This is a genomic window from Paraburkholderia domus, assembly GCF_905220705.1.
In the GTDB taxonomy this organism is placed as follows: Bacteria; Pseudomonadota; Gammaproteobacteria; order Burkholderiales; family Burkholderiaceae; genus Paraburkholderia; species Paraburkholderia domus.
The window spans coordinates 112000-169670 of record NZ_CAJNAT010000010.1; the positions used below are offsets into that span (position 1 = coordinate 112000).

The following is a 57671-nucleotide window of genomic DNA, read 5'->3' on the forward strand; positions in this document are numbered from 1 at the left end:
GACGCACTCCGGACCGCAGGCAAGCTGGACTGGTCGAAAGCAGTCGATGAACTGTGTGGCGTCGAACGCATGATCGTGATCGGCCGCGGGCTGGGTCTCGCGGTCGCGCAGGAAGCCGCGCTGAAATTGAAAGAGACCTCCGGCATTCAGGCCGAAGCGTTTTCGAGCGCGGAAGTGCGGCATGGTCCGATGGAGCTGATCGACCAGGACTATCCGCTGCTGGTATTCGCACCGCGTGGTCCCGAACAAGCCGGCTTGCTGCAACTCGCCCGCGACATGCAGGCGCGCGGCGCCCGCGTGCTGCTCGCCGCACCGCACGACGTGCCGGAAGCGACGTTGCCGCTCGCCACCACCGCTCATGCAGCGCTCGATCCGATCGCCGCGATCCTGTCCTTTTACGTGATGGCCGCCGGCCTTGCCGCCGCACGCGGGCGCAATCCTGACGCGCCTCGCCATCTCAACAAAGTCACCGAAACTCACTGACGAGAAATCAGATGCGACGTGTCGAGGAGTCCCGCTTGATGAGCCATTCTGAAGGCCATATTGTTTTGCTCGCGCCGATGACCGGTCCGGTCGTGCCGCTGGCGAACGTGCCCGACCCTGTGTTTTCGGGCGGCATGTTCGGCGACGGTATCGGCATCGATCCGCTCGAGGGGCGACTCGTCGCGCCGTGCGACGGCACCATCACCCATCTCGCGCGTACCGGTCACGCGGTCACGCTCGCGACAGCCGAAGGCGTGGAGATTCTGCTGCACATCGGCATCGATACCGTCGAGCTGAATGGCAAGGGCTTTGCGCCGATGGTCGCGCAAGGCGCGCAGGTGCGCACCGGCGACGTATTGATCGAATTCGATCAGGATCAGGTCGCGCTGAACGCGCCGAGTCTCGTCTCGGTGATCGCGATTGCCAATTCGGATGCGTTCGAGATCGTCGAGCGTGCACAGGGCGGCATGCTGAAAGCAGGCGAAACGCCGTTGTTGATGCTGCGCGCTCGCGGCGGCGAGGCAGCGCACGCAGCGCGCGAGGCGAGTGCGACCAACGTGACCGAAGAAGCGCGTCAGCAAGTCACGCTGATCCACGCAGGCGGTTTGCATGCGCGGCCGGCGGCGCGCGCTCGTGAAGCGGCGCGTGGTTTCGATGCGCGTGTCGAAGTGCGCTACGAAGGGCGTAAGGCGGCGATCGAGAGCGTGGTCGGTTTGCTCGGTCTCGGCGCGGGCGTCGGTGCGACGGTCGAGTTGCTCGGCGTCGGCTCGCAAGCCAAAGCCGCGGTCGAAGCGATTGCCCACGAATTGACACGTGAAGCGCACGGCGAAGTCGAAGAAAAGCCGGCGCGGCAAAGCTCGCCAGCGCCGCAAACAGCGGTCCACGCAGCGGGAGAAACGCTCGCGCCGAATACGCTCGCGGGCGTGTGCGCGTCGCCGGGCGTCGCGGTCGGCAAGCTGGTGCGCTGGGATGATGCGGATATCGATCCGCCGGAAAAGGCGAACGGCACGTCGGCGGCTGAAAGCCGTTTGCTCGACAAGGCGATCGCTACCGTCGACGCCGACCTCGGTACGACGGTGCGCGATGCGTCGCAACGCGGTGCGGTGGGTGAGGCAGGCATTTTCGCGGTGCATCGCGTATTGCTCGAAGATCCGACGCTGGTCGACGCCGCGCGCGATCTGATCAGTCTCGGCAAGAGTGCCGGCTTTGCGTGGCGCGAAGCGATCCGTGCGCAGATCGCCATCCTGACCAATATCGAAGACGCATTGCTCGCGGAGCGCGCAGCCGATCTGCGCGACATCGAAAAGCGTGTGCTGCGTGCGCTCGGTTACACAAATGCTGCGGCGCGCACGCTGCCGGATGAGGCCGTGCTGGCGGCTGAAGAATTCACACCGTCGGATCTGTCGTCGTTGGATCGCACGCGCGTCACCGCGCTGGTGATGGCGCGTGGCGGTGCCACTTCGCATGCGGCGATTCTCGCGCGCCAGGCGGGTATTCCGGCATTGGTAGCCGTTGGCGATGCATTGCATGCGATCCCAGAAGGCACGCAAGTGGTGGTGAATGCCACCACCGGCCGCCTCGAATTCGCGCCGACCGAGCTCGATGTCGAGCGTGCGCGTCTTGAGCGTAGCCGCCTTGCCGATGTGCGCGAAGCGAACCGCCGGACGTCGCAACAGGCGGCCGTGACTGCCGATGGCCGGGCGATCGAAGTCGCCGCGAACATCGCCACGCTTGAGGACGCAAAGACCGCAGTCGACAACGGCGCCGATTCCGTTGGCCTGCTGCGCACCGAACTGCTGTTCATTCACCGCGCCGCAGCGCCGACCACCGACGAACATCGCCAAAGCTACCAGGCCATCGTCGATGCATTGGGTGGCCGCACTGCAATCATTCGCACGCTGGACGTCGGCGCCGACAAGGAAGTCGATTACCTGACGCTGCCGCCCGAACCGAATCCGGCGCTCGGCCTGCGTGGCATCCGCCTCGCACAAGTGCGCCCGGATCTACTTGACGATCAGTTGCGCGGTCTGCTCGCGGTGCAGCCGCTCGGGGCCGTCCGCATCCTGCTGCCGATGGTGACGGATGTCGGTGAATTGATCCGCATCCGCAAGCGCATCGACGAATTCGCCCGTGAATCCGGTCGTACCGAACCGATCGAAGTCGGCGTGATGATCGAAGTGCCCTCGGCAGCCTTGCTCGCCGATCAACTGTCGCAGCATGCGGATTTCCTGTCGATCGGCACCAACGATCTGACGCAATACACGCTCGCCATGGACCGTTGCCAGGCCGATCTCGCGGCGCAAGCTGACGGCTTGCATCCGGCGGTGCTGCGTCTGATCGCGGCGACCGTGCAGGGCGCGAACAAGCATGGCAAATGGGTTGGCGTCTGCGGCGCGCTGGCGGGGGATCCGCTGGCCATGCCGCTGCTCGTCGGCCTCGGCGTGACCGAGCTCTCGGTGGATCCGGTGTCGGTGCCGGGCATCAAGGCGCGCGTGCGCAACCTCGATTATCAGCTGTGCCGTCAACGCGCCCAGGATGCCCTGGCGCTCGAATCGGCGCAGGCGGTAAGAGCAGTGAGCCGCGAAACCTGGCCTTTGGACTGAACCCCACACAGTCCTCAACCAGCTTCGCAAAGTCATTACGTACAGGTACAAAACTTAACGACGACAGTCGACCACGAGACAAGGATTGGAGGTATCAATGGATGGGAATCCGTTTCTGAAGATTCAGCGCCTGGGCCGCGCGCTGATGCTGCCGATTGCAGTGCTGCCGGTTGCCGGTTTGCTGCTGCGATTGGGTCAACCCGATGTGTTCAACATCAAGATGATCGCCGACGCCGGCGGCGCGATCTTCGATAACCTGCCGTTGCTGTTCGCAATCGGTGTGGCGGTCGGCTTCGCGAAAGACAACAACGGCGTGGCTGGTCTCGCGGGTGCGATCGGTTATCTGATCGAAGTCGCGGTGATGAAGGACATCAACGACAAGCTCAACATGGGCGTGTTGTCCGGGATCGTGGCGGGTATCGTCGCGGGCTTGCTGTACAACAAGTACAAAGACATCAAGCTGCCTGACTACCTTGCATTCTTCGGAGGGAAACGCTTCGTGCCGATTGTCACAGGCGTGGTTTGTCTGGGGCTCGGCATCGCGTTCGGTTATGTGTGGCAGCCGGTGCAAGCCGTGATCGATACGGCCGGCCACTGGCTGACGACCGCAGGCGCGCTCGGCGCGTTTGTGTTCGGCGTGCTGAACCGTTTGCTGCTCGTCACGGGCCTGCATCACATCCTCAATTCGCTGACGTGGTTCGTGTTCGGCTCCTTCACGCCGCCGGGTGGCGTTGCGGTGACAGGCGACCTGCACCGTTTCTTCGCAGGTGACCCGACCGCCGGCACGTTCATGACGGGCTTCTTCCCGGTCATGATGTTCGGTCTGCCGGCCGCGTGTCTCGCAATGTTCCATGAAGCGCCGAAAGAACGCCGCGCCCTTGTTGGCGGCCTGTTGTTCTCGATGGCCCTCACGTCGTTCCTGACGGGCGTGACCGAGCCGATCGAATTCAGCTTCATGTTCCTCGCACCGGTGCTGTATGTGATCCACGCGTTGCTGACCGGTCTGTCGCTCGCGATCTGCTCGGCGCTCGGCATTCACCTCGGCTTCACGTTCTCCGCCGGCGCAATCGACTACGTGCTGAATTACGGCCTGTCGACCAAGGGCTGGTGGGCGATTCCGATCGGTCTCGTGTATTCGGTGGTGTATTACGGCCTGTTCCGCTTCTTCATCCGCAAGTTCAATATGGCGACGCCGGGCCGCGAGCCCGCCGCCGAAGAGGAACAGATCGAGTCGTTCACGGCTGGTGGTTTCGTTTCGCCGGTTGCGGGCGCCGCTGTGCCGCGCGCACAGCGTTACATTGCCGCGCTGGGTGGAGCGTCGAACCTGTCTGTGGTGGATGCCTGCACGACGCGTCTGCGTCTGTCGGTGGTCGATTCCAGCAAGGTTTCGGAAACCGAACTGAAGACGATCGGTGCGCGTGGTGTGCTCAAGCGTGGTTCGACCAACGTGCAGGTGATTATTGGACCGGAAGCGGACATCATCGCTGATGAAATTCGCACGGTGATCGCGCAAGGCGGTGGCGATGCGGTGAAGCCGGTCGCTGCTGCTGCGCCTCCTGTCGCTGCCGCTCCTGTGGCGTCCGCAAGCGGTGCTCAAGACGGTCCGCTCGGCACAGATCCACTACGTTGGCTCGCCGTGTTCGGCGGCGCGGGCAATGTGGTGTCGCTGGATGCTGTGGCGGCAACGCGTCTGCGTATCGTGGTTCGTGATCCGTCGGCCGTCGATCGTCAACGTCTTGCTACGCTCGATACGGCGTGGGTTTCGGCCGACACGTTCCATATCGTAGTTGGAGACGCAGCTCAGCGCTACGCCGCACAACTGGCGACGCGCCTGTCGCCGGGTACGAGTACAGACATCGCGCCGCAACCCGCGTAATTTCATTGAGGCTTCGGGCTGGGCTGGCTTCAGTCTTCCGTTCAGTTCAAGAGCCGCGATATTCGAAAAAGCCCCCGGGAATTCTGGGGGCTTTTTTTATGCACGACAGACGCGTTGCGGCGCGGCGTGGTGTGGTGTGACACAGCGGCGCAGCGATGCATGTTATGCGTAACGATGGACCGCCTTGAAACCGATTGGGTAAGCTAATTAATGAGATGCGAGCGCCTTGTCATGCCGGCAAGGCGTTTTCGTTCGTGCCCAGGAGTTGCTCATGTCAATGCGATCAGCAATCTGCTTGTTCTTCCTGTTCTTCTTGCCGGCTGGCGCCGTCTACGTGGGTGGCCAGTTCAATGTTCAATGCGCCTATTCGCATACGCTGCCGGACGACGCGATCATCTATCCAGGGCAACCAGGCCGGGCCATGGTGCACGATTTTTTCGGCAACACAGGCGCCGATGCATACAGCACGTACTACTCGTTGAATAACAACAAGGTGACGACGTGCGATGTCGCGGCCGATCTTTCATCTTACTGGGTACCGCAGTTGAAGCGGGCGTCAGGGATTGTTGTGCCCGGCTATCAGAAGACCTACTACAAGAACGATCAACCGGTGATTCCGCTGCAGACGATTCCCGCAGGGCTGGAAATGCTGGCGGGTGATCATCGATCGTCCACGCCGAAACCTCAGATTAACTACCTTTGCCGCGGTGGCTCCTACACACAAATCGCGCCGACTAACTGCCCAGTCGTAACGGACAGCAAGGGCACGTACGCGCAGCTCAATATATCGGTCCATTTTCCGGATTGCTGGGACGGCCGGACCCTGGTGCCGAACATGGCTAGCCACATCATGAATATGGCATACCGGCAGTCCGACGGGAAATGTCCGGCTGCTTATCCCGTCAAGATTCCAGAACTGCAACTCAACGTTGCGTACGACCTTGGGCAGGATCCTGATCTTTCGACAGCGCAGTTGTCGATGGACCCGATTCTCGTGAATGGCACGTGGATGCCGCAATGGGGAAGCCTGTACACGGCACACGGCGATTTCATCAATGCCTGGAAGGCCGACTCCCTGCAATACGCAATCGACAATTGTTCCAATCAGGATATCGCGTGCAGCAACAGCATTCCGACGTATTACTCGAAAGCTGGCGCAGATGCGTGGATGGACGGCGGCGGCGTCGTGCATGCGAGCGATGCCACGCTGACCTCGGACGGGGGAAGTGTCGTGTTGATTAAGTTTCCGACACCTACCAACCTTAAAGACTATCCATACACCAGCTCATTCTTGCAGACGTTGGCCCAGAACGTCACGGATACCGACCCGGTAATGCTGGATATCTACGCTGCCTCCACCAACTGGGACGATACCGCCAACTTGCCTGCGGCTACTGCCTGTAACACGAGCAAGCGGATCGGCGGCATCTACCTGGACAATGCGTTGCAGCCGCGAAACAGCGACATCACTGGCTACGTCGCATCACAAGTGTCTGCGGGTGCGCCGCAAATCGGCGTTTGTATTCGCAATGCGACTGGCCGTACCGTTCAGATTTCTTCGCGTGACGGTACTCGAACACCGGGGCTGTTCATGAAGTGATGTCGGATGCTCGGGAGCAGGCAAGCGCAGCATTCCGTTGCGCTTCGCGCAAATAAAAAACGGCACCTTGAATCAAGGTGCCGCCTTTACGTTTACCGGCCGCGCCTAACGGCATGTGGCCGGTAACGGATGCGTCAACGCGTCTTTTGCTTGCCTGCTTCCAAAGGCCGGCGCGATTCCAGCCACATCACGTTGATGATGCCGAACGCCAACGCCACGCCAATGCCGAGAAGCCAACTGAAATACCACATCGCAAACTCCTGTAAATCGTATTGCTGATCAATACATTGAATGGTGATTTTCTTCGAGCGCCGCGGCGGTCACCTTGCCTCGCATCACGCGATACACCCAGCTCGTGTAGATCAGAACGATCGGCAGGAAGATGATCACGGCGATCAGCATGATCTGCAGCGTCAGGCGGCTTGAGGTGGAGTCCCACACGGTGAGGCTGCTGCGGCCGTCGAGCGAGGAGGGCATGATGAACGGGAACATCGAAAAACCCGCCGTGAGGATCACGCCGGTGATCATCAGCGAGGTCGACAGGAAGGCGCTCTTTTCAAAGCGCGAGCGCGCCAGCAACAAGGCGAGTACGCCACCGACCAGGCCAGCCACCGGTGCGATCACCATCCACGGATAGTTTGCGTAGTTGGTGAGCCACAGGCCGGGTGCGCCGATCACGTTCTTCAGCAATGGATTGGCAACCGTATCGAGCGGCGCGGCGTCGACGATCTGATAGCCGCCGATCATCGTAGCGATCAATGCACCGGCAAGCAGGAACAGCACCACGGTGGCGAGCGAAGCGATCCGCAGCGCCAACGAAGCACGCTCGGCGACGATGTCGTCTGCTTTCATCTTCACGAAGGCTGCGCCGTGCGCGGCCAGCATCGACACGCTAACGAGCCCGCACAACACGGCGAACGGGTTGAGCAGCGCGAAGAAGCTGCCGTGATACGTGACGCGCAGATCGGTGTCGAACGAGAACGGCACACCTTGCAGCAGGTTGCCGAACGCCACGCCGAACACCAGCGCGGGTACGAAGCCGCCGACAAACAACGCCCAATCCCATGCGCTGCGCCAGCGCGGGTCTTCACGCTTGCTGCGATAGTCGAAGCCGACCGGCCGGAAGAACAGCGAGAACAGCACCAGCAACATCGCGAAGTAGAAGCCGGAGAACGACGCGGCGTACACCAGCGGCCAGGCCGCGAACATCGCGCCGCCCGCTGTGATGAGCCACACCTGATTGCCCTCCCAAGTCGCGCCGACCGTGTTCACGACGATGCGCCGCTCGGCGTCGGTCCTGGCGATGAACGGCAACAGAATCGCCGCGCCCATGTCGAAGCCGTCGGTGAGCGCGAAGCCGATCAGCAGTACGCCGATCAACACCCACCAGATCAGTTTGAGGGTTGCGTAATCCATGATGATCTTTCCCTTGGAACAGAGTGGCGGCGAATCATGCGGCCGTGTTGGTCGGCAGCGGCTGATTCAGCGGCTGTTGTTGTTCGTGGTGATAGCGTCCGGTGTGCAACGACGAAGGCCCAAGTCGTGCGTATTTGAACATCAGCATGATTTCGATGATGAACAGCACGGTGTAGAACACGACGAAGCCGGCAATGCTCAGGTAGAGATCACTCGGTGTCAGGCTCGAGGCCGACAATGCGGTCGGCAGAATGCCGGCGATGGTCCACGGTTGACGGCCGACTTCAGCGACTATCCAGCCGAATTCAGCAGCAAGCCACGGCAACGGAATTGCCCACACAGCCCAGCGCAGGAACCAGCGGCGCTTTTCCAGCAACAAGGAGCGCTGCGCGCAGAACCAGAACGCCAGCACGAAGGTCGCAAGGAACAGGATGCCGAGGCCGACCATCAAGCGGAACGAGAAGAACACCGGCGCGACCGGCGGAATCGTCTTCTTGGCGGCCTGCACGATCTGATCTGGTGTGGCGTCGGTGACGTTCGGAGTGAACTGCTTGAGCATCAAGCCGTAGCCGAGGTCCTCCTTGTGAGCGTCGAAAGCGGCCTTGACTTCGTCAGTGGCGTCGCCCTGTTTAAGCCTTTGCAGCGCGGCATAGGCGAGCATGCCGTTCTTGATGCGCACTTCGTTCTGCGCCATCAGTTCCTTCAGACCGACCACCGGTTCGTCGATCGAGCGCGTGGCGATGAGGCCGAGCGCATACGGAATGCGGATCGCATAATCGGTGCGTTCTTCCTTCTGGTTCGGAATGCCGATGATCGTGAAGGGTGCGGGTGCGGGCGCCGTTTCCCATTCGGATTCGATAGCGGCCAGCTTGACTTGCTGAACTTCGCCGGTGCGATAGCCAGATTCGTCGCCGAGCACGATCACACACAACGTCGACGCCAGACCGAAGCCGGCGGCAATCGCGAACGAGCGCAAGGCGAATTCGGTGTCGCGGCGTTTCAACAGATACCATGACGACACACCGAGCACGAACATCGAAGCGGTCACGTAACCGGCCGATACGGTGTGCACGAACTTCACCTGAGCGACCGGATTGAACAGCACCGAGAAGATGCTGTCGAGTTCCATGCGCATGGTCTGATAGTTGAAGGTGGCGCCGACCGGATTGTTCATCCAACCGTTGGCCACCAGAATCCACAGTGCCGACAGATTCGAGCCGAGCGCGACGAGGAACGTGACGCTAACGTGCTGCACTTTCGAGAGCCGCTTCCAGCCGAAGAAGAACAGGCCAACGAAGGTCGACTCGAGGAAGAACGCCATCAAACCTTCAACGGCCAGCGGCACGCCGAAAATGTCGCCGACATAGTGCGAGTAGTACGACCAGTTGGTGCCGAACTGAAATTCCAGCGTGAGACCGGTGGTGACGCCCATCGCGAAGTTAATGCCGAACAGCTTGCCCCAGAACTGGGTCATGTCCTTATAGATCTGCTTGCCGGTCATCACATAGACGGACTCCATGATGACTAGCAACCAGGACAGACCGAGCGTGAGCGGCACGAACAGAAAGTGATAAAGCGCCGTGATGGCGAACTGGAGGCGCGATAGTTCTACGACTTCGCTAACGGGCATGTTGATCACCTTGGGACGGATGCGAGGCAGGCACGGACAGCAGCGCCTGCGCGACTTGTTCAGGCGGCAGCGACATATGCTCCGCCTGCGGATGATTGAAGAACGCGTACTTGAGCGCCATCAGCAGTACGAATTTGATGGCAAGGACGATGGCGATATCCCGCGCCAGCGTCGGACCGCGGACCCAGGCGGCGAACCGTTTGCGCAGGCTCGAGCGAGGGCTTTTATTGCGATTCAGGGCTATGGTCATGATCGGTCGAAGGCGACTGCACGCCGGTGAGTCCGGCTAAATCCAGGCCGCCCGAGCGGTCCGGCGAGTGCATCCCGATTCTAGGAGCAACGACCTTGCGCGCGTGAGTTCACCACTGCGGCATTGGGTCGCGAACGTCGCTCCGTGCGGACAGTATTGCTAGGACGTTTGTGATACGTCAAGAAACACGTGTTCGGCAGACATGTTCTTGAGTGAGCACGCGCGTTTGCGATTGAGCGTGCGCATCGGCGAGAGGGCATAAAAAAAGCCCTGCCTTCTTGTGAGGGCAGGGCTTTGCAGCTGAACAGCGCGTGCCGGACGAGCCGGTACGGCTAAAGAGTTTAAGTGGCTCTTTTGAAAACGGAGTGGGTAACGGCCTTCAGCGGGCATGCGAGTTGAAGGCGGAGAAGTCGAGTTTGCCTGCGATGAGAAACAGGACCGTTCGCATGGTTTCGAAGCGAGCGTATCCGCGTGCCTTGCGCTTGGCGGCCTGAAACAGTCCATTGATGGCTTCGATGAAGCCGTTCGTCTGGCGGGTCTGGGTCCAGGCGACGATGCCGTCGAAGTGTCGGCGAATCAATCGCACGACGTCCTTCATCGGTTCGACCTTCGAACGCATAACGTTGGTGCACCACTGCTGCAGCATGTCGGAGACGACATTGATTTGCTTGCGCTCGAGAATCTCGCGCAGTTGCTCGCGATATAGCCATGCGCGGGCGGTGCGCTTCGTGGTGTACTGACTGACGAGCGCCTCGAGGTCGGTCAATTGCGTCAGGTTGAGTTTGTTCGAGTCTTTGAGCAGCGTCCAGCGCATGCCTTTGAGTTCCGGGTCGACCTTCTGTTGCTGTCGACGCACGGTATCGAGCGCCTTGGACGCGTGAGCGACGACGTGAAACTTGTCGAAGGTCAGCCGCGCATCGGGGAGATGCTCATTTACGCCCTTGATGAAGGCCGGTGACATGTCAATGCTGACCGAGTCGACTTGCTCGGGCTTGCCACCGTGTTGGCCAAGATAGGCCGCGAAGCGTTCAATTGTGCTGGCATCCTTGCCGGTCGTCACGAACACGACGCGCCGCGCCTGCATGTCGGCCACCAGTGTTAGATACTCATGACCGCGCCGGTACGAGGTTTCGTCAATCGCCACCGTCGTCACCTCCGACAGGTCCGCCGACGCGAGCGCCAGTTCCACATAGCGCGAGCAGATGGCGTGAACCCGGTGCCACGACAGGTTGACGATGCGCGCCACGGCAGCAAACGGCATCTGCTGAGCGAGCATCAGCACGAGCGCCTCGAACAGCAACGTGAAGCCGCTGAGTTGGCCGACCCAATCAGGTTCCACCAACCGTACCGAGCCGTCCGGCAAGCGCACACGCGGCACACGCACTTCCAGATAGCACTCGTGCTGAAAGAAATTCAAATGGCGCAGACGCTTGATTTGCGTGTCGTGCACGGGGTGCTCGCCGGCTACGTCAGCATAGGCAAACCGGCTGCCCGCGACGAAGTCAACGGCAATCGTGAGCTGGCGTTTGCCGGTATCAAAGTCGACGCTTTGTACGTACCACGGGGCCCTGATTCCCAGGGCGGCTTCAAACAGTTGGTTCGTCATTGTTCGTTTCGTCTTGCAGGGCTGGTTGCAGCATTCTGCCGCAACCAGCCATGACTCAGCTTATCGAAACCGTGCGCCTCAAGGGTTCGCTGCGCCGGGCTTACGCCCGCCCTTGACCCGCCAAACCACCCACTGAGAATTCAAAAGAGGCGTTTAAGTGTTACGCATACTCGGCCAGCGCGCCACGCATTTTCTTCATTGCGCTCGCTTCGATCTGGCGAATACGTTCCGCCGACACGCCGAATTCGTCGGCCAATTCGTGCAGCGTCGAGCCGCCCGAACCGTCGTCTTCCACCTTCAGCCAGCGTGCCTCGATGATGCGGCGGCTGCGGGCGTCCAGCGCATCCAGTGCGCTCGCAATGCCGTCGCTTTGCAGCTTGTCGCGCTGACGCGAAGCTAGCACGGCAGTCGGCTCGCTATGGGAGTCGGCGAGGTAGGCGATCGGCGCGTAGGACTCTTCGCCGTCTTCGACCTGGCCCTCCAGCGCGATGTCGCCGCCGGACAAGCGCGTTTCCATCTCCGCCACTTCTTCGCGCTTCACGTTCAGCTCCTGGGCGAGACCTTCGATCTCGTCCGGCGTGAATGCGCCCAAGCCCTGCTTGTGGCTGCGCAGGTTGAAGAACAGCTTGCGCTGCGCTTTGGTGGTGGCGACCTTCACCATCCGCCAATTACGCAGAATGTATTCGTGGATCTCAGCCTTGATCCAGTGCATGGCGTACGACACGAGGCGCACGTTCTGCTCGGGGTCGAAGCGCTTCACGGCCTTCATCAGGCCGATATTGCCTTCCTGGATCAGGTCGGCGTGCGGCAGTCCATAACCAAGGTAATTGCGCGCAATCGACACGACTAGCCGCAGGTGCGACAGGACGAGGCGGCGTGCGGATCCGAGGTTGTCCTGTTCGCGAAATTCGGTGGCGAACTGGCGCTCTTCCGTCGGCGTCAGCATCGGAATCCGGTTTACGGCCTGGATGTAGGCGTCGATATTGCCCAATTGACCGGGCAACAGCGAGGAATGCGAGAGCGCCAGTGCACCTGCCGAAGCGGCCTTAGCCGACGACGGGCTCAAAGTACTCGGAAGGGTCATTGCATGGCTCACGTAGGAAACTCCTTTGGAATCAGACAAAAGCGTATTCAGTTAACGACTCCAGCGTTGGATGTTAGCACTCTGATTTGCCGAGTGCTAATACTTAGAGGCAGTAGGGGCATCCAAGTTCCGCAAATTCCTATTGAAATTTGCGTTCTAATAGTCATGGTATACCCTCTTAAGCGTTCATGTTGAGACCGTGGAATTTACCTAACGAAGCATTTCCATTCTTATAAGTGACGGATATTTTCTAAAATTGAAGTGACAAATTGCGCGAATTTGGTTTTCTTCATACGATCGGCCCGACGTAAATTATCTTTAGAATAAACGGGTCAGTGTCCCCTGACCAACGTTCGGCTAGCCCGGTGTCCCATGAAGAACAAAAAAAACGTTTGGCGTGGTCTGGCTCTAAAAGGCGCTTCGGCGGCTGTTCTGTTAGCCGCCTCGGGACTAGCCTCGGCCGACCAGTTCGGTGTGCAGGTCGCGGCCGGCGTGGCGAATCACGATCTGAAAAAACTCGATCTTGGCCTGGTCTGGGATCCGGATCTGACGTGGTGGCAAATCGGCGATTGGCATTTCTCGCTGATCGGCGAAGCACACGTGGCCTGGTGGCATACCAGCGAAGGGAACGTGCACGAGAACATCGGCGAAATCGGTGTGACGCCGATCATCCGCTTCATCAAAGCCTCAGGGGCGATTCGTCCTTTTATTGAGGCGGGCGCGGGTATCCGGCTGCTGTCGAGTCCCACAATCTCGTCAGACTACACAGTTTCCACAGCGTTCCAATTCGCCTCCATGGCGGGCATCGGCGTGCAGTTCGGCAATCGTCAGCAGTATCTGGCGGGCTACCGCTTCCAGCATATTTCCAACGGCGGTATCAAAGAGCCCAATCCTGGTATAAATTTCAGCCAGCTATATTTGCAATATAACTTCTGACGACCGTGGCCACGTTCGGCTCACCGGTGCGAGGGGCTGAGCAATGGCGGCAAAGATAATCGAAGCGATTCGCGGGCTCGAGCGAGAGCGCTTTCGTGCGATGGTCGACGGCGACGGGCAGTCGCTCGATGCGCTGCTTGCGGATAACGTGAGCTATGTCCATACGAACGGCAAGCGCGAAACGAAGCGGCAGTTCATCGACGGCATTACCGCGGGGCGCCGCCGCTATCGGCAGATCGAAGTGCAGTCGCAAGAAGTGCTGCCGGTGGGGCGTGAGACTTGCGTTGTTACCGGGCGCGCGCTGATCGAAATGGAAGCAAACAACGGAGCGTTGCTGTTCCCGATCGCGTACACGGCAATTCACACGCAGGAAGACGGGCAATGGCGCCTGATCGCCTGGCAGGCGACGCGTTGTGCGATCGAGTGAGCCTTTTGAGCTCACGTCGTCTCGTTAGTCACACTCGGTGAGCGCCTTCTGAGCGCTCGAATGGCACGAGCAGGCGGGGTTCACCGCCCACCCCGCTTCAAGTCGCTCAAGCAGCTACGCGCTGCAGATCCTCATCGCTTCGCACCGGCCGCCTCGCCGTATCACCCGCATACGGATGCCGCGGATGCACTGGAATCTGGTTGCAGCGCTCGACCACGCGCCGTACTGCGTCGATATCGGAGAAATCGAGGCCCGGCTCGATGCCCTGCGCGCAAAGGTTCATCGCGACCGTCACGAGGTCCACATTGCCGGTGCGCTCGCCGTTGCCGAACAGACATCCTTCGACGCGGTCCGCGCCGGCCAGCAGCGCCAGTTCGGTTGCGGCCACTGCGGTGCCGCGATCGTTATGCGGATGCACCGACAGCACGATGCTGTCGCGATAGCCGAGATTGCGGTCCATCCATTCGATCTGGTCGGCGAACACATTGGGCGTCGCGGCCTCGACGCTCGCGGGCAGGTTGACGATCATCTTGTGATCGCGCGTGGGTCGCCACGTCTGCGCAACGGCGTCGCATACTTCGCGCGCGTACGGGAGCTCGGTCGCGTTGAAGGTTTCGGGCGAATACTGGAACGTCCAGTGCGTATCGGGCCGCGCTTGCGCGTGTTCCTTGATGATGCGTGTACCTTCCACGGCCAGCGCCTTGATTTCGTCCTTCGACTGGTTGAAGACGATCTTGCGAAACGACGGGCAGATCGCGTTGTAAAGATGCACGATGGCGCGCGGTGCGCCTTCCAGTGACTCGAACGTGCGCGCAATCAGTTCCGGGCGCGACGGCACGAACACTTCGATCGTCACGTCGTCGGGAATGCGCTTTTCTTCGATCAGCTTCCGGACGAAATCGAAGTCGGTTTGCGAGGCCGACGGGAAACCGACTTCGATTTCCTTGAAGCCGATCGCCACCAGCATCTCGAAGAATTCGAGCTTTTGCGCGGCACTCATTGGCTCGATCAGCGCCTGATTGCCGTCACGCAGATCGGTGCTCATCCAGATCGGTGCCTGGTTGATCGTAAGGCTTGGCCATTTGCGCCCGGTGAGGCGCACAGCGGGGAATGGACGGTATTTCTCAGCGGGATTGCGCAACATGATGAACCTCGTTCGTTGTGTCGTATGCGAAAGGGTGTGGCCTCGAGCGGCGGGCGGGCTGCCACGGATGCACGGCCTGCCAGCCGGTGGCTAGCGGCAACAACGAGCGGGCGCGAACAAACAACGTCGTGGTGACGGCGAAAACGAACGTGGATGATGCCCATGCGACGTGCATTTGACCCTCGCGCTTCGTCCGAACGGTAAACGGACGAGTGCAAACGACTACAGGTTGTGAAGAACTACGGTCGGGGGTGAAACGGGAGCTGCGGAACTGCTTTGAGGACCGCGCTTTGGGCAACTAATCGGAGTGATTCAGGCTGCCAACGCGCGGCGCCACGTCTGACTTACGCTAGACGTAGCGATAGGGGCCGCGCTAGGCGGCCGGAGGTAATTCGGAGGGGGTTCGGAAAGGAACGCATAGGTCTAATGTATGACGGCTCGCGGCGGCGTGTCAACCCGCGTCCCTCATATTCGGCGCGTGAGTGCGCCGCCGCACGTGCTGCGTCGCACTCACGCCGCGCACATCACACGGCGGTTTTCGCGACATCGACGATCAACTCCACTTGCCGTTCGATCGCGCTCGGCACGGGCGCTTCGCCGCGCAACACGGCGCCGATCCACGCGGCCGTGGTGGGGGCGTCGCGCGCTTCGGGCAAGTCGACTTCAGGCGCGTCGGGCGATGAGCGCTCGTGCGGCACGCGCGTTTCGCAGATGCCGTCGTGCAGCCAGTCCACTTGCACCTGGCGCCGCGTGTCGGCCACCGCTTCGCCTTCAGTGCCGCGCGCGAGCAAGGCGCCGCCCTCTGCGGCGTCCAGGTGCGTTTTGAACAGCTGCGTGAGACTGTCACGATACGGCGGATGCGTGTAGTTCACGAGCCGCAGCCCCGCGGGCGCGAAGGGTTGTAGGATTTTCACGAGCGTATGGGTCGAATTGCGCACGCCCATGCGCCGCCGCAGCGAGAGAAGGCGCGCGAGCTTCGGCGCGAGGACCTCGATCGGCGCGAACGCGAGCCGACGTTCGGCGAGACCGTCTTCGATATCGGCGTGCGATTGCGCGTGCGGGATCTGCAGATGCGCGAAGATTTCAGCGCTCGTTACGCGGCCCGGATCTTCGGTGACGCCGTGCACCAGCACCGGCACACCCTCGCGTGCCAGCAATAGCGCGAGCAGTGGCACCAGGTTGGGCTGTTTGCGCGCACCGTTGTACGTGGGTATCGACACGGGCCGGAATGCTGCATGAGGCAAATGAATCGGTTCGAACGACGCGTGCGCGCCGGCCAGCATAGCGGCGAGTTCGTCGGCGGTTTCGCCCTTCACACGATACGCGAGCAGCACCGCACCGAGTTCGAGATCGGACACGTGGCCGTCGAGCATTGCGGTGTAGAGCACGCGCGTATCTTCGGCGGTCAGCGCGCGGGCGCCGTTCGGGCCGCGGCCGATTTCCTTGATATAGCGGGCGCAGGGGAACGGATTGGCGGTGTCGGCGGAGTCGGTCATCGGGCGCAGTTGGGGGCGGGCTTGCCTGGTGCTTTGGGCAGTCGGCAATGGTATTCAAAGGATGCTTTTCGGTGTCAGTATCGCATCTAAAGCGATCCGGCGAGACGATGCGCGCCGGGACCGCCGGCGGCGCGCCTATGCCGATCCGCAGCGCCGCACTTGGCTGCGCGTTACACTCAACGTTTTATCGCCGCGCGGGCGCGGCACAATTCGAAAAACGGAGAACGGGATGAGTTACGTATTTGCACCCGCACCGGTAGTCGCGGTGCCGGTCGTGGGGTCCAGCGAGCAGTTCGCGGTGCGTCGCATCTACTGTGTGGGCCGCAACTACGAGGCGCACGCGCGCGAGATGGGGCACGATCCCGACCGCGAACCGCCGTTCTTCTTCACCAAGCCGGCCGATGCCGTGCTGTATGTCGCACCTGGCGCGACCGGCGAATTTCCCTATCCGCCGCAGTCGAAGAACGTCCACTTCGAGATGGAGCTCGTGGCGGCGATCGGCAAAGGCGGCAAGAACATTCCGGGCGAAAGCGCGCTCGACCATGTGTACGGCTATGCACTCGGTCTCGACATGACGCGCCGGGATCTGCAGGCCGAAGCGAAGAAGCTGGGCCGTCCGTGGGATACCGCGAAGGGTTTCGATCATTCAGCGCCGCTCGGCCCGATTCATCCGGTCACGACGGTCGGCCATGTCGGCAAAGGCGCGATCTGGTTGTCGGTGAACGGTGAGGAAAAACAGAACTCGGACGTGTCGCAACTGATCTGGTCGGTGGCCGAGACGATCGCCTATCTGTCGACGTTGTTCGAACTGCAACCGGGCGATCTGATTTTCACCGGCACGCCGGAAGGCGTCGGCGCAGTGGTGCAGGGCGACCTCATGAAGGGCGGCGTGGACGGGCTCGGCGAGCTCAGCGTGCGCGTTGTCTGAAGAGCGGTTGGGGGAGGCATACAACATGAAGCTTTACAGCTATTTCCGGAGCTCGGCGTCCTATCGCGTGCGCATCGCGCTGAACGTGAAGAATCTGCCGTATGACTACGTGCCCGTACATCTCGTGCGCGACGGTGGCGAGCAGTTGAAGCCCGAGTACCGCAAGGTGAACGTGGACGGCATCGTGCCCACGTTCGTCGACGGCAACGAAGTGATGCCGCAGTCGCTCGCGATCATCGAGTATCTGGAGGAAACGCATCCTGAGCCGCCGCTCCTGCCCGGGACGCCGGCCGACCGCGCGTATGTGCGCTCGGTAGCGTTGCAGGTGGCGTGCGAGATTCATCCGCTGAACAATCTGCGCGTGCTGAAGTACCTGAAACACACGCTGTGTGTCGACAGCGACGCGAAAGACGCGTGGTACAAGCATTGGGTCGAAGCGGGTTTTGCGACGCTCGAGGCGCATCTGGCGGGCGATTCGCGTACCGGCAAGCTGTGCTTCGGCGACAGCCCGACATTGGCTGACACGTGTCTGATTCCACAAGTGTTCAACGCGCAGCGCTTCAACGTCGACACGGCGAAGTTTCCGACGATTCAGCGCATCTACGATCACGCGATGCAGCTCGACGCATTCGCTCGTGCGGCGCCTGGTGTTCAGCCCGATGCGGAATAATGCATTGATTTGGATGTAAAAAGGGCGCTCGGAAGGGCGCCCTTTTTACCAGGTCTGGCGACGAACGTTGCCGTGCTCAACCGCCCAGCAACGCGTCCGAAAACTCTTCCGCGCTAAAAGGCTGCAAGTCCTCGACCTTTTCGCCGACGCCGATGAAGTACACCGGGATCGGACGCTGCCGCGCGATCGCCGCGAGAATACCGCCCTTCGCCGTGCCGTCGAGTTTGGTGACGATCAGGCCGGTGAGGCCAAGCGCGTCGTCGAAGGCTTTCACTTGCGCGAGACCATTCTGGCCGGTGTTCGCGTCGATCACCAGCAGCACCTCATGCGGCGCGCCATCTTGCGCCTTGCCGATCACGCGCTTCACCTTGCGCAGTTCTTCCATCAGATGCAGCTGGGTCGGCAGACGGCCGGCCGTGTCCGCCATCATGACGTCGATCTTGCGCGCACGCGCGGCGCCAACCGCATCGTAAATCACGGCTGCCGGGTCGCCGCTTTCCTGCGACACCACTGTCACGTTGTTGCGTTGGCCCCAGATTGCAAGTTGCTCGCGCGCGGCGGCGCGGAACGTGTCGCCCGCAGCGAGCAGCACCGACTGATCGAAACTCTGCAGATGCTTGGCGAGCTTGCCGATGCTGGTGGTTTTGCCCGCACCGTTGACGCCCGCGATCATCACGACCAGCGGTTGCGCGTGGCCGAGCATCAGCGATTTTTCCAGCGGCTTGAGCAGATCGATCAGCAGCGTGCGCAGTGCCGCTTTCACCTGCTGAGGATCGGTGAGGCGCTCGGTGCGTACTTTCTCACGCAGGGATTCGAGCAGGAACTCGGTGGCTTCAACGCCTGCATCCGACATCAGTAGAGCGGTTTCGAGTTCTTCGTACAAATCCTCGTCGATCTTCGTGCCGACGAAAATGCCGGTCAGGCTCGAACTCGTTTTCGATAGACCGGTCTTCAGGCGAGTGAGCCACGAACGCTTCGCGTTCGCGTCCTGCGTTGGCGGCGGAACGATTTCGACGGATTCGAGCGAGGGTGCTTCCGGTTCGAGCTCGTTTGTGGACGCCGCGGCAGCCGGTTGCGTATCGACGCTCACGGGAGCAACCGGCCGCGGAGCGGACGGCGCGACGGGCGCTGCCGGCGCCTCTACGGCGGGTTCGGGCGCCAAGGCTTCCGGCGACGTCTGCGATTCTTCTGGCGCGTTATCGGACTCTTTCGAACCCTTGAATCGTTTGAAAAAGCTGAACATGATCTGGCGTGGTGAGAGCGCGCGCCGATGCGCGCAGCCGGGACAAGCCCGTGGGAGCGGCAGGCAGCGTTGCGATGCGGGATGCAAGGCGCTGGAAGCCGCACATTTTATCAGGCGCGCCGCCGCCCGTCGTATTGGCCGAACGGCCAGGCTGGACGCCGTGCGCCCCTGTGGTAACGTTGGCGCTCCAGTCCGCACCCATCGGCGTCGCGGGCACCCCTATAACGTACTCGAAACTGCATGCCCCGTTCTGCTCCTTCACGCGCCCACGGCGCTTCGTCCAAAGGCGGCAAAGCGCACGCCATCCGTATCATCGGCGGCGACTGGAAGCGCACGCCGCTGCCCGTGCTCGACCTCGACGGCCTGCGCCCCACGCCCGACCGCGTGCGCGAAACGCTGTTCAACTGGCTCGGCCAGCGACTGGACGGCCAGCGCTGCCTCGATTTGTTCGCCGGCAGCGGCGCGCTCGGCTTCGAAGCCGCCTCGCGCGGCGCGGCGCGGGTGCTGATGGTCGAGCGCAACGCCCGGGCCGCCAGCCAGTTGCGCGCGAATCAGGAACGCCTGTCAGCGCGTGCGATCGAAATCGCGGAAGCCGACGGCTTGCGCCTCGCCGCGAGTCTCGCACCGGGATCGTTCGACGTGGTTTTCCTCGATCCGCCGTTCGGCGGCGATCTGCTCGACAAGGCGCTCGCTCTGGCCATACCGCTGCTGAGCCCCGAAGGTTTTCTGTACGTGGAAGCCGGCGCTGCGCTCGAGCTTGATGGGAACGAGATGCTCACCGGTTGGGAAATCGTGCGGCAAGGCAAAGCGGGCGCTGTCCACTTTCATTTGCTGCAGCGCGAAAATAAGGAATAATGCGCGTTCCAAAACAAGCAGCGGGCGGGTTATCGTCACGCGTGCGGTCGGTGCCAAATGCGTCGCGTCGACGCTTTGACGTGCCCATTTGTCTGAAGAGAGGAGAAGTCTCATGGTAGTCGCCGTGTACCCGGGCACGTTCGACCCGCTGACGCGCGGTCACGAAGACCTCGTTCGACGCGCGTCGAGTATTTTCGACACGCTGGTGGTGGGCGTTGCCGACAGCCGCAACAAGAAGCCGTTCTTCACGCTGGAAGAGCGTCTGGACATCGCTCATGAAGTGCTCGGGCATTACCCGAACGTTCAGGTGATGAGCTTCAAAGGGCTGTTGAAGGACTTTGTCCGCAGCAATAACGCACGCGTGATCGTGCGTGGCCTGCGCGCCGTCTCGGACTTCGAATACGAGTTCCAGATGGCCGGCATGAATCGCTATCTGCTGCCGGACGTCGAAACCATGTTCATGACGCCGTCCGATCAGTACCAGTTCATTTCAGGCACCATCGTGCGTGAAATCGCGCAATTGGGCGGCGATGTCAGCAAGTTCGTGTTCCCGTCGGTCGAAAAACGGCTGAAGGATAAGGTTGCTGCACTGGATTCGAATGACGGCGCTTCGGCGGGACAACCGTAACCGGCGTAAACTGTCGGATTGACGGATCAAAGCCGGCTTCGGCCGGCGCGAAGTGAGAGAAGTATGGCCTTGATGATTACCGACGAGTGCATCAATTGAAAATTGGGGCCATATCATAGATTGACCGTGCCTCAAGGCTTTCCAGCATTTTCGATTGCGCCGAAATCATGTTTTGCAACACCTACGCAACATCGGGAGCAAAACATGGCCACATTCAGTCAACGCAACGGCCGTTGGCAAGTGAAAGTAGTTCGTAAGGGATTTCCTACCCAGTACAAATCGTTTGCAACGAAAGCGGAAGGGCAGATTTGGGCACGTTCTGTCGAAACCGCAATGGATGACGGAACGTGGGTCGATCCGGCCAGCACGACCGACATAACGTTCGGCAAGCTGCTGGAGCGCTACCGAGAGTCGGTTACGCCGTCAAAGCACAGTCGTCGCAGCGAGGAATACCGTATCGGCAAAATGATGCGGCAGAAAATCGCTGAGTACAGTATGCGCAACCTCACGACCAGTGTGCTCGCTGACTACCGAGATCAGCGTCTAAAGGGCGCATCGAATTCGAGCGTATGTCGAGAGCTTGCAACGATAAGCGCAGTTATCACGCACGCGCAACGCGAATGGGGCCTCAGTATGGCCAATCCGGCAAAGCTCGTGAAGCGACCGCGACTACCGCCAGGTAGAAGTCGCATATTGAAACCAGGTGAGATTGATCGCCTGATGCATGAACTGAATGCCGAACGGCACAATTTGCGCCGTAAATGGTTAGTACCACTGATTAAACTGGCTCTCGAAACAGCGATGCGTCAGGGGGAATTGTTATCTCTGCTGTGGAAGCACGTTGACTTTGAAGACCGTATTGCATATCTGCCTATGACAAAAAACGGAAGAGACCGGTATGTGCCGTTGAGTAGTGCAGCGATCGCGGTTCTGGATCGCCTTGAGCGAGTTGAGGAGCGTGTTATCCCCATCAGTCAGAACGTCGTTTTGTGTGCATGGCCGCGAGCTTGCAAACGTGCGGGTATCGAAGACTTCCACTTCCACGATCTGCGGCATATGGCAACAACAAACCTAGCGAAGAGGCTGCCGAACGTTATCGAACTCGCTTCGGTAACGGGACATTCCAACGTGCAGATGTTAAAGCGGTATTACCATGTGTCTGCAAGGGAGCTAGCTCAAAAGCTCGGCTGAGAATGAAAGGGCGACTCCCTCCTGTTCATTCTGCAAGGTTGTGTACAGAGTAAACAGTTAGGAGAGGCGCAAAAGTTGTTGTCTGTCTGCGCCTCGCCTCTGAATCTGTCACTGAAGAACCGTCGACGACAGATCCGATCGGATTAGATTGGCTTGGAGTTGACTTTCGCTAGTTGCTGTTGCGTCTTCTGTAGTTTCAGACGCAGGCCCGCTGCCTTCGCTGCTCGCGTTGCACGCTTAGCTGCTTTTTTTTGCGCATCGACCTGCTGTGTCTGCAGATCAACTTCGCCAATGATTTCGATGTATCGCATGATTGCTACCTCCTTTACGGATATTTATGAACGCGAAGAGGTAGCGTTGTCGGTCAGTTTGCTGCGAAACCCGATCGCATCGTCGCGCTAATCGCCTCAAGCACTGCGTCCAATTCACCTTCTGCAACGGCAGCCTTTAATGCGTCGAGCGTCGGAATCAAATTGTCGGTTGCACCGACTTCGATGCCGGTCTTGCCCTTCGCCAGTTCCAGTACCTTTGCACCATAGCGGACTTGCAGGCAGAGCTTGCCGTTTTCGGCGGTGAACCACCATGCACGAACGCGTTTTTGTACCTCCACGTTACGGCGTTCGCCGGTTTCTGCATCCTTCACGGAACGGAACTTCGTGGGCGAGAACGACTTTCCTTCCTGTTGCGCTTTCGCCAGTTCCGTCTGTTCCCAGATTTTCGCGATCAGGCGGTTACGGCGCTGCACGATTTGCGGCAAAGCACCGGGACGCTTCGTTGCGACCAGCTTCAGGTTGTTCAGCGCGCTCATCTACTTCTCCTCTGGTGTGTATGTACAGAAGAGGATGTGTTCCAGTTACGAAGAGATCAACAAAAGAATCGATTGCGCGTACTTATAGTGGTGTTAATTTCATTGCTCACCGTTGCTTTGCTCTTTGGACTTCAGTCTTGCTCTGCGTAATCTTTGACGCTCCGCTCCGGTCATAGCGTTGCCTGTTTTCGGGCGTCCTGCTTTCTTCTTGCCAGGCTCTGCCATGCCAATTGCTTCTACGGTGCAGCAAGGGAAATACCGTTGCAAATAGTCAGCGGACTTCTTGTCCATCACGATTACTGTCTTCGGTGTGGGGTCGACAGGATCGCGCAGACTGGTGCGCATGATCGTTTGGTACATTACCTGATGGCTCTGAGCTTGTTTCAACTCTTCCGGTGACACGTCGTTGACCTTCATGAAGCCGACGTCTGCATACTTGCTATTAAGTGCGCTCATGAAGACGGCGTTGTGCACCTTCACGTACTTGTTCAAACCGTGACAGATATTGGGCACGCGCATACCAAAATCGAGACCAGTCTTGTCATCGTTGTTAGTCGCATAGATGTAGCGTTGGCCATCCATCAGCTCTTCGACCTTGGCCTTTACCGCAGCTTGAATAGATTGGCCATCGTGCCTGCTATCACGGAAGGTCTTTGACCAATCGTTCTCGAACATGTATTTGATCGTCAGCAGATGTCCGTTTTCATGTAGCTGTGCGGAAAGCTTTGCCGAGATGGCGTCGTGGTTTGCGAATTTGACCTGCTTGGACCAGAGCTTGTACAGTACCGACTCAGTGATCATGGCTCCCATGATCGTTACCGACTTGTACTTTTCGAACGCCTGCGGACGCAAAAGTGAATAGGTAGTTAGCGACTGTTGACCCATCTCGTCGCCGTTGACGATCTTGTTCCAAGAATCGACTTGAGCATATGTGTCCCAAGTCGTATCGTTGTTCAGTCTGTCACACACGTCTTGGTAAATCTTGTCCTGATCGTCGTTGAAGCGGCATTCAGCCATGCGCTGAATTTCCGTTTCGCTGCCGTGCTTCGTCGAAAGCAAAGCGTAATTGTCCTCTGGCGTATGCAGAACGACATGGCTAGTGAACGTGCTGTGATTCACTGGCAGTTTTGCGGACCATGAAGACTGACATTGAGGAATTTCGTCGATGATAATCATCCAGTCTTTGGCGTTATGCCAGTACGGCAGCGACAGAAAGGATTGGTGAGTGATCAGCAGGACCTCCCCTACGCCTGGCGCTGCCGCACGCAGATGGTCCTGAATCTTGTCCTTTACCTGACCGCTTACGCACTCTGAGTGCAGCTTTCTTATCTGGACGCGGTTTGTGTTGTGCCTTTCTAAATTCTCTTGAGTCTGGTCGATTAAGACGGTAGACGGCTGCACCAGTGCAATTTTCGCGCCGAATGCTGCTTGCGGAAGGGCGTAATTAATGGCTTCTCTTGTCTTTCCCGAGCCAGCGAGGGCATCCACGGTATAGATTATCATTGTTATTTTTGCTTTATAGTTCAAACAGCGTTGTGCTGTCGCTACTGGTTTCTCTGGGACCAGTTGTGAGCGTCCTGCTCACGCTTTATTTATCTTGGTCTCTCGGAACTGTGTAACGGCCTCTATCTATCTAGAAGAGTAATTTCGTTACATGCCGAAAGCTATCTGCCTGAGCGGAAGTACAAGTAGGGGAAGACAACCAACTCATTATCTTCCGGTATTGCGCGAGCTAGGCGAGTGGAATACCAGAAGCAATGGGTTACGTTGTCCTGCAGCAAAGCGACGCCGGAGCTTTGCTTGCAGAACACATAACGCGTTAGTGCATAATTGCGATGAAAATGCGTTGGGCGCAGGGCTTCTTCGTCACAGGTTCCTCTGAAGCACCTGTGCCTCGACACATTTTTTCCCATCTGGGATGCATCGCAAGCTCGCATACCCAGATCCATAAAATATGCTCGGCATCTCGTTCCTCAGAAGGAGTCCTTCTGCAGACAGCTTGCGCAAATGCGCTTTGCCCTAAGAATACAGGGCGCTATTCGACGGTTGAGACCGTTACGGTCACGTTCAATAAATAGAAGGTCGGAGGCGGAACGCTCCCGGATTGGCTTGTTAAATTTTATAGCTAAAATTCTCTAAACTGAATCCTCGCCTCGGCGGGGATTCAGCACTTCAGCGCGACGGCAGCGCGAATCAGCGATAAGCCTCGCGCTATCCTAGGCAGGAGCTACATCTACGGAGACGCGGTTAATGTTGTAACGCGTTACCGATAATCCTCTCGCTTTCGCCGGACTGAACAGCGCCAGATTCATGCCGCTACTGACAGAGCTGCGAAATGCGACACCGTCGTAACCGCTTTTCTTGATGAATTCACACAAATATTGACTCGGTATATAGTCAATCGCCGCGCTTCGAGGAAGGACGGGGCGCGTGAGTTCTTCGCCTAGTTTCTCTAGAAAAGGAATGTCGGCACGCAATTGCCCGATTGCGCCCGCGTCGCCCAGAACAAAAGGGGAGACGAGTTTGCGTGGGTCGCGCAAATCAACGGCGGCTAAGGGCGGGAGCACTTGAAACTCCGCGACGCACGCGACCTCTCCAGTGTGGGGGCGTATCTCTGCTGCCGCTGTCTCCGGCAATGACCCCAAGTAGAGGTATGGAATTCCGACAGGGTTGGCGCGTCCATGGGTCGCGTATTGTTTGGGCGGCGGCTGGCATCGTGTATCGGCGGAGTCGGTTCCAGATCGTGATTGTCGATTAAATCGAGACTGCTGGCATTGAGACAGGACGACGTGCGCGAAGTTGTACGTCCCACAACGACCCCGATCCAGCTACCCTGTCCGCAGGAACGTCGGTTCTCTGGCGGCACGGCCGCCTGTTGGCTCTCAGGTCCCCCCGATAGCCGTATGACAGCAATTGCCGACGCCACATAGCCGCAACAATGTCGGGCGCCTAGACAGACCGCGACCTAGGGCTAAAGCTTTCTGGCGAATTGCCGTTTACCCGTAGGCGCGGAGTTATCTAACTATGCGCTAGCGGGACATAACCACGAAAGCTCTCGCCAGGAGCGCCGCACTTCTCATCGTTGCTGAGTCGGTGGGCATCTGGTGGGCACTGAGGATCGGGCTCGTATAAGCCGCTAGTGATGGCCGCCCAGAAGTAAAATCCAAACCACAATCAAGAATATGACTCCCAGCAAAAGATTCGTCTCGATACTGACAACGGTGGTGCTTTCATGTTTTTTCGCAGCAGCATGCAGCAAGCGCCTCGAATACAGCCGCCTCGACATGCAATATAAACAACAATGCTTTGGCGATATGACGGTCGAATGCAGAGATCTGCAGATTCGTCGTGTGATTGCCGCCGAAGAAGCCAATTTAGAGCAAGTCAAAAGCATCAAGGACAGGTACATTGAGTGTCGTGGAGAAGCAGATTACGACGAATTGCAATCACTCATCCATAAACACATTGACTACCTCGAAGATTTGCGCCCCAATTTCTTCGCGCGCCACTTTATGGCTTCAAGAGAAATTGAACTGCCCGATGATGACTTTCCCGGAAGATCACGTCTGCAAGATTTGGGACGCCCCTCATGCCATCCGCAGCCCGCTACGCAAGAGGGCAGTACCGCTGACTATTCTAGTCAGCCTGCTACGGCTTCGGAGCCGGCATCCGAGCCCGATACCGGTCTTGCCACCCGAGTTCCTCAGCCGGAACAACCTAGTTCGGCATCTGCCGCAACGGCAATACCTGCCGCAGCTAGTGCTGTAACGGCGAACACGGCCCCGGTCGACGCAACCAGCTCGCTGACTGCAGACGGCCCCGCCGCACGCCGTTGCGGTTGGATTGAAAACAATTTGCCCTCAAGCCTGACTTTACGCGACCGGGATGGTACTTGGAATATTGTCGGTGCTACTCATTCGGGCGAGTTTGCGAGTCCCGACGGATTTGATCAAATGCCGTCGACGAGCAAAGTGATTTTTGTGGCTGTTTGACTGTGGAAACCAACAGGCAAGCGATGCAGATTGTGAAGATTTTCGGCGGTTCGCTCAAACCGGTGTCCGCATGCCAGAACGACAAGAGCATCCAATAGCCCGTTCTCGCTCTTACGTATAAAGGCGTCAGGACGAAACCGACTCCTTCGATCATCCAGCTGACTCCACCATCAACGGCCGCTTGAAAGCGGCCGTTCGTTCACCACAACGTGCGAAGATTTCAGACCGCAAGTTACTGCTAAGAATGTTCGAGAGCGGGACGACCGACATGTCTCGACGGTTTCGCGAACGTGCGCAATGTGCGATGCGGCATCCGGAATCCGGCAAAAAGTTAGCTGACGCTCAGGCGCCGGTATAGATCGCTTATTGGAATTTGCTGAAGACGTCGCGACGCAATACTTCTTGCGACCGAATGTTCCCTTGACGGGCCGCCTTCGTGAACCATTGCCACGCTCGCTCCGGTTCGCGCTCCAGATAGTGCATGCCAAGGTTGTGCTGCGCTGACGGGTGACCGCTTTCCGCTGCCATGGTGAGCCATCGCAACTCGGCGGCGCGGTCGTCGCTGCAACTCAGGCTCATGAAAAATTGCGCCTGCACCTCTCCCGCATGAGCGCGAGCTTCGCACCATGTGCGGCGGTCGGCGAAGTATCTATTCAGAACCCAAACCAGCGATTGAACGGCTGTAGCGCTCACCAAGGTGAAATTGATGCATGAGTCGCCGAACCGTGTGATCTGCTTACTCGATGCGTTAAATCCACCGTTCCATCCGGACCTGTAATGGTAGTCAGTACTGTCGCTGAACATCTCTCTGAAGCTGATTACCTCATCCGTGATAATCAAGCCATCCGCTCCGCCCTGAAAAACCGTGTCGTCAACGAGCAGGTAGACGTTCTTCGGCGGATTTGCGGAAGCAAAGCGTCGCCCTGCTAGCGATTTCGCCAGCTTCTTTGGCGAGATGTCCGCTCCAAAATGAAAGCGATCCCTGTCATTTCGATCCAGCTCGAGATCTTTTAGATAGTTGGGCAGGAATGGTTCATCGCCGGAGGCAACGTGGCAATGCGTATCTTCCCCGCGTTGGTCTGTTCCCTCGGAAGCCATCGCCTGCGCCACCATTTCCGTCAGCTTGCGGCCGACGCCTTCGGCTTCACGAAGTAGTTCGACGGTCGTCTCTGCCGATACCCAGAATGGACCGCTCCCAAGGAATCCCTCGATGAACGCCGTCCTCGAACAGTTCAACTCGACCTGAAGCGGCCTGTGCTGCGGCACGCCAATGATGCCGGCCAGAACGCTCATAACCAGTTCGTTCGTCGCCCGCAACTCGAGGTGAAGGTCGCTTTCCCTCCGGCAGAACTCGTCGAGCACAAGTTCGAATTGACGCAGCACGAATCCCTGCAAGTTGTGAAAATCACGGCCCATTCCATCGATGAACGATGGCGGGAGTGTGGACATCGAATGGAAACTCAATACCGCAACCAGATACTGTGCGCATCCGATCGCCGTGTTGATCTCGCTATAGCGACCGACAAATTCGAGCGAGCGCAACGTTTGGCTTACCAGCTTCGTGCATTCTCTCGAAGTGAAGCTCATAAGATCGATCACAAACGCGTCGTCTGCTTCGATCGGCCCCTTTTCACATTGATCGTCCACGAGATCCGACTTTGCGTTTTGGAAGTCAATCGCGAGTTGTCGCTGGATACGAGCGACTCGAGTGCCCAGATCATCGAACGAATCCTGCCTTTGAGCCGACGCCCCTGCTGCGTCCCGCTTTTGCGCGCCTCGAGGTTTGAAGGTCGACCAATCGCCACGGCTCTTCGTACCCGATTGCGCATGCGATCCTGTGCCGCCAGCAGAGGCGTCGAGCATGGCATCGTAGCGTTGCCGCTTGTCTGCGTCGCACAGAACGGTGTAGGCCTCGTTGATCTCCTGCATGTTTGCTGTAGCCCACTTCTGGGTGTCCAGGTCGGCATCAGCGTACTTATCCGGGTGATACTGGGTTCGTCTGCCTTTGAACGCCAATTCAATCTCGCCTTGGCGCGCGGTAGGCCGAATCCCCAACACATCGTAATAGTTCTTTTTCTCGCTCATCTCGGCACCCAGTCGTCAGACTTAGTTATATTCGGCGGCGCAATTTAGTGCATCGCCAACCAGTTCTCGTTGGAACTCGGGAGTGGGCGTCAGATTGAGTCGCATCAATTCATCGGTCGAGTGCCGGTCCTCGAGCTTCGAGAGCGCGCATTTGCATACCTTGACTTTCGCCTCGGTCTCGACGGAAGTCGACACACAAGCACCTATGAAGCCCTTCTCAAAATCGGATTTCTTACTGGAGCAGCCGGTAATGAACGACATCGAGCAGACGGCGATGGCCGCTGTAATCAGATATTTCATTGGATCCGTGACTAGTCGATTGTTGACAGAGGGTCCGCATGGGGCCCTTTTTCCGACCCTTGTATGTCTAGTCTGGCGAACGCACGAAAAAGATGAGAAACAGGACGAAGCCAACGATAATCAGGCCGCCGATTAGATGGCCAACAGCAGGAAACAAAATGGTCGGCCACACCAAACCGCGCCCAAGGTTGTACATGAAGCCCCTGTAGCTGTAGAGACCGAACATCGATCCGTAGAGTCCGAAGAGGACCGCGATGCCGAGGTAGGCGCCGATAAGCTTGCGTCGGATAGACAAAAGGTTCTCCTTTTAGTGTTTGTAAGTGGTGGGCAGATGAAAAGAGCAAAGCGCCGTCATGGGTGATAGATCTGTCCGGCGCAAGAGCCCAAAATATCGCCCTCGTCAGTAAAGTAGATAACGGATCCTATTTCTACTTCTTTAGGGTACGCGCTTAAAAGATGAGAATGGAGATGAGATCCGATGCACGTCGGCCCTTTTTCTCAGTGGAACCTCGGGGAGCGAAGCTGTTTGACGTTTGTTCCACGGTGTCCGCATGACGGGCGATCACCAGTGGGCTGTTGGTCGTTCCGCCGGCCTCTGAACCGAATACGTCACTCAACGTGCAGGCGTGAGGAGTCGCGGCGATTGTTGACGATCGTGCAACTACGGTCGATCGTCTCTTGCGGGTGGTATTTCTGCCTAACCGTTGCCCGCCTGCCGGCAAAGTCCGCTGGGTGCGCCCAGTTTTTGCGAAAAATGCAGCGGATTTCGTTCAACGTCGGCCGAAGTGCTGCTGCGCGCAACGGATCAACCGGTCCGCCAGCCGCTTCGAAGGCAAGCGACCGTCGCAACTGCGTGTGTTGGGTCATTTCTCAACTGTTTTTTTTCAAATAGCGGCGCCCCTGAAAATCAAAGCAAATAGCAAAAAGCTTTGGTTTCGGCGTAAGCGCTTGTTTCCTATGAGGATCCGGACTCGTCAATGATCTGTTGATTCTCTTAACCAAAGAATGCACCCTCTGGCGTGTGGAATTCATTGGTTTCGGAGATCACCACGTGAAACAGGCCAAGACTTTGACCGACAAGGAACTCAAGCAGGTACTTACCTACATTTCGTTGAACCGGCACGCAGCGCGCAATCGAGCAATGCTACTGCTGACGCATTGGGCCGGTATGCGTGTAGGCGAGGTCGCCGCCTTGCGTATTGGCGACGTGCTGAACGCAGACAACTCGATTAAATTCGAAATCCGCTTGCTTGCGGAGCAGACGAAAGGGCGTCACGCACGAACCGTTTTTATCGGCCAGCGACTTCGCAAAGAACTGGCGTCGTACGTCGCGACGCTGAAATGTCGGTCAACCGACAAATCGCTGTTCGCTACACAGAAACGGGCTGGATTCTCCGCGAATACGCTGTGCCAGTACTTCCATTGGCTTTACAAGCAGGTGGGGATTGACGGAGCGAGTAGCCATTCTGGCCGACGCTCATTCATTACGAATTTAGCGAACAAGGGTATCGGCGTACGCGTGCTCATGTCACTTGCGGGGCATCGGGACATCTCGACCACGCAACGTTACATTGACGTCAACGATGAGATGCAGCGTAAAGCAGTGGATCTCGTTTGATGAAATGACACATCCCATGCGTCGACAGAAAATGTCGGCAGCGTGCCTTGGCGGTTAGGCACGAGAGCGGGCCGGAACCGGCATACGTCTAGGGAGTCGGTTGGTCGTGCGGCGAAAGATGCGTCGGCTCGCCGACACTCACGATTCCCTATAAGCATCTCGGCCATTCAAGTGAGGTATTGGCATCGCCGAGTTTGCGCCGTCTGCAAGTTAGATCTGCTTGCGCCTCCCTCAAGGACACTCGGCTGCCTCTCCCAAGGCGCTATCGATTGTGGAGGGGCTACGCTGATCTCGGCACTTAGCCCACTCGACCGCATGGGGCGCTCCGGCAAAGCGTGCAGGGACGGAAAAACAGTGATTCAGCCCCAATATCGCGCATTGACCTAAGTTAGGTGTGTGTCGATAATGTACACATTGTGTATCCAGGAGGTCGCCATGAATGCCGAAGCGGGGCTTCGAATTCGCGTTGACGACGCCTTACGACGCGACTTTATCGCGACTTGCAAAAGTCAAGACACCACTGCTGCTCAGGTCTTGCGAGCGTTTATGAGGTCGTACGTTGAGCAGTACGGGTCAAAGGTAGTACAGGGGCATTTGTTTGAGCAGCGTCAGTGAAGCCAACAAACAAGCTAGGTGTTGGTAGACGCCCGATCTCCGAAAGTCCTTCGAGTATGTGATATGAAAAAATTAACGAGTATCTCGCTGTTTGCCGGTGGTGGCGGAATGACGGTTGGCGTTGGGCAAGCCGGATTCGATACGCTTTTCGCGACTGATATTGAACCTTCAGCCGCAAGTACATTTCAAAAGAACCTTCCTCAAATTCCGTTTCATCTAGGCGACATACGTCGGCTCACGCGCGAGCAGTTGGAAAAACAGTTGGGCCGGAAAAAAGTCGACTTTGTCGTAGGTGGCCCGCCGTGCCAAGGTTTTTCCACGATCGGTGACCAGAATCCGGCTGATCCAAGGAATGGCCTCTTCTGGTGCTTCGCCCGAGTCGTAGAGTGGTTAGCACCCTCTTGCTTCCTAATGGAAAACGTCAACTATTTGCGTACGCAGTATGGCGGCAGGTACGAAAGGGAGATTATCGCAGCTTTCGAACGGCTTGGTTATCGAGTGTGGGTTACCACCTTGAACGCAGCCGACTACGGCGTCCCGCAAGTTCGCAAGCGGGTATTCTTTTTCGGTTCGCGTCTCAAAGGGGAATTCAACTGGCCGACGCCTACTCACGGTGCCGGCCTTCTTTCCTATTCGACAGTAGGAAGCGCAATCGACGATTTGCACGCTCCCAACGATGACATTCCCAATCACTCGTTTCTCCGACACGGTGAAACGGTCGTAGCGCGCTATCGTTTGATTCCGGAGGGCGGACGGATGCCGCCACCTTCAGAACTGCCGGAAGAAATTCGACGGAAAAATTTTGGAAATACCTATAAGCGGTTGCACAGAGGCCGTCCGTCGCTAACGCTCGTGCCGGGAAACAACGCATTTCCTGTTCATCCCGTCGAACACCGCAGCTTATCGCCCCGAGAAGCCGCCCGCATTCAAACATTCCCCGACGACTACGTTTTCGTGGGCTCCCGAGCCGAGCAATGCAAGCTGGTAGGCAATGCAGTCCCCGTTGAACTGGCACGGCACCTGAGCGAAGCAGTGAAGGAACATATCGAAGGACGCGCGAGTACGAGCGTGAGCAAAGCGAAGGCAGACAGCGAGCCTAAACAGCTGGCTCTTCTCGACGGCGCACCGGATGGCAGGCGCACGCCTCGGCGGTCGGGACTAACTGCTGTCAGCTTCTTCACCGGTATCGGTGGACTCTTGCTCGGATTTCGAAACGCGGGTTTCGATATCCTCGGCTCTTACGACATGAAAAATAGCGTCGAGCGCAACTTTTCATTGAATTTTCCAGATATTAAGCACACTAGAGGGGACGTTGCGCAGTTAACTCTGCGAGATGTCAAACAGCACATCGGCGCTGAGGAAGTGGATGTGGTCTTTGGAGGGCCACCATGCCAAGGCTTCTCCATTTTCGGACGCCGCCGTTTCGTCAACACGCAGAATCATCGCCCCGAAGAAGATGAGCGAAACGAGCTTTCGCTGAAGTACATTGATCTGGCGATTGGACTGAGTCCGAAGGCAATTTTTTTGGAGAACGTAAAAGGCTTTGTATCTACCCGGCGCGGAGAATCGAGCTACCTGTTGCAAGTTGAAAAGCGCCTGCGCCGTGCTGGCTATCAGTTCGAACATCGCGTGATTAACTGCGCGACCTACGGTGTTCCGCAGCTACGCGAGCGGTTTATTCTGATCGCATGGAGGAAGGGGCTTGAATTTCAATGGCCCGAACCAAAGCACGTTTCCGAACCCAAATCGTGGCAGCGACGATTTGTTACGGTGGGCGATGTCATTACCGATCTCATGGATCCCAGCACCCACGGCGATGAATTCAGTCACGCGCCGATGAACCATAAGGAGCTTGTGGTCGAGCGGTATAAATTGATTCCCGAAGGAGGTCGCCTTCCTGAAGGTGGCCTTCCGGAAGAACTCAGGAAAGGTTACCGTTCGGACAACGTAAAGAACTACAGCCACGTGTATCGGCGGCTCGCAATGAATGCACCGGCCACCACCATGGTTCCTGGGCACAATGCGTTTCCGGTGCATCCTGTTCTGCACCGGACGCTAACGGTCCGGGAGGCCGCGCGCATACAGACGTTTCCAGACTGGATGCGATTCATCGGTACTCGGCAGCAACAATGCACACTGGTTGGTAACGCGGTTCCGCCCTTGCTAGCCGAGATATTAGCAAGCGCGATTGCCAAGGCAATCAAGGGAAATTTCGTTTCGCTTGGCTACAAACGCGACGTATATGACCTTGCGACGACGGCATGAATACCCATGATGTGCTGGCGTATGCCGTCGCAACTCAAGCTGTTGAGCGTCTAAGGACCGCTGTATCGCCGTGGAACACATTGTTCTCGGCGGACGCCTACGTGACGGCATCGAGGGTCTGGCCTGTTCCGGACTTCGTCATTGTAGACAACGCTAACGGTCTACAAATCGCGGCCGAATTCAAGCCGCCTCAGCAGACCAAGCGCGAATATTTAACCGGTTTGGGGCAGGCCATCGCATATTCGCTCGACTTCCATTATGGACTTCTCGTCCTGCCGGAAATCGCGGACGACGGCTACCGCATAGCGGAGCATGTCGTGCACGTTATGAAACAGAATACGATGCACGACGTGCCGGTCGGAGTACTCAGCTATGACCCAGCGACATTTTCCCCGCATAAGCCTGACTTTACCGAAGCCCATTTTTTCAGTAAGCGGATATCGGCCCCGCCTCACGTCGCCCAGCTCGACTCAAGCTTCTACGCGAAATGGCGAGAGATGTCGCCCGAAGAGTCGTTGCGGCTTTTGAAATATTGCTACGAAGAGATGGGAAGTGGAGCAGCGGCCACGTCTACGATTCTAACTCGCGCATTTGGCCGTCTCTGGATTGACATTCAAAGCGGTTTCCTGCGTCACTGGGGTGGTGGCACCAGAAGATATCAAGACACGGTAAAAATGAAAGGAAACGTTCTCAAAAACTACAAAAATTTCCTTTTTCACATTGGTTGGATTGAATCAGATGGTGCATTGACTAAAGGCGGCTTGGAGGCTCTTCATACCGGAACGCTATATGGAGCCGGTTCGCGCCCATTCCTAGATACGACCGCAACGGCTGTGCTGGGCGAGGGAAAGCATCTTATATTGTTTAATGCGATTAGCGAGTATCAAGATACCGTGGGCGGCGACTTTCCGGAGGAGCCGAAATGGCTCGAGAACCTTGAGGACTTTCTCGAAGCGAAGGGCTTGCTCAAGCGAAATCCAGAAAGATCAGCTGTCGCAGTTGCTGGGTCAACGCGGCAGTTTCTCAAGGCTGAGAAGCAGTTATGGCGGCAACTGGAACTTATAAAGCCGAATGGCCCTCGAGTGTTCCATCGAGGTCGGGGTTTGATATTCAATTGGTCGAGAATTGCCGAACTGCTAAAATCGACGGGGTGATTACTTCGATGGCGAGTGACCGTCCGCTAGCCGTCTGCGGCATGTGATTAACGCCTTATCTGCTTCGACTCCAACGTGTTGAGCGCTTCCCTGAAAATCGCCTGAAGGCCGGGCAGCGCTTTTTCTAGAACATCGTAGAGGCCCATGTCATGGGCACGCTGCTCAAGCGTCGCTCGATACAGTCGGGCAGATTCGCATCTTGCGTCAATGGGCACAAGAAAGTATTCGCCGTTCTGGTTTTTCGTGGACTCGATGTCCCTGGCCAGTCCCTGCTCCTGCAAATCGAACGCGGCGCCGATTGCCTGGCCGCGACTACAACCGAGCAGCAGATGCAATTTATCGAGTGAGATTTCGCCGGTGGACAGTCCAACGTCGAGCGCCTTTGCTGCGAAGACGGAGGTATTCATCGCTTTTGCCAAGGCGGTTGCGTAGCGCCCGTGATAAAGCGACATAAAATTGTGGAAGCGGGTAATCGCAAGCATGTCGCCTTCTCTGATGATATGGACTCTATACTGATGCGGATATCAAAATCACCAAAGCCGCATCGGTATAAAGAGGGTAGCTATTGGGTGGCACATCATCAAGAAAAGAGTGACATGGAGGGCGCGTCCGTCCGTGTACTGCGTTGCGCTGAATACGTATCAGCCGGCTCGCGAACGTATCCGGCGCTGCAGGGAATTGTCGGCTGGGCCGACAATTCCGCCAGTGGACTCAAGACGTAATCGATTCGCCAGCCTCGGCCGAGGAGTTCTCGCCTGCCACCTCGTTATCGGCGACATCGCTTTTCGGCTCAATGTCTTCGATCTTGTGACCTTTCAGTTCGTTGTAGTTCGAGTCCTTTTGAAGCGTATAGAAAATCACCTTCTCGCCGTCGTACTTGATCGCGATCGGACGCCAAGCTCCGGCGCTGGGAATCAAGTCGATCATGGATTCCGGCAAATCGGCGCGGTCGTAGTCTCCGACGTGCATCCATGACGCTTCGAGCGCGGCATCGAAAAGAGCTTTTTCTTTGCCTTTGGCCGCCCGTTTAGCGCGCTGTTGCTGCTCCTTCGCGTCCTTTGCATCCCGTTCGTCCTTGTTGACCTTTTTGACGATATCGCTCAGATTGCCATTCGTCTTGACCCAATCTGCGAAAGATTCCTCCGTCTGCCCTTCGGCATGTGCACGTTTCAAAACTTTGGCATCTGCCGACGCTTGCTTGCGATCATTTTTCCGCAAGATCGTCGAAAACAGGTGATATTCGCTGGTAGCCTTCGACTGGCGCTTCCGTTCGCACAGTTTATAAAGCTCATCCTTAAGCGTATCAATTGCGACGGTATCGTCTGCGACCGGGTTAAAATACTTGTGACGGAGGCCGAGGATTTTAGCCAGAGCCTTAATCGCAAGCCCTTGAGTCTTGTTGCTGTATGCGGTTTCCTTCGTCTCAAGTTCACGACCAGCGTCGCCGATCACTGCAACGTCGGTTCGGAAGAGCGGGAGAACCGTCTCCTCATCGAAAGGTTCTGGGGCGTCGTTAGCAGTATTTCGCGTGTCAGCATGGGATTGCGCCGGTTGCTGCGTCCCGTGCTCGTTTTGCAGCGTCTCATTGGCAGAGGTCGGGGCAACCGACATTTCGCTATTCTGGTTGCCAGCTTGCTCGGTATCCGTTTTCGGAACGATATCGGATTGATTGAGAGAGGCCTGCTTTGCGCCAGCACGTGCGCTCGGCTTGATAAAGTGCAGAAGGCGTTGACGAGTAATGAAAGCATTGCGGTGTTGGGCTTGCATAATCTGTTCCTTTAAAGTTGGTTAATGTCGATCGTTAACCGAAAAGTGTGATTTAATTTCCGGAAAACGCGTGATTCCGCAGGCGTGGACGACGTGCCACGACTGATAGTGCTTTTGCTGCTTTAGGGGTTTGTTGCCGCTTTACTGCTGTATCGAAATCGTTATTGATTCGACGAGATGAAGTGTAGATTGGTGGGGAGCTTGGCGGTATTGGCACGTGCTTGCAACTGCCAACTTTCGGCGAGTTGCAAGCAAATGTGGACGTTCGTGAAGGTCGCGCGGGTGCTAGCCTGTGAAGGCTAATTCTCTGAACCAACGACGAATTGTACTTGGTGAGAAATCTTTCCTATCTTCTTTGCCGTAGAACGGATCACCCTCCTTCGCATAGCGTTCCCGCTCACGAAGGTATGCATTGATTTGTGGAGCCAGCTCTTCCGCAGCCCCGTTTGCACCCCTGAAATCGTTCAGATGACGCTGTGCTAATTCAAGGGCGAACTCCTTTACGACGCGCTCGGGAGCGTGCTTTGCGCTAGCGCCGCTTTGAGCATGCTTTGATTTAGATTTTTTAACGGCGCGTCCGACTGAGAGGGGTATAAATCGCGCGCCATAGGCTCGTCCGAGGAACAATTGGGCTCGGCACATGCAGACCCATGCCTTATGTTCGTCACCAGCTTTGTGCGCTCTATATGCCTTGATTGCAAACGCGCAGCCGATGCGAATCAATGAGAGAGGGTCATTTACCTTGTCGAGGTTTTTCAGTTCATCTCGTACATGATCCGGATCGAGGTTTCTCTGGGTGCTCAGGGCCTTGAAAATCTGGGTTTTGAATTCGTCAGCGACTTTCAGCCGATTGTTCTCGTCGGCGTCGAACACCTCGCGACCAATTGCCTTTCTTTGAAGTTCTATGTAGCAGTTGGAAAATCCCTTCATGCTCTTTCTATAGATCGATTCGATCGATTCGTGATATTTGTCTTCGCTCATGCGGGGTGTGTGTGAAGTGTCGCCTGCCAAACTTATAATCGTACGCTAGGTCGATCGAGGAGCACCAGCTCATACGGGCACTAGTGTTGACTAAGCGTGCAGGCCGGTTGGCAAAGGCGTTTTGCCGCGCTTTCCGGCTTTGCACTTGCTCCGCTGCGAAGGCAAGCGACCAGACGCTTGGCGGCTCTTCTGCCAAGCCGTGGGGCAAATTGTCGGTCACACCGACAGTTGCGGGCAATCAGCAACGCACGGGCTTGGTTTTGATGCGACGGGGCACGTCTGCACCTACGTGCGGTCGTTCGAAGCGCAGCTTGTGGGAATGACTGACGTTTAGTACGTTTTCTAGCGCTGTACTTGCTTCCGCTATCAAGCCATGCAGCCAGACGCTTGGAGGCTCTTCTGGCAAGCCTGGGCGTATTTTAAGTGCCAGGCAGTTGTCGATTTAATCGACTTGTGGTGTTGTCGCGGTCGCACTGCGATTCCTGCCCCCGCGCCTCGACCGGATCAAGTTGATGTTCATCTCGCCCGTCGGTGCGCCGGCGTAGGGGGCTCGATCGTTTCGACGGAGGCGTGCGGCGCTACCTGCTACTGCCACTGCCGGCATGTCGAAACGCCGCGGAATTGGGGCGCGCACAGAAAAGAACTAGCTCTGCTGATTTTGCAGGCGGACGAGATCGACGGCGATGCGGAATGCTAGCGATGTTTCCGCCGAGGCAATTCGTCATTCAACGTAGCACCCGACCGTTCGTCCGCCACGAATGAAAGTCCCGAGACGACCGCTAAAGGCGCCAGTTGGAGGAGCGGATAGAAAAGGCGGCTGCGGGGAGACGATACTTGTCACAATTTGTACTATGATGCGGCAGCCTCTCCTAAAAAAACAGAGCACTTATCGGCCGGTCCGCTATGAGACTCAATAAAACGATCGAAAAATTCGAGCTTTACATACTCTCTCTGTGGTTCTTGTTTTTGTTGATAATCGTCGTAACGATTGACATTCCAGTTTGTTTCAAGGATGAATGCAAGTTCATTGGCTTCGGAGAGTTGATGGCGAGGAATGTCGTCCCGATGGTAGCAACTTTGTTTGTGCTCCTGGGCGTTCTCTATTACTTGCGATTTGATTACAAGATAGCTGGAAGCAAGTCGATTCCCATCACGATAGTTTCGGCGGAAGACATTAATTACGAGCACCTAACTTTTCTTACAACATATATTATTCCTCTGATTTGCTTCAATCTCACTAGCGCGCGGTACTTGATTGCTCTAGGTCTTTTGCTAATCGTCATTGGAGCGATTTACGTTAAGACGGACAAGTTCTACGCTAACCCGACATTAGCGATACTTGGCTTTCGCCTTTACTCTGCGGTTGTTCGGAAGAGAACAGGTGATGAGGTAAAGGTAGTGTTAATTACTAAAGATCGCCTTCAGAGCGGTGGTCAAATACAGTTCTTGGAACTGGATGATCGAGTTTATTTCGCAAAGGGGAAAGTATGAGTATCGATACGCTACGGACATCAATATCGGGGGTAATTACCAATGAAAATTGCGGGGCGGAATTTTATTTCCTACTTGAAGATTCTGGGCAAATCAGTATAAAGCGGGCAGACATTGATGAGGGAGCACAGGTCGAATTAACGCAGAACTTTATTGACTCCATTAGCAGCACGATTCTGCTAAATGATGAACTTTCACTGCTCGACATCTCCAGTGCAGATGATCGTGCTCACGCCATTTATCGCTACGACCTCCCAGACGTTCCGGAACAGATTTCCCATTTGGCAACTGTCCTTCAGCGCGACGACTTCCAGGTGTTTAATTTTGCGTCAGATGACCTCAATCACCTTAAGGGTATTTTGATCATCCTTGGCCACGGCGATCAGCAATTGGCGATCTATAAACACCAATATCCGGTATCGTTGCTAAAGCGTGACAGCGCATTCTTTCGCATGATTCGAAATCAAAGTCGACTGGCGAAAGTCGACGACGATATTCTGCGAATCAATTCGAAATTCGAATTCATGCGCGTTAATGACGAGTACTACATAGTGGACATCAAGACCTTGGAGCGTTTTTTTGGTTTCCACGACGCAGTAAGAAACATTGCCACACAGGGGATAGCAAATATTGCGGCGGCTGGACTGATCGCGGACACCTCGCCTTTGGCGGAAAGGCTTGATGACATTTCATTTTCGAGGAAGCTGGTTCGTGCCGCTCGTGCTTCTCCGGTTCTGGGCGTCATCCCGAACGATCAAGTAATTGCATTTGTTAGCGGCCATCCGGCCCTTCGTGGCAAGTTTAAGTTAAGCGATGACGGAAGCGTGATTAAGCTAGAAACGAAAGTTTCTCAGAATCTATTCCTCAAGCTGCTGAACGATGATTTTTTGCAGTCTGAGCTCACCAAGCGTTATTACGCAAGCCTTGCAAAAGACGCATTGAATTCGGAGGCATAGTGCTCTAAGGCCATGGTGACCTGTGAGTCAGTCGAAAAACCGAAGTCGATTTCGGCTATTCGAACAACGAGAGCCTGCCCACTTCGACTTTCCGCGACAAAGACATGTCGGCTCAACCGACAACTCGCGATGCCGTGTAGACATCTCAGATATTGCTTTGGCCATGCCCAAGCGCTTGCGGTCGGCAATGGCGTCTCGGCGCGGTCGCTGGCTTGCTACGCTCTGCAATAAAGCCAAGCGGCCAGACGCTTGGTGGCTCTTCTGGTAAGCCTGCACGCAGCCTACGGGACAGGCAGTTGTCGTGTTAGCCCATTTATGACGGTAGCGGGTGCACGACGGTTCCTGCGCTTATGATTACCTGTTTTCGGAACGGCCCAAAAGGGCTGGAGACGACGCCCTCGGTTGATGGAGAGTCCGCACCATTCGGCCCAGAAAAGAACAACATTTAAGGATATATTTGTGCAGCCCGGCAAGACTTCTATAACGCAGTTGTTCAACGCTCAAGCTCAATATCTGATTCCGGTTTTTCAGCGGGGATATGTATGGGCCCTCGAAAAGCAGGTGGCCCCGCTCTGGGCCGACATCGAAGACCGCGCTCTCAAATTTATCGAACGGAGTGCGGAAAGCGCTAACGTGCCAGTGCATGCGCTCAAACCGCTTCAAAAGCATTTCCTCGGTTCGGTGGTCTTAACTCCTGTGACAGGCACGTTCGGGCGCGTCGCGGCCTTCGAAGTAATTGACGGGCAGCAACGTACGACGACATTGCATCTATTGCTGCTCGCCTTCCGGCATGCAGCAATGCAGGTAAATGCTTCTGCTGTACCAGCCATGCTGGATAGCTTGGTACGCAATCCAGGGCCGTACACGGAGAAAACTGATCACTTTAAGGTTTGGCCCACGCAAGCCGGGCGTTCCGAGATGCGGGCGCTGGATGGCGCGACAGACTGTCTGTCGATATGTCAACAATATCCGGTTAAAGAGGGGAAGCTCCGGCTGGAACGGCCGCTGATGATTCAGAGCTATCTTTATCTCTACCACGCCTGCTTGGCTTTTCTGCAGGGTATTGAATTGGGCGACCCGGTGAGTGAGGAAAGCGATCGAACGCACTCCGATTGTCTCATTCACGACATCCGTAACAAGAATGTGATTCCTGCGGTAGGCGACGCAGTGCTTTTGCAGCCTCATCGTGCTGAGGCGCTTTATATGGCATTGACGGACTTGGTTCAGATCATGACTTTGACGTTGGAGGCGGAAGACGACCCGCAAGTCATTTTCGAGACGTTGAACGCACGAGGCGAGCCCTTACTTGCTTCTGACTTAGTGCGGAATTTCGTTTTTCTCGACGCTGCACGCCGGGGGCAAGACGTGGGCTCTCTTTATGAGACGCGTTGGCGAGATTTCGACGAACAGCGGGATCAGCACCAAACTGTATCGGCTAATCGGTATTGGCGAGAAAAGGTCCGGCAAGGGCGCATCACGTATCCACGTATCGACTTGTTTTTCTTTCATTACACGGTTCTCCGGCGCGGGCAGGAAACCAAGGTTAGCCATGTATTCCAAGGCTTTAAGGACTGGTGGCAGGGTGAGTCGCGCGATATCGACACGGAGCTGGCCAGAGTGGTCCAAAGTAGTCGACATTTCCGCGAGTTGATTTCACCAGATGGCGATGATTATTTGGCGGAGTTTGCACGGTTAGTAAGAGTGCTGGATGTCAGCACGCTCACACCAGCGTACTTAGCTCTTCGCGAACGGTACTCGAAAACTGATCCGGAACTGAAACAGGCGGTGGGTGACTTGGCATCGTACATTACGCGACGAGCCATCTGCGGATTCACTACCAAAGGCTACAACAGAATCTTTTTGCGTTTGCTTACTGAGGTTGTCGCATCCGATACTCCTGCCGAATCCCTTCGCAGCTACTTGCTAAAACTCTCGGGTCATAGCCAATGCTGGCCGACTGACGCTGAGTTTAGCGAGGCTTGGTTGAGTCGCCCGGTATATGAGCTTCTTCGGCCCGGGAAGGTAAGTGCGGTCTTGCGGGCCGTCGAACTCGCGTCGCGCACGTCCAGGCAGGAGACGACGTGGACTCCTCAAATCGAAACGTTGACCGTTGAACATGTTATGCCGCAGTCTTGGCAAAAGACCACTTACTACACGTTGCCAGACGATGATCAAGCGATGATCGCGGCACGAAAGGTGGCCGTTCAGTCGTTCGGAAATCTTACGCTGCTAACTCAGCCGTTGAATAGCTCTGTTAGCAATGGCCCTTTCGCGGATCGGATCGAGGGTGAGAACACTGTCGCGGGGAAACGCACGAAGTTCCTCGAAAGTCTGCTGCTGCTAAACGCCTACTTCCAGCACAACACTGTTGCAAAGTGGGATGATGAAGAGATCAGCAAGCGAGGTCAACATCTTCTCGGGAAGGCGCTGAAGATTTGGTCGCGTCCATAACATTCGCGCCGCGTTACAGCGGGAAAGAGGAAATGGCCGGAAGGCCCGAAGTTCTGAGACTCGCATTTGTCGGCCAACCGACAACCTGCGCTGAAACGACGTTCGCTGCTTGTTGCCTGAGGCTGGCTGGATCATTCCAATCTCAGGTGAACCGAGGTCGGATCGATGACCCTGATTTCGGAGCCCATGGAGATTGCGTCGTTCGGGCACTCGGGCTCGCATACGTCGCAATTGTGTAGAAACGTCTTGCTGCTCATGGCTTGGCATGCTATCTGGACTTTGCGCGCTGCACAATTTGCAACACCTGTGCAACTCAGCCGCAACACGCAAACATGATTTTTGGGCAATCATGCGCAACCGTCGATAGGCTGAAAAAGCTATAATGTATTGTTTTTTCTAGGAAAGTTGGTGGCAGTATGGCCCTGATGATTACCGACGAGTGCATCAATTGCGACGTGTGCGAGCCCGAGTGCCCGAACGACGCGATTTCGATGGGCCCGGAAATCTACGTGATCGACCCGAAGAAATGCACCGAGTGTGTCGGCCATTTCGACGAGCCCCAGTGTATTCAGGTGTGTCCGGTCGAGTGCATTCCGCGCGACCCTGAGCATCTGGAGACGGCGGAAGGTTTGATGGCGAAGTATCACGCGCTACAGGCGGCGAAGGGCGCGTGAGTGTTGAATGACGATTGAAAACGGCGAGGCACCTGCCTCGCCGTTTTCTTTTGCGGCAACGCTTTCTGATGAGCGTGCGTGGTTATGCCGATCGTTTATCCGACGTAAGCGCCGAAAATGTCGCGCAGTGCATCCAGCAGAATGTCGCATTCGGCGTCGGTGCCGACTGAGATTCGCAGATGCTGGTCGATTCGCGCCGCTTTGAAGTGGCGCACGAAGATTTCCTTGTCCCTTAGCCGTGCCACGAGCGTCGCCGCGTCGTAGCCTTCGTGGCGCGCGAACAGCAGATTCGCCGCCGACGGCACTACCTCGAAGCCGAGTGCCGTTAAGCCAGCAGCCAGCCGCTCACGGCTCGCAATCACTCTGGCGCAGTTGTCGCGGAACCACGCATCGTCCTCATAGGCAGCGACGGCCGCGACTTGCGCCAGACGGTCGAGCGGATACGAGTTGAAGCTGTCCTTCACGCGGTTCAGCGCGTCGATCAGTTCCGGATTACCGAACGCGAAGCCGACGCGCATGCCGGCCAGCGAACGCGATTTCGATACCGTTTGAATGACCAGCAGGTTGGGATAGCGGTCGATCAGGGTGATGGCCGACTCGGCGCCGAAATCGACATAGGCCTCGTCGATGACCACGACCGATTCGGTATTTTTCGCCACCAGCCGCTCGATATCGGCGAGTGGTAGCGGTCGTCCAGTCGGCGCGTTCGGGTTCGGGAACAGCACGCCGCCGTTGGGTGCTGTGTAGTCGTCGACCTTGATGGCGAAGCTGTCGTCGAGCGCGATGGTCCGATAGTCGACATCAAAGAGCCGCGCGTAGGTCGGATAGAAGCTGTACGTGATATCCGGGAACAGCAACGGCGCATCGTGCTTCAGCAATGCCTGAAAGGTGAGCGCGAGCACTTCGTCCGAGCCGTTGCCCACGAACACTTGCTCCGCACGAATGCCGTGGTACGCGGCTACCGTTTCGCGCAACTTTCGCGCGGTCGGGTCGGGATAGCGCCGCAGCGACTCGCCCGCACCGCTCAGTTCCTTCTGAATCGCTTCAAGCACGCGTGGCGACGGCGGATAAGGATTCTCGTTGGTGTTCAGCTTCACTGGATGCGCAACCACGGGCTGCTCGCCCGGCACATACGGCGTCAGACGGTGAACGATGTCACTCCAGTAGCGGCTCAAGCGATTCTCCTGTCGAAGGCGATACGGGGATTCGGGTGCGGGCAGGGCGCGCTCAGGGATTATTGCGATGCAGTTGCATCGTCGCCCGTTCAAGCTCGCCCTGGATGATCTGCGGCATCACGGCCAACGAACGTTCAATCGACGCATCGATCACGTCCTGCTCTTCCCGTCGCGGCGGCTTCAGCACGTAATTGGCGACGTCTGGCTTGGCGCCGGCGCGCGCGCTTTCGGGAATCAGGTCGCGCGGATGGCCGATGCCGATCCGCAGCCGCCAATATTGTTGTGACGACAGATGCGCGGTGATGTCTTTCAGGCCGTTATGGCCGCCGCTGCCGCCACCGAGCTTCAGCTTGACACTGCCGGGCGGCATATCGAGTTCGTCGTGCGCGACCAGAATTTCGTCCGGAAGAATCTTGAAGAACTGCGCGACCGCCACGACCGACTGCCCCGAGCGGTTCATATACGTCTGCGGTTCCAGCAGATGCACTTCTTCACCGTGAAGCCGGGCCTTCGCATAGAAACCGTGGAAGCGCCGCTCGTCGCGCATTGTCGCGCCTGCTTCGCGCGCCAATTGATCGACCAGCCAGAAGCCGGCATTGTGGCGCGTCGCGGTGTATTCAGCGCCCGGATTGCCGAGCCCGACGATCAGCTTGATCATGATTGTGTAGGTCCATCTGGCCTAGGAGCCGAACGCGGCCGAGCCGAAAAAAACCGAAAAAAAACCCGCCGGGGCGAACCTCGGCGGGTCACATCGACCGTTTTACAAAAACGGATCGAGAGGATTGCTCGCTCAGTGCAGCTTAGGCAGCCGGCTTTTCGCCTTCGCCTTCAGCAGCAGCGGCGTCGCCTTCAGCGATTGCGCCAGCCGGGATCGTTGCCAATGCGACGACCGGGTTTTCTGCTTCAACGTGAGCAACCAGTGCCACGCCTGCCGGCAGGACGATGTCCTTAGCGTGCAGCGAGTGACCAGCTTCGATCTTCACCAGGTCGACTTCGAGGAATTCCGGCAGTGCCGACGGCAGGCACTCGATTTCGATTTCGTTGATGACGTGCGAGATCACCGCGCCCGACAGCTTCACTGCCGGGTTGGTTTCCTGGTTCATGAAGTGCAGCGGCACCTTGGTGTGCAGCTTCTTCTTCGCGTCGACACGTTGGAAGTCCACGTGCAGCACGAGCTGACGGAACGGGTGGTATTGCACGTCGCGCAGCAGAACCTGTTGCGACTTGCCGGCCACTTCCAATTCGAGGATCGACGAATGGAAAACTTCTTTCTTCAGCGCGTGCCACAGCGCGTTGTGGTCCAGTTCGACCAATTGCGTTTCAGCACCAGCGCCATATACGATGCCCGGGGTCTTGCCCGAGATACGCAGGCGGCGGCTCGCACCCGTACCTTGCAAAGAACGCTCGAAAGCGACTACTTTCATATTGAATCTCCAATGCACTGCCCGCGACCAGGCAGTAAAAACGGGGCCTCCAAGCCGTTATGGCTGAGGCCCCAGAGCGATGGCACGAACCTTCGTTCGTTCATGCCAATTGTGCAAAAGCGCAGCGTGCGGTACTGCAACGCGCGCTGCGCCTTCGCAAATACTTAACTTTCAGCGAACAGCGACATCACCGAATCGCCGCGGCGAATCCGCGAGAACGTTTCGGCGAGCAGGCCGGCGCTGGTCAGCGAACGGATCTTGGCGCACGAGCGGGCTTCTTCGCCGAGCGGGATCGTATCGGTGACAACGAGTTCGTCGAGTGCCGAAGCTGCAATACGCTCGCCTGCACCGCCCGACAGAACCGGGTGGGTGGCGTAAGCGAATACCTGCTTCGCACCGCGTTCCTTCAAAACCTGAGCTGCCTTGCAAAGCGTGCCTGCGGTGTCGACCATGTCGTCCATGATCACGCAGGTGCGGCCTTCGACTTCACCGATGATGTTCATCACTTCGGCGACGTTCGCCTTCGGGCGGCGCTTGTCGATGATCGCGAGATCGCAGTTCAGTTGCTTGGCCAATGCACGGGCACGCACCACGCCGCCGACGTCCGGCGAAACGACCAGCAGGTTCTCGTAGTTCTGCTTGCGCAGATCGCCGAGCAGCACGGGCGTAGCGTAGATATTGTCGACCGGGATGTCGAAGAAGCCTTGAATCTGGTCGGCGTGCAGATCCATCGTAATGATCCGCTCGACGCCGGCGATTTCCAGCATGTTCGCCACGATCTTCGCCGAGATGGCGACGCGCGCCGAACGGGGGCGTCGATCTTGACGGGCATAACCGAAGTAGGGGATGGCTGCGGTGATCCGGCCAGCGGATGCGCGCTTGAGCGCATCGACCATGATCATCAGTTCCATCAGATTGTCATTCGCCGGCGCGCAGGTGGACTGCAGGACGAATACATCCTTGCCACGCACGTTTTCCTGAATCTCGACCTGGATTTCGCCGTCCGAGAAACGGCTAACCATTGCTTTGCCGAGGGGAATACCGAGGATATTGACGACTTCCTGTGCAAGCGCGGGATTTGCGTTGCCAGTAAAAACCATCAGGCCGTCATGGCTGCTCATCGTGCACCTACTTCAGGCTGGGGGCGAGGGAAATGCGAGAAATTTTGGCAGGGGAGGAAGGAGTCGAACCTTCGAATGCCGGAATCAAAATCCGGTGCCTTAACCAACTTGGCGACTCCCCTACACTAACTTTGAGCTTCACCGAACGAGGGAGCGTTCGACGATGCAAAACTTTATGACGCGAAAGTAAAGAGTGGATGCTGATCGAGACCTGCAGTCACTGCGCTGTTCCATTCGCCCGGCAGTTTGGCTTGCGCCGCTTCTGCTTCAGCTTTACTACGGAACGCTGCAAATACACTTGCACCTGATCCAGACATCCGCGCTGGCGCGATGTTTTCAAACCACCGCAGCACTTGCGCTACTTCCGCGTATTTTCCCACGACAACCTGCTGCATGTCATTCCGGCCAAAACTTTCTGGCCATTCAGTGTTGCAGCTAAGTTCTGCAGGAAAGTCCATAATTATGAGGGGTTTCGAATCTCTTGTCAACGTTTTTTCGGAAAAAATCGCTGCAGTTGGAACCTGAACCCTCGGCGTCACTACTAGGAAATGGCGCGGCGGCAATTGTACAACGTCTAAAGCTTCTCCGACACCCTCTGCGAACGCATTTTTCCCAAAAATAAAAAACGGCACGTCGGCACCGAGCTTCAAGGCCAGCTCTTGCAACTCCAGTCGCGGCAAATCGAGCTTCCAGAGACGGTTTAGCGCGAGCAGCGTGGTGGCCGCATCGGAACTGCCGCCGCCGAGGCCCGCGCCCATCGGCAGACGCTTCTCGATTTCAATATCGACACCCGCGGGCGAGCCCGTATGCGCCTTCAGGAGCGTTGCTGCGCGCACAGTGAGGTCGTGTTCCGGCGGCACGTCGGCGATTTCGGTGCTGCGCGTGATGAGCCCGTCGTCGCGCCGCTTGAAATGCAGGGTGTCGCCCCAGTCGAGCAACTGGAAGACGGTTTGCAGCGTGTGATAGCCGTCCGGCCGGCGGCCGGTGATGTGCAGGAAGAGGTTGAGTTTCGCTGGCGCGAGGCAATCGCGCAGCGAATCGGTCGTTTCAATCATGAGTCAGGGTTGCATGCGCCATAGCGGCGCCGAAGAAGCGGCAAGGGTCGTGCAAACAGGCGCGACTACTGATCCAGCACGAGCTTGATGTCGATCGGTGGTTGCGAACGGCTCAGGTTCACGCGCTTCACGCCGGTTGCCGGCGCATCGGCATACGCCAGGTAGTCGATCGTCCAGCCGTCCTGCGTGATCTGCTTCAGACGCGAGGGCTGCTCCGGATCCTGCTCAGTCCTGGCACGCGAAGTCGGCGCCGGCGAAGGCTGCAGCCAATAGCGCAGCCCTTCGACTGGCAGCGTGAAGCCGAGCGCGTTCTGCATCAGCGTGGAAACGTTGTCGGCGGTGAGCGGTTGGCGGTTCGGCAGTTCGAGCGTGGCTGATGCAGGCGACGAAGTCACGATCGCCAGCGTTTGGCCGAGCGGATTGCGCAATTGCAGTGTGACCGTGTCACCCGTTTCTTGCCAGGTGAAGTTGCCATAGGCATTGCGCTGCTGGCCGTTCTGATCGTCGTACTGGACCGCGAAACGACCTTGATAAGCACGCGAAGTCTGCGCTGTGACAGATGTCGCAGCATTCGACATGGACGGCCCCTGCGGCTTCACCGATGCACAACCGGTCAATGCGACAACCGCTGCCGCTACGAGTCCGAGCGCCGCGCCACGCGGCGCCCGGGGGTAGGAAATCAAGCGGGAAAGACGCATCAAAGATCGTTTACCTGAAGACGTTGCAGCGTTTTAACAAGCGTGTCGTTGTCCGGTTCCAGCTTGCGTGCGTCGCGGAACGCGGCGCGGGCCTGATCCTGCGCGCCGGTTTTCCACAACACTTCGCCGAGGTGCGCGCCGATTTCGGCGTTCGGCTGGAGGTCGTATGCTTTGCGCAGCAACTTGATTGCATCAGACGTTTCGCCCATCCGGTACTTGACCCAGCCGACGCTGTCCATGATGAATGCGTCGTTCGGCGCCAGCGATGACGCCTTCTCGACCAGCTTGTCCGCTTCCGCGAGGCGCTGATTGCGATCGGCCAGCGAATAGCCGAGCGCGTTGTAAGCCTGCGGGTTGTCCGGCTGCGTCTGAATCAGCTTGCGCAGCTGCGCTTCCATGACGTCGTAATGGCCGTTCTTCTCGGCGGCCATAGCGTAGTCGTAGGTGAGATCGGGATCGTCGGGGTAGGCGGCCGTTGCCTGTTGCAGGCGTGCTTCCGCCTCCGGGTAGCGCTTTGCGTCGAACAGAATGGCTGCGTCGGTGCGTGCAATCAGCGCCTGATCGCGTGGATCGGGTGCCGGCAGGCCGGCCAGCAGCTTGCGCGCGTCTTCAGTCTTGCCCTGCTTGGCGAGCAGTTGCGCACGCGTGATCTGTGCCGGCACGTATTGCTGGCTCGACGGCGAAATCTTGTTCAGCCAGTCGCCCGCCGTCGCTTCGTTCTTCTGTTCGAGCGACAGCTGCGCAAGATAGATATACGCCTGGCCCGGATCGGCCCCCGGCGTTTTTTCAGCTTGCTGCGCATACTGGGTGAGGTAGCTCTGCGCGTCGTTGAAATTCTTCTGCTGGATCTTGATCAGCGCGAGCGCCATTAGCGGCGTGAGCTCACTCGCGTTGTTCTTGTGCATGATCTCGAACTGCTTTTGCGCGTCGTCCAGACGGTCGCTCGCGAGATACATCTGCGCGAGCGCGAGACGCGCGTCATGCGATTTCGGATTCTGCTGCACGAACTTTTCGAGCGACGCAATACCTTCCTTGCGCTCCTCCGGGCCCATCTGCGACAGCGTCAGCGCGGCCGGCAAATAGTCCGGCTTGAGGGTGAGCGCCTGTTCGAGCGACTTGCGCGCGCCCGGTGCGTCGTCTGAAACGAGCTGCTGGCGTGCGATGGCCAGTTGCGCCTCCGGCCGGTTCAGGTCGTTCTTCAGCAGGTCCTGCAGCACATGCAAACCGCCGATCCGGTTCGGACCGCGCGAGAGCAGCAGCTGCAGCGCCAGCATTGCGCTGCCGCGATTGTCGGCAGGTACTTTCGCGAGTTCACGGGCGAGGATCGGCGCGGCTTCATCAGGCTTGCCGGACAGCACGAGCAGCGACGCGTCGAGTTGCGCGGCGCGTTCCGAATCCGGCGCATACTGCTGCCACAACTGCGCGGCGGCCAAAGCGTCCGACGGGCTTTGCGCGGCCAGCGCGATTTCCGTGGCGCGTTGCGCCATGCGCGGATCGTGCGTGTCGCGCGCGAGCGCGAGGTAGGTCTGATAGGCGGGCGCCGGCTGGTCGCGTTGCAACGCGACTTCAGCAGCGAGCACCTGGAATACGATCTGGCTGGACAGCGGCACGCCCGGCAGAGACTTCAGGTCTTCTGCCGATGCAGGGCCGAGCGGGTCCGGCAGGGTGACGGACGTGTCATCCGAGTCCGGCGATGGGTCCTGCGCGTGCGCGGGCACGGCAGCTAGGGCCCAGACCGCGAGCGCGGCGGCACCGAGCATGCGGCGAGCGGACACGGCGTGCGGCACGCGGGATGCGCTAGCCGGGCGCTTCGAAAACAGCTTCACGAAGGACAAGTTCATGGAAATCCGTTCAATGTTTCGGACGATTGTAACGCGCTCGCTACAATACGCGCACAACCAACGACGCAAGTTGTAGACCAGTTAGACATGCCAGAGTTGCCAGAAGTTGAGGTTACCCGAAGGGGAATCGAACCGTATGTGTCCGGCCGCAAGGTTGAACGCGTCGATGTACGCACGCCCGCGCTGCGTTGGCCGATTCCGGCGGACCTTGCGAAAACCTTGCGCGGCAGCGTGGTGCGCAAGGTCGAGCGGCGGGGCAAGTATCTGCTGTTCGAAATCGACGCCGGCTGGTTCATTGTGCATCTGGGCATGACCGGCACGCTGCGTGTGCTGCGCCATGTGCCGAAGCCGCCGGCCGCGGCAAAACACGATCACATCGACTGGATTTTCGACGAATTCATTTTGCGTTATCGCGATCCGCGGCGCTTCGGCGCAGTGCTGTGGCACCCGCGTGAAGCCGGCGACGTGCTCGAGCATCCGCTGCTCGCGAGCCTCGGTGTCGAGCCGTTTTCGCCGGCGTTCTCCGGCGCGTTGATGCACCGGCTCACGCGTGGGCGCAAGGTATCGGTGAAGCAGGCATTGCTGGCGGGGGAGATCGTGGTCGGCGTGGGTAATATCTACGCATCCGAAAGCCTCTTTCGCGCCGGTATCCGGCCCACCACCGCGGCGGGCCGCGTCTCGCTCGTTCGCTATGATCTGCTGGCGGATGCTGTGCGCGTCACACTCGCCGCAGCGATCGAGAAGGGCGGCAGCACGCTGCGCGATTTCGTCGGCAGCGATGGTGAAAGCGGCTACTTCCAGCTCGACTATTTCGTTTATGATCGCGCGGGGCTGCCATGCCGAGTGTGTGCAACGCCGATCAAACAGATCGTGCAGGGGCAGCGTTCTACCTACTTCTGTCCCACCTGCCAGCGCTAATTTTTCAATGCCTTCTCGCATAAGTCCGTCCGCCCCACCCGCTGTACCCGCTTTTCCAGTCATGTCTGATTTTTCCGCGCGGCTGATTGCGTGGCAGCGCCAGCACGGCCGTCACGATCTGCCATGGCAGAACACCCGCGATCCGTATCGCATCTGGCTGTCGGAAATCATGCTGCAGCAGACCCAGGTGTCGACGGTGATTCCGTATTACGCGAAGTTTCTCGCGCGTTGTCCGGATGTAGCCTCGCTCGCCGCCGCGCCGTCAGACGATGTGATGGCATTGTGGGCCGGCCTCGGCTATTACTCTCGCGCGCGCAATCTGCACCGTTGCGCACAGACGGTAGTCGAGCAGCACGGCGGCGTGTTTCCCGCATCGGCCGACGCGCTTGCGGAATTGCCGGGCATTGGCCGCTCGACGGCGGCGGCGATCGCCTCTTTCGCGTTCGGCGCGCGCGCGACGATTCTCGACGGCAACGTGAAGCGCGTGTTGGCGCGGGTTTTCGGCGTCGAAGGTTTTCCGGGTGAAAAGAAAGTTGAGAACGCGATGTGGACGCTGGCGGAATCGCTGCTGCCGTCCAACGCGTCGGACGACGATGTCAGTGCGTACACGCAGGGCCTGATGGACCTCGGCGCAACGTTATGTGTGCGAGGCAAGCCGGACTGCCTGCGCTGCCCATTCGCCGCCGACTGCGTGGCCAATGTGACCGGACGTCAGCGTGAACTGCCCACGGCACGACCGAAGAAAGCTGTGCCGACGCGCCGCACATGGATGCTGGTGCTGCGCGACGGTAACGCCGTGATGCTGGAAAAGCGTCCGCCTTCAGGTATCTGGGGCGGTTTGTGGAGCCTGCCCGAAGCCGCTGACGAAGCCGCGCTCGCCGCGCGTGCACGCGCCTTCGGTGGTGACGGAGAGGTCTCGCCGCTCGCACCGCTGACGCACGTGTTCACGCATTTCAAGCTGGATATCGAACCGCGGCTCGCTGAACTGGATCGCGGCGTGGGCGCATTGGCTGTGCTGGGCGACGCGGACACCGCATGGGTCGCGTTAGGCGATCTCGACTCGTTCGGTGTGCCCGCGCCGGTGCGCAAGCTGCTCGATAGTCTGCACGGCTCGCTGCTCTAGCCGACCCAGAGCAAAAAGCACGTCAAATCAAAGCAGCTGATGCTGCTGCATATAGTGATGAACTACGTCGATTCGCGCGCCGGCGTCTTGCAATTCCATCAGCTTTTGCCTTGCACGAAGGGCGATCGGCAACACTTCCGCGAGACGGTTCGACACCCATGACGGATCTTCCAGCCTGAACGGTTCCGCGAACGGCAAGCTGTCCGGGTCGCGTTCCCGAATCGTTGCGATGATCCGTTCGAGCACTTCCGCGCATGCGCCGAATTTGGCCAGTTGCTCATTGCCCTCGAGCGGTATGTCTTCTCCGAGCGGCTCTGCCATACCGACCAGCAAGCCGCTACTCTCTACGCGATGCGACAGCAGGCGAAACCGCCGCGTGCCGCGCGCCCGAATCAGCAGCATGCCGAAGGCTTCGACATCGCACTCTTCAATTTCGGCGAGACAGCCAATTGCTTCGGGCACCGAAGGCTCTTCTTCGCGCGCCACTTCTGCGCCGCTTTTCAGCAGACAGACACCGAATGGCGTTTTTTCACGCAGACAGTCGCGCGCCATATCGAGGTAGCGCGCTTCGAAGATCTTCAGCGGCAATAGTCCGTCGGGGAACAGCACCGTATGCAGCGGGAACAGCGGCACATCGGCAAGCACAGTAGCAGAGGACATGGCGCAACGCTTCGAGTTGAGGCCGCGCGGCGCGGCCGGTTAAGCCACTAACTTGGATGATTCGTCGGCATTCACCGGCGCATCGCGGTGCCGCACAATGACATTCGCTGAAGCTGCGAGACGCGCGGCGAGCGTCTCCGCAATGAACACAGAGCGGTGCTGGCCGCCTGTGCAACCAATCGCGACCGTCAGATAACTGCGGTTGTCGTCACGGAAATGCGGCAGCCATTTGGCGAGAAACTTTTCGATATCGTCGATCATTTCATGCACGACCGGCAGCGCGTCGAGAAAATCGATCACCGGTTTGTCGAGGCCGGTGAGCGCCCGCAATTCATGATCGTAGTACGGGTTCGGCAGCGTGCGTACGTCGAAAACAAAATCGGCGTCGAGCGGCACGCCGCGTTTGAAGCCGAAGGACTCGAACATCAGCACGAGCCCCGCATCTTCCTGCTCGATGAAGCGTTTGACCCATGCACGCAGCACGTTCGCGCGCAGATTGCTAGTGTCGATCTGATGGCCGAATTCGGCAAGGCCCGCCACGAGTTCGCGTTCGCGTTCGATCGCTTCGGCGAGCGACGTCAATACGCCGACACCTGCATCTTGCGCCGTGGAACCGGACAGCGGATGGCGGCGGCGCGTTTCGGAGAAGCGTTGAATCAGCGACTGCGTGCTTGCGTTCAGGAAGAGTACACGTACGTCGTGGGCGCGCGACAGGTCGCGAATCATTGCGGGCATTTCATCGAGCGAAGCGCTCGAGCGCGCGTCGATGGCGACCGCGAGGCGTTCATGGCCGTCGTCGGCGAGAAAGTTGGCCAGTTGCGGCAAAAAACGCGGCGGCAGATTGTCGACGCAGTAATAGCCTGCGTCTTCAAGCGCGTTCAGGGCAACTGACTTGCCGGAGCCGGAAATACCGGTGATCAGGATTATGCGCATGGAATCGTGAAATCCGTACAGTTCATCATAGCATCTGGTGCGCGTGCCGCCGCAGCCTGCCGTTGGCTGCTGGCGTGGCACGGTGCCGCGAATTCAGATCAATTTGCCGGGAAACTGGCTGTCCGGGTCCTGCATTGCAAGGCGCTGGCGATCCATGAAGTCGCGCAGCGTGTCGATGCCGCGCAGTTGCAGGATCGTGTTGCGCACGGCTGCTTCGACCAGAACCGCGAGGTTGCGGCCGGCCGCCACCTGAATCGTGACTTTGCTGATCGGCAAACCGAGGACGTCGACCGTTTGGCTCTCCAGCGGCAGCCTCTGGAACTCACCGTCGGGACGGCGCACCAGTTGCACGATCAGTTTCAGCTTCATTTTGCGGCGCACTGCGGTTTCACCGAAGATTGTCTTGATGTCGAGCAGGCCGAGACCACGCACTTCGAGCAGGTTTTGCAGCAGCGGCGGACAGCGCCCTTCGACAAAATCCGGCCCGAGGCGCACGAAATCTACCGCGTCATCGGCAACGAGGCCGTGGCCGCGGCTGATCAGTTCCAGCCCGAGTTCGCTCTTGCCGAGGCCGGAATCGCCGGTGAGCAGCACGCCCATGCCGAGAATGTCGAGAAACACGCCGTGCAGCGTGGCGCGCGGCGCGAGAATGCGCGACATGTAGAGACGCAGGCTGTCGATCACCGCGGCAGCGGACATTGGCGTGGTGAAGAGCGGCGTGGATGAGCGCGTGCAGCGCAGCACCAGTTCCGGCGGAGCGGCGACACCGCCCGCCACCACCAGAAACGGCGGCTCCAACGCGATCAGCTCGGCCATGTGGCGCGAGCGGTCTTCGTCGGTTTGGCGCTTGTAGTAGTCGATTTCGGCGTCGCCGAGTACCTGGATCCGGTTTGGGTGGATCAGGTTCAAGTGACCGACGAGGTCGGCGCTCGACGTGGCATTGGCGACGGATTCCGAAGAAAAGCCGCGCTCCCAGCCTTCATGCCCCGTCAGCCAGCTCAACTTCAGCATGGCGGCGTTGTCGTCGAAAATGCTTTGGGCGTTGATGCTGGACGTATCCATGAGTCAGTGACTCCAGTGTGGGCCGCTTGCCGGACGAAGAGGTGGCCGCGCTAACGCGGACCGTTTGCCTTGCCAGGCTGTACCCGCGCACAGGCGGGTAACTGGTCGAATAACCGGCGTGCGGATAACCGCCGATGCATCAAGGTTGCCACTGAGTGAGCAGGCGATGCAATGATTCGCGGTCTTCTTCCGTATGCAGACGCTCGCGGGCCTCGCGATCGGACAGCAACTGGGCGATTTCCGAAAGGATTTCGAGGTGCTGCTGGGTGGCCTGCTCGGGAACGAGCAGGAAGATCAGCAGCGAGACCGGCTGGCCGTCGGGCGATTCGAAGGGGATAGGTTCGGCGAGGCGGACGAACGCGGCGAGCGGTTGCTTCAAGCCTTTGATCCGGCCATGCGGAATCGCGACGCCTTCGCCGAGCCCCGTCGATCCGAGGCGCTCACGCGCAAACAGATTGTCAGTGACCGTGCTACGGGCGATGCCGTTCTGGTTCTCGAAGATCAGGCCCGCTTGCTCGAATACGCGCTTCTTGCTGGTGACCGATAGTCCGACGACGACGTTCTCGAGGGGAAGAAATTTGGCTAAACGATTCATGTTGACAGGCGAAAACGTGGCCTGGGTTCTCCTCGCTGGGGCGTTTGAGTGGTGTTCCATTCGTTTGATGCTCGCGGCGACGTGCGTTGGAGCCCGAAAGCGCAGGACTCCGGCCGACCGATTTCCGTTTGAGCTAACTTGACCCCGATGGTAACCGGAACATTATAGAACAGGGTAGCAACGGATGGTGCGGCGCGCCATCTATGCATCATGGGTTTCTTTGCGGGATTGATCCGATCTGCGCGGCTGCGCGAGAAAGGCGGCCTGAAACGAAAAACCGCCCGGTCTCGGGCGGTTTGGCTGGTTACACACAAACAAGGAAAAACGAAGGAAAGTAAAGAACCCTTCTAATGTTCCTTATTGCGGCGGCACGTCCAGTAGCGGCGCCGGCTGGTACTTGATCGCATCGTGCTGATGGCCTTGCAGGCGATCCTTGTGGCGTATCACTTGTCGGTCAAGCTTGTCGATCATCAGATCGATCGCAGCGTAGAGATCGCTGTCACAGCTCTCGACAAAGATATCTTTGCCCTTGAGATGCAGGTTGATTTCAACCTTTTGACGCTTTTCCTTTTCCTTGTGGTTGTCGACCGAGAGGACCACACTGCCGTCGATTACCTGATCGAAATGTCTTAGCACCCTATCCAGTTTGGTGATCACGTATTCGCGCAACGCAGGCGTTACTTCGAGGTGGTGTCCACTGATCTGCAGATTCATAGTGCTTCTCCAAGCTAGAGGCCGCTTGTTCCGCACGATGACGAAGGTCCGGTCGATCTGTCGGCTTGCCTGAGTCGCCCCCCGGTGACTGACTTCTGGCAGGTCGCATCGGCCGGCCTGTCCGCCAACTGCGGAGCGGCCGGTAAATGCCCGTCGCGGGAGGCGGCGGGCTACAGAGACTTGCGCAGGTTGACTGCCGGAATCTTGAGCGCTTCGCGATACTTCGCAACGGTACGCCGTGCGACCACGAAGCCCTGTTCCGCCAGCAGTTCGGCTATGCGGCTGTCTGAAAGAGGAGATTTCGGGTTTTCCGCTCCTATCAGTTGCTTGATGAGCGCGCGAATGGCCGTTGAAGAGGCCGCGCCGCCCGTGTCAGTCGAAACGTGTGATCCGAAGAAGTACTTAAATTCAAGCGTCCCGAATGGGGTCAGCATGTATTTACCGGTTGTCACACGGGAGACCGTTGACTCGTGTAGGCCCAGCGTATCAGCAATTTCTCGCAAAACCAAGGGGCGCATGGCAATTTCGCCGTGCACAAAAAAACTCTTTTGACGCTCGACAATGGCCTGTGCGACCCGGAGGATGGTCTCGAAACGTTGCTGGATATTTTTGATCAGCCAGCGCGCTTCCTGCAGTTGCTGGCGCAACGATCCGCTGCCTGGATCGCCCCGGTTATTGCGCAGAATATTTGCGTACAGGTGGTTGATGCGCAGCTTCGGCACCACTTCCGGATTGAGTTCCGCCTGCCAGCCCTGTGCCGTTTTGCGCACCATGATGTCCGGCACGACATAGTCCGCTTCCGCCTTGCCGTAAGCGGCGCCGGGAAACGGCTCGAGCGAGCGGATCAGAATATGGGCATCCCGCAAATCGTCGTCGTTCGCCTTCAGATGCTTGCGCAGGCGTGTGAAGTCGCGTGCCGCGAGCAGTTCCAGATGGTGGGCGACGATGTCGAGCGCAAGCGTGCGCGTAGGCGATTGTTCGAGCCGCAGCAATTGCAACTTGAGACATTCCGACGCGGAGCGCGCGCCGACCCCAGCAGGGTCGAAGCTGTGCAGCAGCGCAAGCGCGGCGTTCATTTCGTCGAGATCGACTTCGAGCTCTTCAGGCAGGTCGGCCAACACTTCGTCGA

Annotated in this window: 52 protein-coding genes, 1 tRNA gene and 1 pseudogene (2 of these 54 only partly in view); 21 read left to right on the forward strand and 33 right to left on the reverse strand. The window is 58.1% G+C overall.

Going from position 1 to position 57671, the window contains the following annotated elements; translation table 11 throughout:
- From KHO31_RS19170 to KHO31_RS19185, 4 genes are all read left to right on the forward strand, one after another.
- On the forward strand, positions 1-483 hold the 3' portion of the coding sequence (locus KHO31_RS19170) for an SIS domain-containing protein (protein ID WP_201072445.1). 525 nt of this gene lie to the left of the window's left edge; the window shows 483 of its 1008 coding nt (coding positions 526-1008); its start codon lies beyond the left edge, outside the window; the stop codon is at positions 481-483.
- A 38-nt stretch (positions 484-521) separates the two neighbouring features.
- On the forward strand, positions 522-3086 hold the full coding sequence (gene ptsP / locus KHO31_RS19175; RefSeq protein WP_211623936.1) for a phosphoenolpyruvate--protein phosphotransferase: 2565 nt from the start codon (positions 522-524) through the stop codon (positions 3084-3086).
- Positions 3087-3183: 97 nt separating this feature from the next.
- Positions 3184-4962 carry an N-acetylglucosamine-specific PTS transporter subunit IIBC gene (nagE, locus tag KHO31_RS19180; protein WP_201072286.1) on the forward strand — a complete coding sequence of 593 codons (1779 nt, stop codon included), beginning with the start codon at positions 3184-3186 and terminating at the stop codon, positions 4960-4962.
- A 271-nt stretch (positions 4963-5233) separates the two neighbouring features.
- The gene (locus tag KHO31_RS19185; protein WP_211623937.1) at positions 5234-6562 is read left to right on the forward strand and encodes a DUF1996 domain-containing protein; all 1329 of its coding nucleotides are present in this window, start codon (positions 5234-5236) and stop codon (positions 6560-6562) included.
- A 134-nt stretch (positions 6563-6696) separates the two neighbouring features.
- On the opposite strand, the gene cydX is transcribed toward KHO31_RS19185, so the two are convergent.
- From cydX to rpoH, 6 genes are all read right to left on the reverse strand, one after another.
- Entirely contained in the window at positions 6697-6813 is a 117-nt protein-coding gene (gene cydX, locus KHO31_RS19190; RefSeq protein ID WP_063494668.1) for a cytochrome bd-I oxidase subunit CydX, read from the reverse strand.
- Positions 6814-6841: 28 nt separating this feature from the next.
- Positions 6842-7978 (reverse strand): cytochrome d ubiquinol oxidase subunit II, encoded by a 1137-nt coding sequence (gene cydB, locus KHO31_RS19195; protein ID WP_201072290.1) that lies wholly within the window; start codon positions 7976-7978, stop codon positions 6842-6844.
- 34 nt (positions 7979-8012) lie between these two features.
- Positions 8013-9608, reverse strand: a complete 1596-nt coding sequence (locus KHO31_RS19200; protein ID WP_201072292.1) for a cytochrome ubiquinol oxidase subunit I — start codon at positions 9606-9608, stop codon at positions 8013-8015.
- Positions 9598-9858 carry a cytochrome oxidase putative small subunit CydP gene (cydP, locus tag KHO31_RS19205; RefSeq protein WP_201072294.1) on the reverse strand — a complete coding sequence of 87 codons (261 nt, stop codon included), beginning with the start codon at positions 9856-9858 and terminating at the stop codon, positions 9598-9600. Before cydP ends, KHO31_RS19200 begins: the two co-directional genes overlap by 11 nt.
- A gap of 379 nt (positions 9859-10237) precedes the next feature.
- On the reverse strand, positions 10238-11464 hold the full coding sequence (locus tag KHO31_RS19210; protein WP_201142421.1) for an ISL3 family transposase: 1227 nt from the start codon (positions 11462-11464) through the stop codon (positions 10238-10240).
- Positions 11465-11624: 160 nt separating this feature from the next.
- Positions 11625-12560, reverse strand: a complete 936-nt coding sequence (gene rpoH / locus KHO31_RS19215) for an RNA polymerase sigma factor RpoH (protein WP_201072296.1) — start codon at positions 12558-12560, stop codon at positions 11625-11627.
- Between the two features lie 360 nt (positions 12561-12920).
- Between rpoH and KHO31_RS19220 the strand changes: the two genes are divergently transcribed.
- Entirely contained in the window at positions 12921-13484 is a 564-nt protein-coding gene (locus tag KHO31_RS19220) for an acyloxyacyl hydrolase (RefSeq protein WP_201072299.1), read from the forward strand.
- 43 nt (positions 13485-13527) lie between these two features.
- Positions 13528-13911 carry a nuclear transport factor 2 family protein gene (locus KHO31_RS19225; protein ID WP_097391220.1) on the forward strand — a complete coding sequence of 128 codons (384 nt, stop codon included), beginning with the start codon at positions 13528-13530 and terminating at the stop codon, positions 13909-13911.
- Positions 13912-14071: 160 nt separating this feature from the next.
- Here KHO31_RS19225 and KHO31_RS19230 read toward each other — a convergent pair.
- Positions 14072-15055 (reverse strand): annotated as a pseudogene (locus tag KHO31_RS19230) (2-isopropylmalate synthase); the annotation flags it as partial.
- Positions 15056-15579: 524 nt separating this feature from the next.
- Positions 15580-16551 carry a DNA-binding protein YbiB gene (gene ybiB / locus KHO31_RS19235; protein ID WP_201072303.1) on the reverse strand — a complete coding sequence of 324 codons (972 nt, stop codon included), beginning with the start codon at positions 16549-16551 and terminating at the stop codon, positions 15580-15582.
- Positions 16552-16780: 229 nt separating this feature from the next.
- Between ybiB and KHO31_RS19240 the strand changes: the two genes are divergently transcribed.
- Both KHO31_RS19240 and maiA read left to right on the forward strand, forming a co-directional pair.
- Positions 16781-17479 carry a fumarylacetoacetate hydrolase family protein gene (locus KHO31_RS19240; RefSeq protein ID WP_201072304.1) on the forward strand — a complete coding sequence of 233 codons (699 nt, stop codon included), beginning with the start codon at positions 16781-16783 and terminating at the stop codon, positions 17477-17479.
- Between the two features lie 25 nt (positions 17480-17504).
- Positions 17505-18149: a maleylacetoacetate isomerase gene (gene maiA / locus KHO31_RS19245; RefSeq protein WP_201072306.1), complete on the forward strand. Its 645-nt coding sequence runs from the start codon at positions 17505-17507 to the stop codon at positions 18147-18149.
- A gap of 76 nt (positions 18150-18225) precedes the next feature.
- Here maiA and ftsY read toward each other — a convergent pair whose 3' ends face one another.
- Entirely contained in the window at positions 18226-19392 is a 1167-nt protein-coding gene (ftsY, locus tag KHO31_RS19250; RefSeq protein WP_201072308.1) for a signal recognition particle-docking protein FtsY, read from the reverse strand.
- A gap of 240 nt (positions 19393-19632) precedes the next feature.
- Between ftsY and rsmD the strand changes: the two genes are divergently transcribed.
- From rsmD to KHO31_RS19265, 3 genes are all read left to right on the forward strand, one after another.
- Entirely contained in the window at positions 19633-20247 is a 615-nt protein-coding gene (gene rsmD / locus KHO31_RS19255; RefSeq protein ID WP_201072310.1) for a 16S rRNA (guanine(966)-N(2))-methyltransferase RsmD, read from the forward strand.
- A 112-nt stretch (positions 20248-20359) separates the two neighbouring features.
- Positions 20360-20875: a pantetheine-phosphate adenylyltransferase gene (gene coaD / locus KHO31_RS19260; RefSeq protein ID WP_201072312.1), complete on the forward strand. Its 516-nt coding sequence runs from the start codon at positions 20360-20362 to the stop codon at positions 20873-20875.
- Positions 20876-21079: 204 nt separating this feature from the next.
- A complete protein-coding gene (locus tag KHO31_RS19265; protein ID WP_211623939.1) occupies positions 21080-22066 on the forward strand; it encodes a tyrosine-type recombinase/integrase in 987 nt (328 codons plus the stop codon).
- A 143-nt stretch (positions 22067-22209) separates the two neighbouring features.
- Here KHO31_RS19265 and KHO31_RS19270 read toward each other — a convergent pair whose 3' ends face one another.
- From KHO31_RS19270 to KHO31_RS19285, 4 genes are all read right to left on the reverse strand, one after another.
- Positions 22210-22377 carry a hypothetical protein gene (locus tag KHO31_RS19270; protein WP_211623941.1) on the reverse strand — a complete coding sequence of 56 codons (168 nt, stop codon included), beginning with the start codon at positions 22375-22377 and terminating at the stop codon, positions 22210-22212.
- Positions 22378-22430: 53 nt separating this feature from the next.
- Complete coding sequence (locus KHO31_RS19275; protein ID WP_211623942.1) at positions 22431-22874, reverse strand: DUF6641 family protein; 444 nt, start codon at positions 22872-22874, stop codon at positions 22431-22433.
- Positions 22875-22973: 99 nt separating this feature from the next.
- Positions 22974-24377: a DEAD/DEAH box helicase family protein gene (locus KHO31_RS19280; protein ID WP_211623944.1), complete on the reverse strand. Its 1404-nt coding sequence runs from the start codon at positions 24375-24377 to the stop codon at positions 22974-22976.
- A gap of 713 nt (positions 24378-25090) precedes the next feature.
- Complete coding sequence (locus KHO31_RS19285) at positions 25091-25702, reverse strand: RES family NAD+ phosphorylase (RefSeq protein WP_328822728.1); 612 nt, start codon at positions 25700-25702, stop codon at positions 25091-25093.
- A 354-nt stretch (positions 25703-26056) separates the two neighbouring features.
- Between KHO31_RS19285 and KHO31_RS19290 the strand changes: the two genes are divergently transcribed.
- Positions 26057-26866 carry a DUF4087 domain-containing protein gene (locus KHO31_RS19290; protein WP_211623946.1) on the forward strand — a complete coding sequence of 270 codons (810 nt, stop codon included), beginning with the start codon at positions 26057-26059 and terminating at the stop codon, positions 26864-26866.
- A 363-nt stretch (positions 26867-27229) separates the two neighbouring features.
- Here the strand turns inward: KHO31_RS19290 and KHO31_RS19300 are convergent, their stop codons facing one another.
- The 3 genes from KHO31_RS19300 to KHO31_RS19310 form a co-directional block, all read right to left on the reverse strand.
- Positions 27230-28951, reverse strand: coding sequence for a J domain-containing protein (locus KHO31_RS19300; RefSeq protein WP_211623949.1), 1722 nt, complete (start codon positions 28949-28951; stop codon positions 27230-27232).
- Positions 28952-28972: 21 nt separating this feature from the next.
- Positions 28973-29251 carry a hypothetical protein gene (locus KHO31_RS19305; RefSeq protein ID WP_211623951.1) on the reverse strand — a complete coding sequence of 93 codons (279 nt, stop codon included), beginning with the start codon at positions 29249-29251 and terminating at the stop codon, positions 28973-28975.
- A gap of 67 nt (positions 29252-29318) precedes the next feature.
- Positions 29319-29546, reverse strand: coding sequence for a hypothetical protein (locus tag KHO31_RS19310; RefSeq protein ID WP_211623953.1), 228 nt, complete (start codon positions 29544-29546; stop codon positions 29319-29321).
- A 756-nt stretch (positions 29547-30302) separates the two neighbouring features.
- Between KHO31_RS19310 and KHO31_RS19315 the strand changes: the two genes are divergently transcribed.
- The 3 genes from KHO31_RS19315 to KHO31_RS19325 all read left to right on the forward strand — a co-directional run bounded on the left by KHO31_RS19315 (position 30303) and on the right by KHO31_RS19325 (position 34903).
- Positions 30303-30869: a tyrosine-type recombinase/integrase gene (locus KHO31_RS19315; protein ID WP_211623955.1), complete on the forward strand. Its 567-nt coding sequence runs from the start codon at positions 30303-30305 to the stop codon at positions 30867-30869.
- Positions 30870-31547: 678 nt separating this feature from the next.
- Entirely contained in the window at positions 31548-33749 is a 2202-nt protein-coding gene (locus KHO31_RS19320; protein WP_211623957.1) for a DNA cytosine methyltransferase, read from the forward strand.
- Positions 33746-34903, forward strand: a complete 1158-nt coding sequence (locus tag KHO31_RS19325; protein WP_211623959.1) for a hypothetical protein — start codon at positions 33746-33748, stop codon at positions 34901-34903. Before KHO31_RS19320 ends, KHO31_RS19325 begins: the two co-directional genes overlap by 4 nt.
- Positions 34904-34950: 47 nt before the next feature.
- Here the strand turns inward: KHO31_RS19325 and KHO31_RS19330 are convergent, their stop codons facing one another.
- The 3 genes from KHO31_RS19330 to KHO31_RS19340 form a co-directional block, all read right to left on the reverse strand.
- A complete protein-coding gene (locus KHO31_RS19330; RefSeq protein WP_211623961.1) occupies positions 34951-35385 on the reverse strand; it encodes a hypothetical protein in 435 nt (144 codons plus the stop codon).
- 229 nt (positions 35386-35614) lie between these two features.
- Positions 35615-36670, reverse strand: a complete 1056-nt coding sequence (locus KHO31_RS19335; RefSeq protein ID WP_211623963.1) for a hypothetical protein — start codon at positions 36668-36670, stop codon at positions 35615-35617.
- A 285-nt stretch (positions 36671-36955) separates the two neighbouring features.
- A complete protein-coding gene (locus tag KHO31_RS19340) occupies positions 36956-37651 on the reverse strand; it encodes a protease-associated domain-containing protein (protein WP_211623965.1) in 696 nt (231 codons plus the stop codon).
- 903 nt (positions 37652-38554) lie between these two features.
- Between KHO31_RS19340 and kwaA the strand changes: the two genes are divergently transcribed.
- From kwaA to KHO31_RS19360, 4 genes are all read left to right on the forward strand, one after another.
- A complete protein-coding gene (gene kwaA, locus KHO31_RS39850) occupies positions 38555-39142 on the forward strand; it encodes an anti-phage protein KwaA (protein WP_328822726.1) in 588 nt (195 codons plus the stop codon).
- The gene (kwaB, locus tag KHO31_RS19350) at positions 39139-40098 is read left to right on the forward strand and encodes an anti-phage protein KwaB (RefSeq protein ID WP_211623969.1); all 960 of its coding nucleotides are present in this window, start codon (positions 39139-39141) and stop codon (positions 40096-40098) included. The genes kwaA and kwaB overlap by 4 nt, the downstream gene beginning before the upstream one ends.
- A 459-nt stretch (positions 40099-40557) precedes the next feature.
- Positions 40558-42549 (forward strand): DUF262 domain-containing protein, encoded by a 1992-nt coding sequence (locus KHO31_RS19355; RefSeq protein WP_211623971.1) that lies wholly within the window; start codon positions 40558-40560, stop codon positions 42547-42549.
- Positions 42550-42965: 416 nt separating this feature from the next.
- The gene (locus tag KHO31_RS19360; protein ID WP_054035799.1) at positions 42966-43223 is read left to right on the forward strand and encodes a YfhL family 4Fe-4S dicluster ferredoxin; all 258 of its coding nucleotides are present in this window, start codon (positions 42966-42968) and stop codon (positions 43221-43223) included.
- 95 nt (positions 43224-43318) lie between these two features.
- On the opposite strand, the gene hisC is transcribed toward KHO31_RS19360, so the two are convergent.
- The 8 genes from hisC to KHO31_RS19400 all read right to left on the reverse strand — a co-directional run bounded on the left by hisC (position 43319) and on the right by KHO31_RS19400 (position 50537).
- Positions 43319-44398 (reverse strand): histidinol-phosphate transaminase, encoded by a 1080-nt coding sequence (gene hisC, locus KHO31_RS19365; protein WP_201085872.1) that lies wholly within the window; start codon positions 44396-44398, stop codon positions 43319-43321.
- Between the two features lie 52 nt (positions 44399-44450).
- Complete coding sequence (gene pth / locus KHO31_RS19370; protein ID WP_201072316.1) at positions 44451-45056, reverse strand: aminoacyl-tRNA hydrolase; 606 nt, start codon at positions 45054-45056, stop codon at positions 44451-44453.
- A gap of 142 nt (positions 45057-45198) precedes the next feature.
- Complete coding sequence (locus KHO31_RS19375; protein ID WP_211623973.1) at positions 45199-45822, reverse strand: 50S ribosomal protein L25/general stress protein Ctc; 624 nt, start codon at positions 45820-45822, stop codon at positions 45199-45201.
- Positions 45823-45986: 164 nt separating this feature from the next.
- Positions 45987-46943 (reverse strand): ribose-phosphate pyrophosphokinase, encoded by a 957-nt coding sequence (locus tag KHO31_RS19380; RefSeq protein WP_074285517.1) that lies wholly within the window; start codon positions 46941-46943, stop codon positions 45987-45989.
- A gap of 45 nt (positions 46944-46988) precedes the next feature.
- A tRNA-Gln gene (locus tag KHO31_RS19385) sits at positions 46989-47065 on the reverse strand.
- Between the two features lie 51 nt (positions 47066-47116).
- A complete protein-coding gene (gene ispE / locus KHO31_RS19390) occupies positions 47117-47998 on the reverse strand; it encodes a 4-(cytidine 5'-diphospho)-2-C-methyl-D-erythritol kinase (RefSeq protein WP_201085871.1) in 882 nt (293 codons plus the stop codon).
- 65 nt (positions 47999-48063) lie between these two features.
- Positions 48064-48696 carry a lipoprotein insertase outer membrane protein LolB gene (gene lolB, locus KHO31_RS19395; RefSeq protein WP_201072322.1) on the reverse strand — a complete coding sequence of 211 codons (633 nt, stop codon included), beginning with the start codon at positions 48694-48696 and terminating at the stop codon, positions 48064-48066.
- Positions 48696-50537, reverse strand: coding sequence for a tetratricopeptide repeat protein (locus tag KHO31_RS19400; RefSeq protein WP_211623975.1), 1842 nt, complete (start codon positions 50535-50537; stop codon positions 48696-48698). The genes lolB and KHO31_RS19400 overlap by 1 nt, the downstream gene beginning before the upstream one ends.
- Positions 50538-50624: 87 nt before the next feature.
- Here KHO31_RS19400 and mutM point away from each other — a divergent pair, with 87 nt between their 5' ends.
- Together mutM and mutY are read left to right on the forward strand one after the other, a co-directional pair.
- On the forward strand, positions 50625-51455 hold the full coding sequence (gene mutM, locus KHO31_RS19405; protein ID WP_201072326.1) for a bifunctional DNA-formamidopyrimidine glycosylase/DNA-(apurinic or apyrimidinic site) lyase: 831 nt from the start codon (positions 50625-50627) through the stop codon (positions 51453-51455).
- A 7-nt stretch (positions 51456-51462) separates the two neighbouring features.
- Positions 51463-52578 (forward strand): A/G-specific adenine glycosylase, encoded by a 1116-nt coding sequence (gene mutY, locus KHO31_RS19410; protein ID WP_201072328.1) that lies wholly within the window; start codon positions 51463-51465, stop codon positions 52576-52578.
- 27 nt (positions 52579-52605) lie between these two features.
- On the opposite strand, the gene KHO31_RS19415 is transcribed toward mutY, so the two are convergent.
- From KHO31_RS19415 to KHO31_RS19440, 6 genes are all read right to left on the reverse strand, one after another.
- Positions 52606-53238, reverse strand: coding sequence for an LON peptidase substrate-binding domain-containing protein (locus tag KHO31_RS19415; RefSeq protein WP_201072330.1), 633 nt, complete (start codon positions 53236-53238; stop codon positions 52606-52608).
- Positions 53239-53277: 39 nt separating this feature from the next.
- A complete protein-coding gene (gene rapZ, locus KHO31_RS19420; protein WP_201072331.1) occupies positions 53278-54171 on the reverse strand; it encodes an RNase adapter RapZ in 894 nt (297 codons plus the stop codon).
- Between the two features lie 93 nt (positions 54172-54264).
- On the reverse strand, positions 54265-55233 hold the full coding sequence (hprK, locus tag KHO31_RS19425) for an HPr(Ser) kinase/phosphatase (RefSeq protein WP_012431656.1): 969 nt from the start codon (positions 55231-55233) through the stop codon (positions 54265-54267).
- Between the two features lie 139 nt (positions 55234-55372).
- Positions 55373-55888 carry a PTS sugar transporter subunit IIA gene (locus KHO31_RS19430; protein WP_074285509.1) on the reverse strand — a complete coding sequence of 172 codons (516 nt, stop codon included), beginning with the start codon at positions 55886-55888 and terminating at the stop codon, positions 55373-55375.
- Between the two features lie 297 nt (positions 55889-56185).
- Complete coding sequence (gene hpf, locus KHO31_RS19435; RefSeq protein WP_028199089.1) at positions 56186-56542, reverse strand: ribosome hibernation-promoting factor, HPF/YfiA family; 357 nt, start codon at positions 56540-56542, stop codon at positions 56186-56188.
- 170 nt (positions 56543-56712) lie between these two features.
- Positions 56713-57671, reverse strand: partial view of an RNA polymerase factor sigma-54 gene (locus KHO31_RS19440; protein ID WP_201072332.1) — the 3' portion only. It continues 556 nt past the right edge of the window; 959 of the gene's 1515 nt are visible here — the last part of the coding sequence; its start codon lies beyond the right edge, outside the window; it ends in the stop codon at positions 56713-56715.

Bases quoted from the DNA above. Each gene is read 5' to 3' on its own strand.
- ispE (WP_201085871.1), bottom strand. From the start codon at position 47,998: ATGATTGAAACGACCGATTCGCTGCGCGATTGCCTCGCGCCAGCGAAA.
- KHO31_RS19305 (WP_211623951.1), bottom strand. From the start codon at position 29,251: ATGAAATATCTGATTACAGCGGCCATCGCCGTCTGCTCGATGTCGTTC.
- KHO31_RS19290 (WP_211623946.1), top strand. From the start codon at position 26,057: ATGACTCCCAGCAAAAGATTCGTCTCGATACTGACAACGGTGGTGCTT.
- KHO31_RS19325 (WP_211623959.1), top strand. From the start codon at position 33,746: ATGAATACCCATGATGTGCTGGCGTATGCCGTCGCAACTCAAGCTGTT.
- cydP (WP_201072294.1), bottom strand. From the start codon at position 9,858: ATGACCATAGCCCTGAATCGCAATAAAAGCCCTCGCTCGAGCCTGCGC.
- KHO31_RS19400 (WP_211623975.1), bottom strand. From the start codon at position 50,537: ATGAACTTGTCCTTCGTGAAGCTGTTTTCGAAGCGCCCGGCTAGCGCA.
- lolB (WP_201072322.1), bottom strand. From the start codon at position 48,696: ATGCGTCTTTCCCGCTTGATTTCCTACCCCCGGGCGCCGCGTGGCGCG.
- kwaA (WP_328822726.1), top strand. From the start codon at position 38,555: ATGAGACTCAATAAAACGATCGAAAAATTCGAGCTTTACATACTCTCT.
- ybiB (WP_201072303.1), bottom strand. From the start codon at position 16,551: ATGACCGACTCCGCCGACACCGCCAATCCGTTCCCCTGCGCCCGCTAT.
- KHO31_RS19270 (WP_211623941.1), bottom strand. From the start codon at position 22,377: ATGCGATACATCGAAATCATTGGCGAAGTTGATCTGCAGACACAGCAG.
- KHO31_RS19415 (WP_201072330.1), bottom strand. From the start codon at position 53,238: ATGTCCTCTGCTACTGTGCTTGCCGATGTGCCGCTGTTCCCGCTGCAT.
- rsmD (WP_201072310.1), top strand. From the start codon at position 19,633: ATGCCCCGTTCTGCTCCTTCACGCGCCCACGGCGCTTCGTCCAAAGGC.
- ftsY (WP_201072308.1), bottom strand. From the start codon at position 19,392: ATGTTCAGCTTTTTCAAACGATTCAAGGGTTCGAAAGAGTCCGATAAC.
- coaD (WP_201072312.1), top strand. From the start codon at position 20,360: ATGGTAGTCGCCGTGTACCCGGGCACGTTCGACCCGCTGACGCGCGGT.
- KHO31_RS19275 (WP_211623942.1), bottom strand. From the start codon at position 22,874: ATGAGCGCGCTGAACAACCTGAAGCTGGTCGCAACGAAGCGTCCCGGT.
- KHO31_RS19225 (WP_097391220.1), top strand. From the start codon at position 13,528: ATGGCGGCAAAGATAATCGAAGCGATTCGCGGGCTCGAGCGAGAGCGC.
- KHO31_RS19375 (WP_211623973.1), bottom strand. From the start codon at position 45,822: ATGAAAGTAGTCGCTTTCGAGCGTTCTTTGCAAGGTACGGGTGCGAGC.
- hpf (WP_028199089.1), bottom strand. From the start codon at position 56,542: ATGAATCTGCAGATCAGTGGACACCACCTCGAAGTAACGCCTGCGTTG.
- KHO31_RS19210 (WP_201142421.1), bottom strand. From the start codon at position 11,464: ATGACGAACCAACTGTTTGAAGCCGCCCTGGGAATCAGGGCCCCGTGG.
- rapZ (WP_201072331.1), bottom strand. From the start codon at position 54,171: ATGCGCATAATCCTGATCACCGGTATTTCCGGCTCCGGCAAGTCAGTT.
- KHO31_RS19220 (WP_201072299.1), top strand. From the start codon at position 12,921: ATGAAGAACAAAAAAAACGTTTGGCGTGGTCTGGCTCTAAAAGGCGCT.
- KHO31_RS19265 (WP_211623939.1), top strand. From the start codon at position 21,080: ATGGCCACATTCAGTCAACGCAACGGCCGTTGGCAAGTGAAAGTAGTT.
- pth (WP_201072316.1), bottom strand. From the start codon at position 45,056: ATGATCAAGCTGATCGTCGGGCTCGGCAATCCGGGCGCTGAATACACC.
- KHO31_RS19320 (WP_211623957.1), top strand. From the start codon at position 31,548: ATGAAAAAATTAACGAGTATCTCGCTGTTTGCCGGTGGTGGCGGAATG.
- KHO31_RS19280 (WP_211623944.1), bottom strand. From the start codon at position 24,377: ATGATAATCTATACCGTGGATGCCCTCGCTGGCTCGGGAAAGACAAGA.
- KHO31_RS19335 (WP_211623963.1), bottom strand. From the start codon at position 36,670: ATGCAAGCCCAACACCGCAATGCTTTCATTACTCGTCAACGCCTTCTG.
- ptsP (WP_211623936.1), top strand. From the start codon at position 522: ATGAGCCATTCTGAAGGCCATATTGTTTTGCTCGCGCCGATGACCGGT.
- KHO31_RS19430 (WP_074285509.1), bottom strand. From the start codon at position 55,888: ATGGAACACCACTCAAACGCCCCAGCGAGGAGAACCCAGGCCACGTTT.
- kwaB (WP_211623969.1), top strand. From the start codon at position 39,139: ATGAGTATCGATACGCTACGGACATCAATATCGGGGGTAATTACCAAT.
- KHO31_RS19340 (WP_211623965.1), bottom strand. From the start codon at position 37,651: ATGAGCGAAGACAAATATCACGAATCGATCGAATCGATCTATAGAAAG.
- KHO31_RS19185 (WP_211623937.1), top strand. From the start codon at position 5,234: ATGTCAATGCGATCAGCAATCTGCTTGTTCTTCCTGTTCTTCTTGCCG.
- KHO31_RS19360 (WP_054035799.1), top strand. From the start codon at position 42,966: ATGGCCCTGATGATTACCGACGAGTGCATCAATTGCGACGTGTGCGAG.
- cydX (WP_063494668.1), bottom strand. From the start codon at position 6,813: ATGTGGTATTTCAGTTGGCTTCTCGGCATTGGCGTGGCGTTGGCGTTC.
- hprK (WP_012431656.1), bottom strand. From the start codon at position 55,233: ATGGATACGTCCAGCATCAACGCCCAAAGCATTTTCGACGACAACGCC.
- KHO31_RS19300 (WP_211623949.1), bottom strand. From the start codon at position 28,951: ATGAGCGAGAAAAAGAACTATTACGATGTGTTGGGGATTCGGCCTACC.
- KHO31_RS19380 (WP_074285517.1), bottom strand. From the start codon at position 46,943: ATGAGCAGCCATGACGGCCTGATGGTTTTTACTGGCAACGCAAATCCC.
- cydB (WP_201072290.1), bottom strand. From the start codon at position 7,978: ATGGATTACGCAACCCTCAAACTGATCTGGTGGGTGTTGATCGGCGTA.
- KHO31_RS19240 (WP_201072304.1), top strand. From the start codon at position 16,781: ATGAGTTACGTATTTGCACCCGCACCGGTAGTCGCGGTGCCGGTCGTG.
- maiA (WP_201072306.1), top strand. From the start codon at position 17,505: ATGAAGCTTTACAGCTATTTCCGGAGCTCGGCGTCCTATCGCGTGCGC.
- nagE (WP_201072286.1), top strand. From the start codon at position 3,184: ATGGATGGGAATCCGTTTCTGAAGATTCAGCGCCTGGGCCGCGCGCTG.
- KHO31_RS19330 (WP_211623961.1), bottom strand. From the start codon at position 35,385: ATGCTTGCGATTACCCGCTTCCACAATTTTATGTCGCTTTATCACGGG.
- mutY (WP_201072328.1), top strand. From the start codon at position 51,463: ATGCCTTCTCGCATAAGTCCGTCCGCCCCACCCGCTGTACCCGCTTTT.
- KHO31_RS19200 (WP_201072292.1), bottom strand. From the start codon at position 9,608: ATGCCCGTTAGCGAAGTCGTAGAACTATCGCGCCTCCAGTTCGCCATC.
- mutM (WP_201072326.1), top strand. From the start codon at position 50,625: ATGCCAGAGTTGCCAGAAGTTGAGGTTACCCGAAGGGGAATCGAACCG.